The following is a 56,659-nucleotide window of genomic DNA, read 5'->3' as shown; positions in this document are numbered from 1 at the left end:
CCCCCCCCCCCCGACAAGCATTTCAATCCACACTCCCGCGTAGGGAGCGACGTAGTTGCGGAAACTCGTCACCTTCAAATAGTTTTATTTCAATCCACACTCCCGCGTAGGGAGCGACTCAGGACCGTCGGCATATATTGATTCTTGTTCATTTCAATCCACACTCCCGCGTAGGGAGCGACGGTGTATGCCTTCAGAACTTCGCCGGTTGCTATATTTCAATCCACACTCCCGCGTAGGGAGCGACAGCGATTTTTACCCATAAAAAGGGTAAATGACCTTTTTATGAACCAAAAATCCCTTGTTCCTCTCACAAGAAACATCTTAAACTCAGTTTCTTCATTGTTTTTATACAAATAATGTAATGAATCTGGTGCGGAGGACCCGGGGATTTCATGGGAGCTTCACATTCGCACTACAGAATCAAGGGGCCTTCAAGATCGAGGGATTCCTTGATCCCGACATGTTCAACCTTGTTCTTGTGGTTATTCCCCAGTTGATAGAATCGCAAACTGTCTTCCGTTTCATCGATGATATTTTTCAGCTTAATCTTCAGTTCAGCGAATTGCGTCGCATCGACAATACACTCAAATACGGAATGTTGGACTCGCTGCCCGTAATTCTGACAGACCTTGGCGACTCTTCGCAATCGGCTTTGGCCTCCACTACTGGATGTTTTCACATCATAAGTAATTAATACCAGCAAATCGTACACCTACTTCCAAAGAAATGGAGGATACTCGTCCAGGTCATTCCGTAGATGACGAGCCAGCAAAAGAGCCTGCGCGTGCGGGACGAGCCCCCAGGTTATTTTCTCCCCCAGATAAGGATGAGTAAGGCTTTCTTGTTTCTTGGTCTGCCACGCCGTGAGGAATTTCTTTCGAGCTTCATCGGTCATGATGACCGCTCCGTTCTCTTTTTTCACAAAATCCTCTTTACGCACCAGCTTCTTATTAATCAGTGAAAGCACAAACTTATCTGCGACAATTCCCCGCAATTCCTCCATCAAATCCAGAGCTAACGATGCCCGGCCCGGTCTGTCCCGGTGCAGAAAACCTACATAAGCGTCCAGCCCAACTGCCTCCAGCGCCGAAGCAGTATCATGAGCCAGTAGAGTGTAAGCCAAAGACAACATAGCATTCACATTGTCCAGTGGAGGTCTCCGGGAGCGGGAATGAAAATAGAAATCTTCTTTTTGCTGTAAAATCATCTGATCAAACAGTCGGTTATAGCTAACCGCAGCCTGCCCTTCCAATCCCCGCAAACGATCGAGCTCTTCACAAGCCCTCACCTCAAGCATAATAGAAGATAAATGGCCCGAAATCTCCTTAAATTGCTCAACATCAATGCGCATCGGATAATCCCGTGTCATGCGCTCCAGCATCCATTTGTGATTGTAGATTTTACCTATAATAAAATTCCGGGCGATCCGCGCAGACGACTGCTCATCCTCTGAGAGAAGATACTGCTTTTTTCTCAGCACTACATTCCCTTTGCTTGGCCCAATCACTCTGGCAAGGAATCTTCCGTTCATCGTCAAGAACATCAGCGAAATGTTCCGCTCCGCACAATAGCCCATTAACGCGGGACTAGCCCCGACATAGCCATTTCAATCCACGCCCCTAGTACTAGGAGCAACATTATTATCTATCACATTCCACTTGATTTAATTCCAACTTACAACATTTCTATTAATTCCACCCCACTTGGAACATCGTTCTTATTTATAGTAATGTCATAGTGGCTGTATGCTCTTGGAGGTTTGGTCGGATCTTTCAGCTCTGCATGAATTAATTCGAATAGGTCAGCAGAAGGTGCATTACCCAATTCCGAAGCATGTTTAAATACTATCAGTTTTCGTGCAGACATTTTCCCTCTAGCAGCAGAATGATCATGCTCAAACATTTGTTTAAGGGCTTCAAAAAAAATTGAAAGATCATCCTCTGTAAAACCAGTCTTTTGCGCAAATTTCGCTGATACAAACCCTTCTAATCTGTATAGACCATAAGGAACTATATATTTACGGCCCATAGTCCTATTCTCCGAAGCATTCTCTTTTTCCGTTGTTGATGCCATCCGAGTAATGGTTACTTCTTGGGGTAAAATAACATCCGCACTTTTTGAGAAACACAGTTGAATGGGTCCGCGCACTTGCCCACACTTAAAATCTCCTGTATCCATAACGGCGCCAAAGGTACGCACATCATAGAATCGGTTACACATATAGGCCTGAGCAGTTAGCTTATCGTTCTTGTTATCCTTGGTAGTAATATTAGAAGCCACATATGCTTCCTTCTGTTTGTTGTTAAGGACAGCACCTTCAGTAACATATATATCAAAACGCTCGTTTCCTTCGTGGGCATATTCAATATAATTCCGGACTTTACGTTTCATGCATACGTCGCTTACAATGCCCACACCCGTTTGAGGATCAATTCGCGGCATGTTGCCTGCATCAGGGTCACCGTTGGGATTTCCATTCTCCACATCGAAATAAAGAACAAATTCGTAACGGTTTTTCAGCATTTCACTCATTTAAATACCCTCCTCATGATTTTGATCAGAATCCTTAGATGTTTCGTCATCTTTTTTCGAATCTAACTTATCTTTCTTTGTATAGATGTCTTGTTGCTGATGATAATACCCTACCAAAAACCTCCCCTGATCTTCCGCATTCAGTGTTTTCGGATAACCATTCGAAGGAATATCCTGCATAATTTCACGAATACGCATTTTGATGTTATATTTTTTGCTTTTAGAAAAATGCTTTTCCGCATTCGAAAGAAGGGATGGGAATACCTGCTGCGGACTTGCTAGAGCTGCATTCAGATACTTGTCCACCACTGAAGCATTCACATTACCCAGAGCATCAGATTGAGCCTTTTCTAAAAGAGCAAACATTTGACCGAGTAAATAGCTAATTGTTTTGTCTTCTTTGTTTAAACCCACTGTTATCGCTTCCTCCTTGTTATTGGACTTTCGTGACAACCGGTTCAAGTACCCTTTGATCACCCCGATTCTAGTACGATTTATAGCAGTTTTTGCATTAGCAGCGGCTTCCGCACGAATTCTTCCTAGCATTGCCATATACAAACTGTTTGGATATAATCCCCCACTCAAAATACACCGAACCAATGCCGAACGATGTGGCGCAGGAACATTTTCACTTTTGTGAAGCACTGCTGTTTCTATAAGAATTTTATTTATAGATGGATGCTCAGGCTCCCAGGTCGGACCTGCAATATGTATATCTTGGTGGTGAAGCTGCAGGCGTGTCACCAATTGACCAAAGGTATTCACGTAAAAATAACGAACGACCACCCTTGTCTTGTTTGAAGACAACCCTAGCAGATAAAATCTCACATGTGGATCAAGTCCAAGTTCTTCAGGGGATTTGCCCTTATAAAGCGAATCCAGAATCGAAGCGATCTCGCGATTTCTGACCTCATCCAACAATTTATCTGGTTGAGAGGTACCTCCTTCCATAAGACCAAGTATGGCTTGTTCTTCCACTGGTGCCTCACGTTCAGCCCAAAAGAGAAGCTTATCACCATGCATATGCATACAGTGATTGCGATCGCTTATAAGCATGTTTAGTGCTGTAACATATTTAAATGCAGCATTCTCAGAAATCGGTGCATTGTCACCCTTTTCTTTCCTGTAAGAGACAAAACTATCTTGATTAAAACCTACAACCGTTGGTTTATCCTGCCCAAATCCCCCCAAGTTACCATGGATACGTGCAATGGGCAGTACTTCTCCAGTCACTAGACATTGTCCAATCGATGCTTCTGTAGAACGCTGAGCAAGATGACGATTCCAGGCAGCTTGAATTTCGGGGCGATTATGAATGAAATCTGATTCCCCGTCCAATAAAAAGACTATATTACCACCATCTTCAAAATAGCTTGTATCTACACCCTCGTACAGATATGTTCCTTGCTTCCGATTATTATAGAAAGCCAAAACTGCCTGCGCACCCTCATCTTCAAGGCCCGCCAAAACCTTTTCATGGATATCGCGGCTTGCTTTAAATCTGTACTCTGCTCCTGCACGATCCTTGTAAACACCAAAAATAAAACTGGCATTTTCACACAAAAATGCTGCTTCAGGACGACTTCCAGACCTTTTAGGTTGTTGAGGTGTGATCATTTTTCTTGGCTGTCGCTTCTTTTCCTTCTTTCCTTTACTTCCTGTCACTTCAAACTCATCTATCATATCAATAACATCACAGACGTTTCCTTCTTTATCGAGCACAATACAGCATGAAACGGAATTCAATTCATATCCGGGCGGGGCAATTTCACTACTGTTTGCCTCAGCAAACCGATCATAATATCCACATAAGGCCTGAAGTATCATATGTTCACCTCCTTAGGAACCTCAATCACACCATGTCTCATATACGCTCGGAAAAATTTCGGAGTAAAAGAGAATTCTGTTTTTTTCTTATTCACCTCTGCTTTATATTCAATGTCCCATAACATCCATCCCAAATCGATCTCAGCTTCATCTTTGTAATAACTTTCTGGTTCTCCCTCCTCTTCAATCAGCTTAAAATGCGCAGCAAACTCACGACAACCTAAGTAGGGGGTATGGAAACATTGCCCTTGACGAGCCCTTCTCAGAAACATGTTATAGAATTTTTCGGGCGTATCTGTTTCGCCAGCCTTTTCTTTGTTTATCTCAAAATGTGCCTCAAGAATATAGGCCACATCAGTAAGTAACAAAGTAGCCCGTTGCTGCCTGTCATCATTGATATATTGATGAAGGTCTTTCCCTCCCCTCATAGCTGCAGTAACGTTATTAGGAGGTATCTTGGAGCCTAATTCATTGCGTCTAATCGAATCAAAAACTATAGGATTTAATACTGAAATCTTATCTACTACCCAGCGAATAGCTGGCTTCCATAGTATTGCCTCTAACACGCCTCTCGCAGCTGATGGTGTTATAACATCATAGCTGACCCGTTCAGCCTTAAATTCCGGACGAGTATAACAGGCATAATCTCCTCTGACCAATAAACGAATTCCATATCCCATTTCACCTACCACTCCTTATCCGGGTTAATAGATAGACCAAGTCTACTACTGTATAACTTATTAGAATCCTCCTTACCCTCTACTAAATGATAAATAACTTTATCTATGATCTCTAGTTTTCCGAGCGCGCGAATTTGCTCTAATTCACTAGGAGTAATAGAAACACTATATCGTTGAAGTTTTTTACTATAGCTTCCGGGATAATCCGAATTTTTCGCTTCGGTCAATAGCTTCTTGCAATCTTCGTTATAAGGAATAATTATGGAGACTGTATCAGAATTTATAAATTTAAAATTCTCTGCAACTTCTCTAAATTGAAAAGAAAGCTGATCCGCTCCAGCATTAAGATTCCCCAGAATATTGTACTCATCCAAGTTTGTATCAAGCCCATAACACAGTCGGAAGAAGTAGGAAACTGCATCCGGCATTAAAGGATCAGGATAGCGACTTATAACTCTACGTGTAAACCCTGCCATTCTTGTAAACCACCCTCTTGGGAGTGCAAAATTCGATGATTCAAAAATAAATACTTCTCCTTCTTTTGCTAAGCCCTCCCGATTACATCGCCCAGCAGCTTGGGCTATACTGTGGATTCCGGCGATCTCACGGTAAACCTGTGGAAAATCTATATCTACACCTGCTTCTAGCAAGCTGGTCGAAATAACTATACATTTTTGTTTATTTTGGAGCCTGAGCTTTATTTCACTTATGATTTCAGTCCGATGTTCAGGGCACATTAAAGCGCTCAGGTGATAACTTCCTTCTTGCTTTCCCAAGCTTTTATATAACGCTTGAGCATGTCTTCGAGTATTAACAATACACAGAACTTGATGCTGCGAAGATAGCATCTTGCTAAGTTCCGCGTCACTTTTTAAACCGATAAACTTTACACTCACTCTTTTCAAATCTGAGTAAAGTTTCACTGGATCATCCATAATTTCTACTGGTGTGATACCATCTAGCCAATCAGGATGTAACGCAGGTTGAGTAGCTGTACACAATACGACCGTTACTCCATAATCGACACTGAGACATTTTAGAGCTGCTAAACAGGGACGTAGTACTTCAGTTGGGATCATCTGAGCTTCATCCAAAATAATGATGCTTCCTGCTAGATTATGTAGTTTACGTGCACGGGAGGGCTTCGCAGCAAAAAGACTTTCGAAAAGCTCAACGTTTGTAGTAACAACTAAATTCGCTTCCCAGTTTTCGCTGGCTAATCTGTTTATATCAACCTCATCATCTTTAGCGGCTGTAAAATTGCTATGATGTTCTAATACTGCTGTTTTACCTAATGCAGAACGAAACACCTCGGCATTCTGTTCGATTATGGAGATAAATGGCAAACCATATATTATTCGTCTCATATTATTCTTTTGGGCATGTGCAAGAGCAAAGGCAAGTGAGGAGTAAGTTTTCCCTCCTCCTGTAGGCACAGTAAGTGTAAAAATTCCGCTTGGCAATTGTGCTGCTTTGAGACAACACTTCAAGACTTGATTTCTTGACTTCGCTAGAATATTATTCTGAGGTTTAGTCAAAAGATCATTGAGCGTAGCGGAAAAGGCCTCACTCATTTCTTTAATTGTCGAAAACTTTCCGCGAAGCTCTGCTTTCTTGGGATTGAAGTATTTCTCTGTATCCAAGTAATCTGCATCAACCAGTGAAGAGTAAAGCATTCGAATTAGTAGGGAGAAAGAAATACCAGGATTGCGACTTATTGCACGTTTAGGAATGGATTCTATTGTTAGAGTGGGATAAGTAGGCAGGAAGTTATTGATAATAGAGAAACTTTTGTTCTTGAGTACTTCATCAAGCCCTATCGAAGAACCTTTTGAGATATGATTTGGCAATCCTCCATGGTGACCATATACGACATAAGCAAGCATTCTTCCATATACATATGGATAATGCTGCGCCACCATTAATGTCCCTGCAGTTTTGTGATCAACATGTTGAGGGGAGCCTTCAAGTCGTTTTAAAAAATTCAGGTCTGCTTTGCCATAATCATGTGCATACCCGAGAATACGACCAAGCTGATCACAATGAAAGTATCCAGCATTTTCTGCAGCTTTCTCGGCTGTTTTCTCCAGATGTACTGGTAGAGGATGCCATTCTTCTTTAGGTAAGAGTTCTTTTGTAATCAGATCGCGTTTGGAATGAGCATACAACAAGACAAGACCTCCAATCTTGTGATACCATTTAGTGGTATAACTAAGAGGACACTGTGACTGCTCTAGATAGTGGAAAGGATCGGGGAAACAATATTTCAGTTCAGAGAATTATTAATCTAACCTATCTGTTACTCTCAGGATAATTCTCAGAACCATTATTGTCAATCCATTCCTTTTATTTAAAATCCCTCTTGTGTCGAACTAGTTACGTTCGTGGATTGAAACAGAGATTTATTAATCTGGGCTACAAAAAAACCGGTACAGCAATTCGATTGCTGTACCGGTTTTTTGCTTGCAACATCAATTAAGTTCTGTTCAATAAATTAGACTTTTATCCACTTTCGTGGGGGGCCAAAACTATCGAGATACACTATTCTCTACGATTGTTGATGCGAAATAGCCTTATAAATCAGGCTCAATTTCATCTTCAGTTCTTGTCAAAACCACTGTTTCAGAAGGTTGGAGACGTCATGAGGGCTAACGGACCCCAGCGCCGTTATTTATACATCAAGCAGCTTCTGAAACATGTAACGGACTCAGGTGCCGCTATTTCCTCCCAAATCGTGGATTTCACACCCGATTTCTGCTCATAGCGTCTCTGGAGTCCGTTATTTTCTGGAACGGTCAGTTGTTAGGAAATAACGGATCTGAGGTCCGTTACCAGAGGGAACAAGAAGCAAATACTAATTTTGAGATGGCTCGATAAATCAAGGTTTAACTATAGATATTCTCAAAGCACCTCAACAGTCAAAGCCCCCCACTTCCCAGTGGGGGGCCATCCTCAAGACATCACCTGCTCCAATCTCGCAAGCTTTTTACTTCACCGATCCCGTCATTCCCGCTACGAAATGCTTCTGCATTACGAAGAAGACGATGGCTGTTGGCAAGGTGGCGATGACGATTGCCACCATGATCAAGCCGAAGTCCGGCGCATAACCTGATCCCAGGGTGGAGATCAGCAGCGGAATGGTCTTTTGGTTCGGTGATTGCAAGACAATCAACGGCCACAGGTAGCTGTTCCAGCTCGACATGAAGGTGATAATACCTGCTGCCGCATAGGTTGTTTTCATGGTAGGCATGAAGATTTTGAAGAAGATGCCCAGCTCCGTCAGACCATCAATACGTCCGGCCTCCAGCATGTCCTTAGGGAACATCTTGGAGTTCTGACGGAAGAAGAAGATCAGGAATGCCGTCGTAATGGTCGGGAGCATCACAGACGCCACAGTATCGATACCAATCCCGGGGATGGTATTAGAGATGCCCGCGAACATCTGATACAGTGGAATCATCAGGGCGGCAAATGGAATCATCATCGACAGCAGCAGGATGTTAAATACAACATCCTTTGCTTTACTACGGAACATCTCGAAGCCGTAACCTGCAAGTGAGGCGATGATAATCGACAGGATTGTAGTCAGGACAGAGATTCTAGCTGAGTTCCAGAGCGCTGTCCATAGATCGGTCGTTTCGATCAGCTTCGTTAAGTTCTCGAATAGATAGTTGCCCGGCAGAAGTCTGCCTTTGGTCACATCTACAGATTTATTCGTTGCACTGATGATCATCCACAGGAACGGAAATACCGAAATGAAGGTAGCAATGCTCAGGAACACATAGGTGAATATACGTTTTGGATTTCTCATTTCTTATCACCTGCCACTTTAAATTGAAGGAACGACAGCAGAACAATAAGAATGACGATCACATAGGATACTGTCGCCGCATATCCAAAGTCAGCCGTGTATTTAAACGACAGGTTATAGATATAGTTCGAGATGGACATTGTGGAGTTACCCGGTCCGCCTTTAGTAATATTCACGATCTCATCGAAAATTTGCAGTGTACCAATCGTGGATGTAACAGAAGTGAACAGGATCACCGGTTTGAGAAGCGGCACTGTAATTTGGGTGAATTGTTTAAAGGCAGAAGCACCGTCAATACGTGCAGCTTCATAAATGGAGCCATCGATATTTTGCAGGGCTGACAAATAGAAAATCATGTTATATCCGGTCCAGCGCCATGTAATGGCGATAATAATCGTAATTTTGGCCCAAAACGGGTCTGTGATCCACTCCACGGGAGCAGAAATAATCGACAGCTTCAGCAGCATCGCATTAATCAGGCCATCGGATCCAAACAAATATTTGAACACAACAGAGTAAGCGACGAGAGAAGTTACAGCCGGCAAGAAGATCGCCGTACGGAAGAACCCGCGGAATTTAAGCTTGGAGTCATTCAACAGTACAGAGATGAACATTGCCAGCAGAATCATTAATGGCACCTGAACAATTAGATAGATAAAGGTGTTAAATAGCGCTGTTCTGAAGGTCGTATCCGAGAACAAGCGCGTATAGTTGGAAAACCCTGTATAGGTGAGGTTGGTGCCTGTTCCTGTTTTAAATGACAAGAAAAGCGCCTGAATCATTGGATAGAAATAGAATGAGCCAATCATAACTACAGAAATCAGGACAAAGCCCCATCCTGTCAAATTATACTTAGCGGTCATGCTTAGCCCACGTTTCTTAGCATTCATCGTAGCAAGGTCTCCTCTCTGGCTGCAAAATAACCCGCCGGACGCTTTGGATCTCACGATGCCGCAGCGCCCAAGGGTTACATAATGCTCATATGCTCAATTACTTACGTGATTTACTTGATTTGCGTCTCTGCCTGAGCCTGAGCATCCTTCATGACTTGATCCAGGTTCTTGCCATTAAGATAGTTGTTCATTTCAACTACCAGAATATCTTCAATGGCATAGGTAGACACACCGTAGTTCACGTTAGGAATTTGCGCTGTCCATTCGGAGAAATCTTTTACAATTTGCTGACCGCCAAAGAACTCATCGGTTTTCTTGTAAGCTTCACTTTCAGCAGCCGCTTTCAACGTACCAATAGCTCCGATTTTGTTGAGCAGTTCTTCGTACATTCCTACATCAGAACCAAACGTTTCTGCCAGGAAGTCTTCAGCCAATTCAGCACCAGGAACATTCATGACGTACCACGAGCTTCCACCCAGGTTGGAGGCATGTGTTGCATTCGGTGTGTTAGGCAATTTCGGCAAAGGAAGTACGGCCCATTTACCAGATTGAGAAACTTCAGCTTTCACGGATGGCGTTAACCAGTTCCCCGAAGGTACAGTGACCACATCGCCATTGTTGATGAAGGAGATGAATTGACTCCAGTCGGCATTGATCTTCACGATCTTGGAATCCAGCATTTCTTTGTACAGAGCGAAAGCTTCTTTCAATGTACTGTTATCGGCCAAATCAGGCGTTTTGCCATCCTCTTTCATATACCAGGAATGTCCGGATTGAATCATGACACGAACGAAGCCCAAGTCACTTGGAGAGAAGGTAATCATGTCTTTACCAGTTTTTTCTTTGACCACTTTACCGATTTCAATATATCTGTTCCAATCGATGTCTTTTAGATCGTCAATTGTGAAGCCGGCTTGCTCGATAATATCTTTACGGACATACAGGCCGGTTACACCGGAGTCAAAAGGAACACCGTATTGTTTACCGTCCATGCTGGTCGGTCCGACTTTGTAGTCTGCGTAATCGGTTGGTTTGATCTTGTTGCTCAAATCATAGAAGGACTCTGGATACGATTGCAAGAAACCTTTGGAACGATAGTCTTCGATCAATACGATGTTGGGAAGACCTTTCGTAGTGCCGGAGTTAAGTCCTGTATTCATTTTCTGAATAATGTCGCCTTGGGCGTATTCAACAATGTTAATTTTGACATCAGGATGTTTCTTATTGTAAGTCTCTTTGGCAATGTTCAATGCTGCGATGTTAAAGGCAGGGTCCCATGCCCAGATTGTAATTTCTTTCTGACCATCCCCGGATGCTGTTTCTTTATTAGATCCACCGGAAGAGCAACCCACCAGCAATACCATACAGGCCAATACCAAGAGTAGTGCTTTTTTCATTTGTTCCGCCCCTTTGACTGTTTATTGTGTAAGATTCGCTTTAAAGCGATTTCATGAAAATTACTGAAAACGCTTACTAGGCATGAATTAATGATATCACCGGGCAACAATACAACGTTAGAACATCCTTTATATAGATTTGTTCTTTTGTTGCCCGAATGCACATTACGCTTAATACCGGCATGTATTATTTTTGGATTATAGTAATTTCATTAGATTTTGTACCGCTTACATCACTCATTTTCCGTCTTTTCGATTAAAGGAAGCGTTATCTTCACTCTGGTCCCTTCACCAACCGTGCTTGTAATGTTCACTTGGAACTCTTCACCATACAGCAGCCGGATCCGATCATTCACATTGGCAACCCCGATACCTGAGAACAGCTTACTGGAATGCTTAGGCACCTTGTTCGGAGCTGAGTTCATGGGCATACCCTCCTCCCCACTCGTCAGTTCCATGCCATCTCCGTTATCAATCACCTCGCAGACGAGCCTTTGCCCCTCTCTGGCAATCAAGACATGGATAACGCCTTCTGTTTTGCGGTTAAAAGCATGGAAAAATGCATTTTCGATGAATGGCTGAATAATCAGCTTGGGAACCTGATACTGCACGCAATCCGGCGCAACAAAGAAATGAACCCGAATCCGTTCCCCGTAACGGATATGATTGATGAACACATAACTTCTCAGATTCACAAGCTCCTGCTCTACGGACACCGTCTCGTACACGTTACTGATCGTATTTTGCAAAAGCGAGATTAACGCATGAATGGTCTGTTCAGCCTTATCCTTACTTCCCTGCTGCACAAGGAATTTGACCGAAGCCAAGGTGTTGTATAGAAAATGGGGATTAATCTGCTGCTGAAGAGCTGCGAGTTCCGCCTTTCGCTGGCCTTTTTGCGTCTCCACCAGCCTGTCCACATAATCATTGATCTCATCCAGCATATAGTTGTATGCCCGCCCCAGCTCCCGAATCTCATAACCCCCGGAGACCTTGACATAGTTATGAAAATTGCGGCGCGTCACTTTGGACATCTGACGGGCCAGCAACGTAATCGACCGGGTCATTTTCCGCGAGATCAGGAAGACAACAACCAGAGCTATAAGCACAATAAAGAGACAGATAAGTACCACACTGCGTGTGTTTACCATCTGTCCGAGCACCTTTTGCTGGTCAATCATATTCACCAGATAAAAGTCATACGAAGGCAAATATTGCACGAGCATCAGCTTATCACGATCCATGATATGGACCTTCTTGGCTTGTTGTCCTTGCTCCTGAACCAACTTGGCCTGATGCAGCAATTCATCATTCTTCTGTCCCTCAAGGTCAGACAGGTTGCTTGTTACCACCGTTCCGTTGGTATCAAGCACAATGAAGTCGTTGCCTTCACTGGAGAAATTATTATAGAACGGCTTGAAGCTGCTCTCATCAATAGCGATATACAACATGCCATATTGCTGTTCTGTCGTACGCTCCCGCAGCACTTTTGTAGCGACAATGGCATGTTTCCCCTGCTCATCCTGATAATATTGATACATCATTCTGCCAGGCTGTGCTGCCGCATTGGCAGTTATAGCACTGCTGTTCAGCTCCCGCGCCGTCGGCTTATCATAATTCACTACGCCCGTATAATCCCGGCCATTCTTACCGATGACCGACAGACCCACCGAATAGCTAGTGATCCCGGATTGAATTCGGTTCATCTGCTGGGTCATGTTGTAATAGGAATTCATCACACGATACAACTCGTCCGATTCTTTCTCTGTCAGATAGCTCTTTAGCGTAACGCTCTGCTGGGCTTGATTGGCTGCGAGTACAACCGAGTAGTGAAAGGACTCGAAGTTATTATGAATCTGATCCAGCACTTTAGAGTTCGTAATGCTGAAGGTCTTCAGAAATAGCTGCTGCGTCATACGCAGATTGGTCCATACCACGGATACCGCAATTGCAATGATACAAGCCACCATGACCAGAAATATTTTAATAAACAGTCCCTGAAACCGTAATCGTTCAAGTCGCTCCTTCATCCCTGCTCCTTCTCCACTCGTGTATAATATTGTCGTCTGTATTGGCTCGGAGAAATGCCTGTATTCTTCTTAAAGACTTTGCAGAAATAACTATGATCCGCGTAGCCCACCATGCTGCCGATCTCGGAGATCGAGTGGTCACTGCCCCGTAATAAATCAGCAGCCTTATCGATACGGACCCGATTCAAATGCTCCTTGAAGCCCTCGTGATGATGGGCAGCGAAGAAGCTGGATAAATACGAAGGATTGAAATGAAATTGCTTAGCCATCTCTGTTAAAGTGATCGGCTCTGTATAATTTTTGTCAATGTAATCAAGCAGCAGCTTCATATTGGGATTGCCATCATGGAAAGAAGACGTAGCCTCATGAATGCTGCGATCGATTTGCGTCCGGAACTGCTCAAGCAACGTAATGATATCTGTTACATGCCCGGCTTCTTCTATGGCTTTGAAATAGCTATATTTTGCCTCATTCAGCGCGTCTGAGCTCATGTTCATTGTGCCAAGCAACTGAATGACATTGAAGATCAGATTACCGATTAAGGATTTGAATTCAAATACATCCGTATTATACGACTTAGATTGCTGTGCAATGAATTGGTAGAGCACCCCGAAGCCTTCCTCCAGCTGTAATCTACGAATATGCTCCATTAAGGCGTGCAGTGCGGTGTCATTTAAGGATGCTGAGGCTCTGATAACCTTTTCAAAGTGCGGCAGCTCAGACGGTGCAAGTACCATCGGCACTGGCAGGAAAAAGCGATAGGATAGCAATGGCAAGAAGCTGCGATGAAAGGTGCCCCCCAATTGATCCAGTGAATGAAAAGGCCCGCTAAGCGCCCAAACGAAGTCTCCACTATCTGTAACCGAAGAAGGGTACAATAGCTTCAGCTTGGACAAAAGAATGTTCTCTGCCTCAGCATTTTGTCCGATATTCACAACATAAGTCCTCAGTTCCGGGTGTCTTGGGATAGAATTCACCGGCAATGGATAGAGGGTCATCTCGGAAATAAGCGCTTGCAAAGATTCCAGCAGTTGCTCTCCCTCATCCACCGCAGTGCCCATTATGTAGTACTTCTGATAAGGGAACCATTCTGCCAGCATGGTCTGGTCTATTTCCACCTCATAACGATCAATGAGCTTCTCCAGTACCTGGTTCAATGTGATCGTGTAATCGGCTTGCGGTTTCCTTTTCAGACCGGCAGGAAGTCTTTCTACTGTTCTCTCGAGCACACTCAGCAGCATCTTCGTCTCCAAGTGTGGCTTAAGAATATAATCAGACACACCACTTTGGAAGGTGGAACGGACATAATCAAATTCACTGAAGCTGCTAAGAACGATCACTTCAATATCCGGCCAGCTATGCTTTATCAGACGAGTCAACTCTTCGCCGTCCATCACCGGCATGACGACATCGGTAAGCACGATATGTGGAGACAGCTCCGCAATCATTTCCAAAGCTTCTTTGCCATTGGAAGCCTCGCCCACGATACAGAAGCCATGCTGTTCCCAATTCAGTATATGTTTGACGCCTTGTCTAACCAACAGTTCATCATCAACAACCAACACTCTGTATAGCTCACTCATGCTGTTCACCCCTTATTGAAAACCCATGCTCACTAATGACGAATACTATACTAAATTATCTTATAACCTTTTAAAAGACAACTAACTCCATCCCACAACAAAAAAAGCAAGCTGATCCCGGTACCCCAAGATCCTCCTGCTTTCGGCCTGCTTCATATGTTATCGTGCAAAAAACGGCTTCTCATAATTGGCATCCATTTGGTACACCAAAATATAGTTCACGTCGCTATCGCTACTAACGGAAGGTCCCTTGACGACTCTGCCCGACTCATTACTCAGGGCTATTGTTCTTAGCCTGTCCCGATTCTTACGGGAGATGGATGAGACTTTATAGGCTTGCCCCGCTTTCTCAAGGCTGCCCTCATTACCGCGCGGTTTGCTCATTTCAAATCCCCTCCGAACAAATAGTTGAGTACGTTCATAAATTCCTTGTTATCCTCGGAGATCTGCTCGAAGTGCTTCGCTGTCAGTTCCAGAGGGCCAATCAAATGGATCGTAATTACCAATTCCTTACCTAGAGGATAACACACAATATATTCAGCGGCAACATGCACCCGGTACAGAAAAAATTGAACCGTCCCCTGCAAAAAAGCATCCAGCACCAGAATCCGGTCCTTACCATTACGGCCGTCGTTGTCCTCGAATGCATAGAAGCGGTCTTTGCCGACATTGCCGGCCACCTGCCTGATCCCGTCATTACCTTCAGCACGCCAAATGGCCGCTCCCCGGATCCGGAACTGTTCCAGTGACGAGATGTCATAGCTGGTTCTGACAGCCTCATATAATTTATCATATTCCCCGCCAGCTGAGAGGTTCGAGGGCCGGACATAATTGATGAAGAACATCAGCAGCATATCCTTCATGCGAATTTCGCGCTCCAGGGTCTGAATCTTAACATAGGGATCAGCAAAATGCTGCTTTTCCTCGATTTGTCGGGTAATCTTCGCACAAGCCACACTTACAGCAGCCGTATAATTATTATCATCACGCAGTTCGTAATACAGCAATGTAAGTCCCAGCAGATCGGAAGGCAAACGGAATCCATCGATCCCCTGCCCATCTACTTCTTGCGGCACCGAGCGCGGCAATATGAAAAAGACCCGTTCACGCTTTAATTTGCCCCAGAACATTCCCAGTTCGAAAATAGTGTTGTCCCGTGGTGCGAGATACACTTTCCCGCGCAACGTCACAATGTCATCGGGCGCCAGCACAAAGACAGCAAAGCTGCTCTGCGTGAGCTGCTCGTCCAGATCTTCCATCGTGTAACGGTTTTCATTAAAAACGCCAGCGGTCCACGGCGTCACCGTAGCCACATAGCTTAAATTTTCGTTAATCGCATCCACGTAATGTTTCGCCTCAAGCGATGATCCTATAAATAGTTTGGGTTTGTTCACGACAATGACCCTCTCTTTGTTATTTTTTGAAGATAACAAAAGATTGCTGGCCTTTAGGTACTTGGAATTTATCTTAATATGACAAATAACTAGAATTATATCACGCTTATATTTACATATATATACTTTTAATAAAGAAAGATTCCATATCCAATATAAATTTTAAGCGTTATCAATATAAATGGTGATAAATGTAATACGTATAGATTTAAAGATTTAAGCATGGGTATTTATCTATTCTTTAATTGCTTCATAAAACTGCCTCATTAGGCCATTCGAAGAACCCTATATGGGGGGTATCCCAGTATCACTGGATGCTAAGACTAAAGAATTATTTAACAGGAAAATATACCGTTAATCCTGGCTTTTTAGGCCTCATCTCCAGAATAACGGGAAATCCTCCCGTTAATTCCTCCATTCATACGAAATTGAAGCTAATCAGTGAAATTAACAGGAGTTTTTCCAGTTATTTTAGAGAGAAGCCGCAATTCCGCCTAATTAACGCCCATTTTTCCAGTTATTCAACCGGACAGTTGCACTATGCTCACACCTAAAACAACTGCACATACAACGACAACTTACACTTACATTCACACTTAACACCCATATCTATACTTGCATCCACACTTAGCGCCTACAGCTGAAGCACCGGCTCCAGTAGCTTGGTGCCGACGCCGGTCAGCCCGTCCATAATACCCATCGGCGGCGCCAAGACAAAATCCAGCGGTTGGATAGGCCACACATAATGCTATCCCTCATACCAGATTCTGTAATGTTAAATAATATATAATTTGTAACATGCTTTTCATCCGCAATCATTTATATGTTGTTAAATCATGGTATAATCACAGAAGCAATGGAAGGCTTGCAAGCGCGGTCGGCTAATCTCCCGGATAGCTTTTACTTACGAAGTGGCTTTCTATGAAAGCCTTTAGGTGAAGCCATGGAGGTTTATCAAGCGTTGTCTCTGATGTTCATGTTTGGCATGTTCATTATTGCTTTGCTGAACTACCTCAAAAAGAAATAGACCGCATCCTTTGCCGGGGGCGGTCTATTTCATGACTGCTATACCGATAGCCACCGCTCTTTAAAGCGGCCATTGCAGCAGAGAGCCGTGTTACAGCACGGCTCTCTTTGCATTGTACGTCTCTTCTTCCTTAACTATACCACAATCCAATTTGTAAAGTAAAAATAAATGCCTACCCTACCCCTGCAGCGCCTTGCGCACACTGAGAATATACTTCGACTGATCCAGCGGGTTCACACCACGGCGGGTGCGCTCGGCGGTAACGTCGGGCGGGCATTCTTCGTATCCGGCAAAAAAAGAAGTGAACGTGCTGCGCCCCTTCGTGAAGGAGCTTAGCGTGACCGGATAATCGAGTGACGTTGCCAGCGGCAGACGGCCTTCGATGACCATCCGGTCACCCAGCATCACCGGCGGCTCGAAGGTGCCGCGCATCTGCACAAGATCGTTCATGACACGCCCACCGTTCTCCTCGGGCACTACTATCCGTACCTGAAGCACCGGCTCCAGCAGCTTGGTGCCAACACGGGCTAGCCCGTCCATAATGCCCATCGGCGTCGCCACGGCAAAATCCAGCGGATGGGTATGCCACACATGGTGCTGCCCCTCCACCAATGTCACCTTCAGGTCGGTGACCTCCCAACCGTACAAGCCCTGTTGCAAGGCCTCCGGCACCCGCCGGGCCGTCTCATTCTGGTATTGCGGCAGCAGGTCGGAGCTACGTACGACCGAGTCGTAGACCAGGCCGCTGCCCAGCGGCCCTGGTTCAATCTGGAACCGCAGGATCGCCCAGCATGGCTTAGGCATCGTATAGGCGATGAAGCCTTCGCCCGCACAGGCAGGCGTCTCTTTATAGATCACCGACGGCTGGCCGAAGGTGACCGCCAGGCCGTACCGACTCGCCATCACGCTGCCGAGAATCTCCAGCTGGATCGGGCCCATCACCTTGATGTGCAGCTCGCGTTCCTCCGGAAGCCACTGCGCATCCAGCAGCGGATCTTCATCCGCCAGCTCCTGCATCGCGGCAATCACTTTATGATCGTCCGCTGCTTCTGCCCAGTGCACCCGCACCGTCAGCAGCGGCACCGCGAGCTTGGCCTCTTGTGGAATGGCATCCGGCCGGCCTAGTACATCGCCGATCCGCACCCCGGACAGGCCGTACACCACGCCGATATCTCCGGCCTCCAGAGCGCCGACATCCTCGGTACGACCACCCTCGACCTTACGGATCTGGGTAATCTTGCCCTGGATATCTTGCGAGTAGTTCTGAACAGTATCACGATTACGAATCGTTCCTTCGTACAAGCGGACAAAAGCCATTCGCCCCATACTCTTATCCCGCTGAATGTTGTACACAATGCCGGATACGGGAAGCTCTGCATCTCCGCCCGCTCTTGGGAAATACTGAATCATAGCGTCCAGCAGGGCAGGAATTCCCATTCCCTTGGCAGCGGCGCCATAGACCAGCGGAAACAGCTCCGCAGCAGCTGCACGATCCGCAAGATGGTTCCGCCATATGGCAAGATCAAGTGAATCGCCAGCCATATAAGTCTCCAGCAAAGCCTCATCCCGCTCAGCCAAGGCTTCCAGTAGTTCAGTCTGTGCAGTGGAATCCGCGCCCTGCTCCCATATATCCTTAGTACCGGCATAATCCTGCTCCCTGCCAAGAGGCTGCTGAACCGGAATAATATCCCCGGACAGATAAGTATGAGCCTGAGCCAGCACCGCTTCCGGGTCCGCGCCGGTCCGGTCCATTTTATTCATAAATATAATTGTGGGAATCTTCAGCTTACGCAGTGCGCTCCAAATCATCTCGCTTTGTGCTTGCACGCCCTCGACTGCAGAGAGAATCAGCACCGCGCAGTCCATCACGCGAAGCGAGCGTTCTACCTCTGAGAGAAAATCAACGTGGCCGGGGGTATCCACAAGATTCACCTGTACCCCTTTCCAGGCAAAGGAAGCCAACGCCGCCCGTACCGAAATGCCCCGCTGACGTTCCACATCGAGCGAATCGGTCAGCGCCGTGCCAGTATCCACGCTGCCCAGCGAACGGATGCGACCGCTCTCATATAAAATATGCTCCGTCGTTGTCGTCTTTCCGGCATCAACATGGGCAAAAATTCCGACATTAATCCGTTCCATCCTCTGCTGCCCCATCTCTATAGATCTCCTGTCACTCACTTAAAAGTTTTAAGTTTATTATAAGTTCCTGCAACATTTTGAGACAATCCCCCATCTAAGAAGATAAGAGGTGAGGCACAATGAAGAAAATGACATTTATCCATAGCGCTAAAAAAATGACGATAGCGTGCAGTATTCTGGCGGCAAGCGTGTCCTTCGGGGCATCGGCATTTGCATTCTCCGATCTGAAGGGCGATCCGGCGGAGACCAAGATCAATGCCCTGCATAAGGATGGCATTATTAACGGTGTTACGAGTGACAAGTTCGCACCGAAGAGCAGTGTAACCTTTGCACAAGGCATTCAATTCATCGTCAGCGGTCTGAAGCTGTCGCCGAAGCCCGATGCCGGTAGCACGGGCACTGTGAGCAGTTATTTTCCCCATGTAAACGATAAAGCCTGGTATGCGTCTGCCTTCCTGACCGCGAAGCAGAACGGACTTCCACTCGACAAAAATGTGGACCCTAACGCAGCGATGTCACGCGCACAGTTTGCGCACTTGCTCGCTGAAGCGCTCAAGACAAAGGGTAATTTCCCAGTGACGATGATGTTTTTTAATATTACAGACGGGGACAAACTCTCCAAAGATGTTATGAATAACCTGCAAATGTTGCTCAACACGCATCTGGTGCAGCTGGACAAGAACGGTAATTTCCAGCCAAATGATCCCGTAACCCGCTCCCAAGCCGCTGCCTGGATCTACGATACGGCCCAATTCGCCAAGAACATTGAAGCACCAGACGATAGTGCTAATGCACCCGGCTACAACTACGAGACGGATATCAACGTGACCAAAGCTGCAGAGGGCGTCAATAAAGTGACGTTAACCGTGAACAACCTGCCTAACCCCGGCTATGGACTGGTTATTGAGAAGATCGAGTTTGGCAAAGACAAGACAGCTACAATCTATTTCAATGTAACAGACCCTGAGCCTGGAAAAATGTATCCGCAGGTCATTACCAAAGGTTCAGCAGTTACGTTCCTACCGGAAGGCTACACAGCCGTAGCAAAGTCCGTGAAAGGTACCAGTTCTCCAGCTCCAGGTATCAAGTAATACACGTGGAAGACAAATAACCACTAGCAAACAATACAAGCAGGCCATGATCTCCCGCGGGAAGCATGGCCTGCTTTTTTTTCAACTTTCGCAAAGCATCGATTATATGAGTCCGTATTTCCTCAGCGCGTAGTCAATTCCGCCCTCGCTGGATGATCTCGTCACAAAGTCTGCGGATTGCTTAAGTCTGTCCCCGGCATTGCCCATGGCAATGCCAAGGCCAGCCATCTCCAGCATATCGATATCGTTCCCTCCATCTCCGAAGGCTACAATCTCGGATGCCTCTATCCCCAGATGCTGAAGCACTTTCAGTATGGCAACTGACTTAGAGACCTCCTCTTGCAGTACACTGAGCACATAAGGATGCCAGCGTCTGAAGCTCAGGTGTGGGAACTTCTCTATATATGTACTGACCATATCATCCGTTCCATACAGACACATTAAGTAAACTTCCTCATTATAGATTAGCGGATTTACCGCAGGGTATTCACTAAGGAACAGCGTCTCCTTCAAGGCCCGCAGTATCTCCGCATCCTGCACTCCGTTCATACAGAAATCCTCCGTGTAAAAGGACAAGCCATGATTCTGCATACTTGCGAACTCAACAACTTCCCTGAGATAATCCGGCTTCATCGGCAGCTTATGAATCACTTCATCCTTATGCTTCGCATACCCGCCGTTCGCGGTAATCACAGTTTCGATGCCAAGCTGCTTAAGTTCCCGGCACATGGATAGCGGTCGTCCGGTGGCTGCCCCCACCTTGATACCGTTCCTCTGCAAGGCCCGAATCGCTGCCCGGGTATCCTCTGGAATCCTGCCATCCTCATGGCTCGTAAGCGTTCCGTCTACGTCGAAGAAAACCATTTTACAATCCATATGTATCCTCCCGAACATGTCATAGACTACACCTGATATTGTACTTAATTCCAATAATAAACAACAGTAGACAAAGTAATGAAAATTAAATAATAGCTGAACTATCCCTGTTCTCTATTTTGAAATGATTGCAGATAATCATGGATCTCTTCCCTGGGCATCTCCAGCAGACTAGAGAGCAAGGTCTGGATGGACCGGAGCGTAGCGATCCTCTCGTCGATTTCCTGAATTTTATCACGTACGTCCAGATTACATTCTTTTCTTCGTGTACAGGTCGTCGAACTTCACTTCCGGATAATCGGCAGAAGGCCCGTCCATTAATTGCTGTTCTTCTCCTTTTAAATATTGGTCGAAGAAGGCCCGAACGTAGGATCTGGTAATATCAACATTATGGACCGGATCTATGTCCTTCGCAAAAAGAGATGGGGCTAGCAGGGCAATATCTGTGAAGCTCTGGTGAAAGAAAGGCTCCACCGACAAATAATAAGTATCACTGGTGCTATGCGTCATCGCCGACTCCAGATCGCGAACGAACTCCTCATAGAACACTTTATCCTTGTTCGTTATCGTGGGGTCAAGCATCTTCGCCGTGCCGCCAGTCATCATGTACATGAAAGGCTGCTTCAGACCGGTATGGGCAACATCTCCCCAGAATCCGCCTTCCAGGCTGACCCCTGCCTTAAACCGGTCATCCTGCGCAAGCGCCTCTGCAGTCGTTGCCCCGCCGTAAGAATGCCCGAAGATGCCGATATGCTCCAAGTCCAGCTTGCCTTGCAGCAGCCCATCTGGGTTTTGCACATTCCACTCTTCAAGGGTATCCAGCACGAAACGGCTATCCTCCACACGTATTCCAACGCCTTTGATATTCTGCTGGTACACCTCTGCCGAGGTTGGGAATTCTGGATCAGGTTTATAAAGTGCAGCATGACCATCCGGGAACGTGACTTTGGCTGAGGTGTAGGGATGATCCATGCCCACCACGATATATCCGTTGCTTACGAGCTCCTCAATAGCAGTCAGGCTCTGAAAGCGGGTAGAGCGAACCCCCGGTGAGAATAACACCACCGGATAATGCTCTTGGTCCGATGAAACTGTGGCTCCACCTACTACATGTGTAGGCACCAGGCCTACATAATCAAACAGTTGCTTCGGAAAGCCGAAAACCAGACTGATGGCTTCTCCCAAATCTCCAGGATAATGCTCCTTCGTCTTCCCCTTGGCATGATCCGGGTCTACCGGATACCAGACATTCACCATCAGTTCGCGCTTGCCGCCAGGCTGGTCCCCCAAAGTCTCTGTACGGGATTCATCCGTCAGCTGACGGGATACCGTGCCAATTGCATATTTCCCAGACGGCTCAGGCATGGTGAATACAGGCAGCAGTACACTCAGATATACCGCCGCACCCGATAGTGCCAGAACCAGAACAGACAGCAGGCTCTTGCTCCACCAGGTCCGGATACGTGCTTGGCCGATAAATTTGGTCTGCCTAACCAACAACACGATAATCAGTACCAGTGCTACAGCATAGGCGGGAACCATCTGTAACCGGACCTTATCTATAATGGCGTGCAGCAGCACAATGAGTCCTAAGGACAACAACATCGCGGTGTTCCAGCGCCGCTCTCTTTTTCCAAAGAGCATTCCACCCGTAACGGCCAGAACCACCAGTACTAAAATGACTTCTAGCACTCTCATAAGCAATACCTCCAACATCTGTGATACATACATCTTAAACGTTGAAGTATACTGCAAGGTCAATCTTCTTTGATTAAATTTAGTTAATAATTATTAGAAAAGATGAGTTATGGAAATATAAATCTCAAAATATTACGGTGAGATGAATTTATAGCAAATACTGATGACATTAAGAAAAGGATGATCGTAAAAAAGAGATAGTCGAATTAATCAATCGACATCTAATGACAAAAAACTCTAGACTTCTCTACTACTTTGTCGATATTTCTATCATGTTCAATATATGGTAATATTAGGGTTGTCATTGGAATATAAATTCATCTGAAGGAAGGTAATTTTATGAAGGAGCGAGTGGATGGGTACCATCTGATACCACTGTGGGATGGACACATGCTTCTAACAAAATCTAATGAAAATTAGAAAAAGACTACTCTCCAGTATCCTACTCCTGCTGACCATTCTACTTATTATTGGTTGTACAAAAGAGAGTGGTAATAAGGACAGTAATCAACAGCTTATCCCTTACGACAATTTTTCTAAGATCGTTGAGGATATGGAAAATTTAGAAATTCCAGACTTCCAATATAAGGAAAGTCCATTATCTATTATGGCTGTTGATAAAGCTCTAACTTTTGATAAGCGTAATTATTTAACAGTTGATGGGGAACAAAATGAACAATCCACCCAAAAACGCATTATCTATCAGAATAATGACGAGTTAATTGCAGTTGTGGACTTTATTTACCTAGAGCACTTCATTGGCAATGATCTTATTTACTGGAATTCAAGAGGATCGGATACTTTGAAAGACAACAAGAATGTTCTGGGTTACAATGATCTTATCTTTACATATCAGAATATACTTGTAAAAGTAACAGTATATTCTGATAAAGGACTTGCTGATGTAACGGTTTTAAACAAGATCGCAAATCCACTTGTACAGTATTTTAAGAAGTATGAATTACCTAAAGAATAAATAAAAAAAGCTGATTATTAAGAGACGATCCCAAAGCCATTATTGGTTTTGGGATTGTCTCCATCAAGTAGACAATACAAATAGTAAAAGTGTTTTTAGTGGCCTTGGTCCTTGCTTCCATTGTCCTAGGGCCATTAATTTTTGCCGAAATCTGAAGAGCAAGCAATACCCACATCAAGCTATTCCACTCTTGCGGGAGAAAGGTATGCTCTAGCGGTTCAGCAAATGATTGAATCGGAAATTTGGGCAACTGAAAAAACACCAAAAATTCCGGCGATTTCTGCTTAGATGAACAAAAGTAACACATGAGATCGGATGGTTTTCACTTGACCGCAATATGCTCAAGCAGGCCGCGATTGACTTGAAACACAAAGACACGGTTCTCCTGTTTGGAGAATCGTGTCTTTGTTATACTTTCTCTTCGTTGTAAAATGAGAAAAACTGTTCAATTCACAAAAAAAATCAATTTTTAGAATAGTATTTCTTTCATAGGGGTAACTCCTAGCGTGTAATGACATTACCGTGCCACAGCCTGAAAATAACGATAAATCTTGTTCAGCTTCTCCTTATGCCGTCCACGCGGACTCTCCATACTGCCGAACTCGAAGAACTTCACCTTCTTGATGCCGACATAATTGAGTAATCCTTTGCGCATTAAAGCCTTGTGCGCGTTGTTCAGGAAGAACAGCAGATAGTTGGCAGGTCCTTGCATGACCGAGATACAGACGGCCGATTTTCCTTTCAGCAGCCCCTCCGGCAGCATCTTGCCTGTATCCTTATAAGCAAATCCCGAGGCGAACATTTGGTCAATATAGCCCATAAGCATCGCCGGTGGCCGCCCCCACCAGATCGGATACACGAATACAATTTTGTCTGCCCATAGAAGCTGTTCCCGGTACTCGGCAAGCGCGGGTTCTTTGTACATATCCCGTCTTCGCTTGTGCTCATTAAACACCAGAACGGGATCAAAACCTTCTTCGTAAAGATCCAGCACCTTGATTTCCTCAATCCTGTCGTTCTCGTTGCCTCCCTTAATAACTTCCTGTAAGAAGGCGTAGCTCAAGCTTCGATGGTTAGGATGCGTATAGATGACGAGCATTTTCATAATTTGAACCCCTTTACTTATCATTTGATAACAAAATGGTATCACGGTCTTTATTTAGTTGTCAATTGATAATTTTCATTTGATAATTGTTTTTTGATAATTAATTTGCTATGTTGTCAAAGGAGGGGATTCTGTGGATAAGAGTGCTATTTTTCAAAAATTTTTGACTTTTACAGCTGCTGTGCATCAAATCTCGAATGATTTCACTAAAGACGTCAGACCGGGTGATATTACCACCGTTCAATATAAGATCCTGGAATACATTGCTGTCAGTCAGCCATCTACACTCAGCAGTATCAGTGAATGCATGCATATGTCCATGCCGAATACGAGCAGGGAACTTAAGAAGCTAAGCGAGAAGCAGTTCTGTGAGAAGGTTACTGATCCGGAGGACCGGCGCAAACAATACATCCGGCTGTCGGCCAAAGGGGAAGCGTTGATGAATGAAGTGTTCGGCCGAATTGAAGCCCAGTTCGATGAGCGCTTACTGAACATCTCCGAAGACGAGCTGAAGGAGTTAGAGCAGGCTATAGATCTGCTGCATACGAAAGTATTTTATTGATTCATTGGTCATTTGCCGTTTGGACACCAAGATATATATAAAACATGAGAAAGAGGCGATCCTTTGAGGATGGCCTCTTTCTCATACATATCCTTCCTCAAGGGTAAATATAATCAATTTGAATAAGACCTTTTAAACCTACTTGACAACTATGATTAATGGGACTATATTATTGTAAAAATCACCTTTTTTTGATAATAGATTATTGAATCTTGATAATCCATTACACACTACCCTATGAATGAAGGAAGGTTTTCCAATGAAAAGGCTCACCTCATTATTCTCTTTAACATTCGTACTGCTTCTCCTCTTGGCAGGCTGCAGCCAGAATTCCAGCGCACCTGCTAGCTCCGGTACAGAGACTCAAACCTCCTCTGCGGAGCAAAACAGCAGCAAGGACGGAAGCACCGACGAAAATACATTAGACAAAATTAAAAAAGCCGGAAAAATCGTTATCGGTACCGGAGGCAATTATCGTCCTTTTAACTACATGAATGAGAAAAATGAGCTGGTCGGCTTCGATATTGAATGGGGCAAAATTATTGCCGAGGGATTGGGCGTAAAGCCTGAATTCGTTACCGGACAATTCTCGGGATTAACGCCAGGGCTGTTGGCAGGCAAATTCGATATTTTGCTGGCGGGAGTGAATGTGACGGATGAGCGGAAGAAATCGGTTGATTTCACTGAGCCGTATGGCCGTGACGGTGTTGTAGCTGTGATCAATAAGGAAGGCAGCAATAACCCTGCAGATATTAACGATCTTGAAGGCAAGGTAGTTGGAGTAATCGGAGGCGCTACCGCACAGGCCGTGGTTAAGAGTATTGGCGGCTACAAGGAGATCAAGGAGTATCCGGGCGAAACGGAAGTCTTCAAGGATCTGGTCAACAAACGTGTGGATTTGGTCTCCATCGGCCGCGATGCTGCCGGGGATTATCTGAAGAACTCTCCTGACGGCTCCAAGCTGGAGATTGCCGGAGATCCTTACACCATCGTGGACGTAGCCATTCCTTTACGCAAAAATAACGCCTCGCTGAAGGAAGCGATCGATAAGATCATTCTGGAGAAGAAGCAGGACGGTACGTATCAGAAGCTTGCACAGGAACATTTTGGACTTCAATTTGATAAGTAAATAACTAACGCTTTCGGCCTCCGCATCGGTAATGTAAGCTGCCGGTACGGGGGCCGTTAACTTATGGGCATAAAGAAAGGAGCAGCACGATTGAATCTGGAAACAGTAGTTCAGGTTTTTCCCTTCCTGCTAAAAGGCGCTCTCGTTACCTTTGAAATTTCAATATTGGCCATTATTATCGGTACGGTGCTTGGTTTCTTTTTGGCGGTACTCCGCTTGTCGCATAATAAGCTGGTGCGCTTCCTGGCTACCACATATATATGGGTATTCCGCGGCGTTCCGATCTTGATGGTTCTCGTATTCATCTATTATACGCCGCCTTTCGGGATCACCTTATCCGCCTTCGCGGCCGGACTACTAGGTCTCTCCTTTAATGCTGCGGCCTATAAGGCTGAAATTATCCGGACAGGGTTATTGGCTATCCCCAAAGGACAGATTGAAGCTGCAGAAGCGATCGGGATGACCCCGTGGCAAATTCTGATTCGCATTCGGATTCCACAGATCATTCGCTTCATCCTTCCAACCTATATCAGCAACTCGGTGGCGTTACTCAAGGAATCAGCCCAGGTGTCGGTCATTACCGTCCCCGATCTTATGCTTAACGCACAGAGCCAATTCAGCAGTACCTATATGCCATTTGAAACGCTTGGTGTCGCAGCTGCACTGTACTTGTGCATGACCAGTGTGCTAATGACCCTGCAAATCTATACCGAACGGAAACTAAAATTGCATGCCGGCCGCAGATAAGCAGAAGCTGGCACACGCCAATGAGGAGGTTACAGCCATGCCGGTTCTGGAACTGGTGGATATCAGCAAGACTTTTGGCACGAAGACCGTAGTGCAGAAGACAAACTTCTCCATTCAAAAAGGAGAGGTGGTCTCTATCATCGGGCCCAGCGGAGCCGGGAAAAGTTCTCTGCTGCGCATGATTAATCTGCTGGAGGTTCCATCCTCCGGTGTCATCGTCATCGATCGTCAGCCCGTGGAGTACAAGCTCAATCGCGCCAGCCAGCTTACCTTCCTATCGAAGTTTAAACTGAGCAAGGTCAGAAGCAAGGTCGGAATGGTCTTTCAGCATTTCAATCTGTGGGAGCATAAGACGGTTCTGGAGAATATTATCGAAGGCCCGGTCAACGTTAATAAAAAATCAAAACGGGACGCAATCCGTCACGCCGAGGAGCTCCTGGCACGGGTAGGCTTGCTGGAGAAAAGAAATGAATATCCCGGCAACCTGTCTGGAGGACAGCAGCAGCGGGTGGCGATTACCCGGGCGCTCGCAATGGAGCCAAGCGTGCTGTTGTTTGACGAACCAACCTCGTCTTTGGACCCCGAATTGGTAGGCGAGGTGTTGCAAATGATGACCCAGCTAGCCGAGGAGGGAATGACGATGATCGTCGTTACACATGAAATGCGGTTTGCCCGGCAAGTATCGGATCGGGTCTTATACATGGAAGAAGGACGAATCGTTGCAGAGGGAACGCCGGAGGACATTTTTGATTCAAAAGATAACCCAAGGCTGACCCGATTCTTCAGCAGTCTGCATGGGTAGGTTAGGACAGAACTGCATTATTACTGTCGCTATTCTCTAAGAGTTCGTCCAAAACAAAAAATGACCCTCTTTCGGGGTCATTTTTTCCATCAAGGGGAACAACGTACTGTCACTTACATGTCAGTCGGCCCCATTGTATTTTATTCTTCGTAATGACTAATGTCCCCATGTAACACAATGTCCGGGATGCCATCCGTAATATCAATACGGCAAAGACTTGTCGGATGAATCTCGGGCAGCCCCCAAAGCTCCTTCATTGCCTTCCCTTCGAAATAAGCCATCAGCAGCTTAATCGTTATCGTATGCGTGACAATAAGTACAGATTGCCCTTCATGTTTCTCCAGAATGTCCTGCAATTTATGAAGTGCCCTTGCCTGCACCTGTCCATAAGTCTCACTCCCCTCAAGCTCGAACTTCTCGGGGTCCTTCCAGAAGTTGTCCCACTGCTCTGGATAGCGGGGTGCTACCTCAGAATGCAGGCTTCCTTCCCATAAGCCGAAGCCCATCTCCATGAAATCTTCCGAGGTCTCCAGCGGGATGCTGCGTTCCCCGCGTACAAGCTCCGCAGTCCGCACCGCCCGGGGGCTGGGGCTTGAGTAGATGGCATCCAGCGGTACGGTGTGCATTCCCTTTCTAAGCCACTCCGCCTGTTGCAGGCCCCGTGGCGTCAGGGGAGAGTCCTCAGATCCCTGCATCCGGTGTACCAGATTCCACTCTGTCTCTCCATGCCGTGTCAAATATATTTTCGTACTTCCCATGACAAGATCCAGCTCCCATTCCTCTAGAATGAGCCAATATTAACATACTTACTATTCCTTGTCTGTTCATTCCTGCCTTTAGCCACGTAACATAATCTTCCCCATGTTTCTCCCAGGAGACTCCGCCGCCTGAACAGCCTCCCTAATCTCTGTCAGCGGGTAGCACGCCGCCGGAGTCATCAGCGATAAGTGCCCCTCCATGATCATAGAGATAATCCGGTTAAAGGTTGCCTGCCACGTCTGTACCCAGACCTGCTGATTCCAACGCCGTAAGTGGAACAACTTGACATCAATGCTGCCCCTGCGGCTCAATTCTGCCCCATTCAGCGGAATGCCTGACAGCAGTCCAAGCGTAACGAAGGTACCGCCACGGCGAAGGCACATGGATAATTCCATGCCTGAAGGTCCGCCGATCGAATCAATTCCAGCTGTAGCGCCGTCCCCCTCCGTCAGTTCCATCACCGTATCATATAGTGGTGAGGTTGCCGTATCAATCACTTGAGACGCACCTAGTCGGAGCAGCTCGTCTGTATAGTAATTACTGCGAGTAACGGCGATCAGACGGAATCCGAGCATTTTAGAGAATTGGGCCAGGATACGTCCAAGCGCAGAACCAGCGGCGTTGACCACCAGCGTGTCTCCCGGACCCAGCTTCAATGTTTCCGTACAAATGACCCAGGCTGTGACCGGGTTTATGTAAAGTTGTGCGGCCGTATAATCATCCATCTCGTCAGGAACAGGAACCGCCCATTCTGCGGGAGACGTCACATATTCCTGCCAGGTCCCTTCCCCGCGCAGGGGCAACACACGCTTGCCCATAAGTGCCGGGGAAACGTCTCGTCCCACTGCTATCACTTTCCCTACACCTTCGTACCCGGGAATGGCAGGAAGTGAGGTGCGGTGAGCGTAAGCCCCGGTAATCGGAATCAGGTCAGAAGGATTGACTGGAGAAGCCAGCATCCGCAAAAGAATCTTACCGGCACCCGGGAATCCAATCGGTTTAAGTCCATATTGTACACTATCTCTTGGGCGTCCAAATTCGTAGAATCTTACACATCCGGCTTCCATGGCAATCACTCCTATGCTTCATTTATCCAGAAAGAGATACTCCGGTGCACTCAGGCGCTGCTGAGGTCTCGGCGTCTCTCCTCCCCGGTCAGCCTCACTGTCTGGCTTGCGGCGGGCAGGCCCGGAGAACATTTTATACAGAATATAACCTGCTAACCCGCCCAGTGTATTCAGGAGCAAATCATCCACATCGAACGTTCCGATGGCCAGCACAAGCTGGGTAGACTCGAAACACAGGCTGAGCAGCAGCGAACACATCAACACTTTGGCCACTGACCATTGAACGTTTCGGAAGACGAGCGGCAAGAACAGACCAAACGGGATGAACGCCAGTACGTTGCCAGTCAGATTGATATTCAGAAAAGGGTTCGATAGCGACAGATGGTGCAGGTCTCTCTTAATCTCATTAAAGGGTACCAGATTGTAGGGGCGAAGAAAACTCCTCCCCGGGGCCTGTAATGTGCGCTGGAATTGCTGTAGTAGAATATGTACGTCCACATGCCCGCCTTTGAACAGGATCACCTTGACCAATAGATACAGATATGCGGTGAATGATATGAGTGTCAGCATACCGGGTGATTTGGAATTTTTCATGTTGGCCTCGCCTCTCTCATCTCAGGTTGTCTTCACTTCTCGCTCGTCACAATGACGCCATCCACGTTATTGCCTGATATTTCATAACGCTGATTCACTGGAATTCTGATCATCACATTGTCCGTGACCGGGTAATAGGTTACTTCGTAAGTCCTGCCCTCAGCTTCAGCAGTAAGGCTTTTTTTCTCCCGAAGATAGTCCAGATACTGCTCCAGCACCATATCCTTCTCCTGCATTATTGCACTGTGCGGCAAGCCCACATAACGAAAATGCCAGGGCTCGTACTGAATTCCAGTTATCGCCGTCTTGTCCTCCGGGTAGCGAAGCACAAAGCCGTACTTCCAGGCATTTTTCTTCAGCCATTTCCCCTCCGGCGCCCTTTTCATCTCCGCTTGGGAAGATCCGACGTCCAGCGACAAGCCCAGATTATGTTCACTACGACCCGGCGGGAGCGCAACCTGCGATCCTTTTTCCCGGTATAACGCCTCCTGTTCTGCAAAGTCACGGTAACCACTGCTGATCAGAAAACGACTGACCCCATCCTGCTCCGCAGCCTGAACCATCTTCACAAAGGCCTGAGCTACCGACCTCGACAGACGGAGCTTCGTGTCCATCAGTACATATCCCTGCGTGAGCTCCGAATGCTCCGACAGCTTCACGATATCGGACTTGATGCTTGTCTCATGCAACGGATTATCCTTGTTGACGAGCAGAAGCTCCCCCTGATAAATCTGGGATGCCGCGACCATCTGGAACGCATTACTGCCCGGCTGGCTATCTTTGGACTCACCCTCTTCGGTAAAACCCTTCGAAACATATTTAATGGCTATCCCGCCCAGCATAAGTACAACAACTACAAAAAAGCCCCACTTTTTCATATACAGTTAACCTCCCTGATTCCTCTTATCTTCAGAATAGAGACCACTGTTTAAAAAAAAGCGGGGCTAAATATAAAGTTTTCCTTAAATTAGAAGGGTTGAACTTCTCCAGAGATCATTCGTTAAACCGGGTGATTCTCCTGCGGCAATCTAACTTCAAAGCAGGTGCGGACCACACTGCTCTCTACAGTGATGGTGCCCTGATGCTGCTCGACGATATTTTTGGCAATAAACAGACCCAGACCTGTGCCACCTTCCTGTTGACTGCGCGACTCATCGCTGGTGTAATACATCTCGAAGATATGCGGCAATTTCTCGGGTGTGATATATCCGCCGTAATTCAACACCTGTATAACAACCTCGTTGCCTTCTGAGAAACTGTTGATATCTACGAATTGTCCATCCTTCCCGTACCTGGCCGCATTGCTGAGCAGATTCTCAAACACACGGGCTAATAGCTCTCCATCACCCTGAATCTGCAGCTTGGGCACGATGTTCAGCCTTGCGCTGAGCTGGTTCTTTTCGAAGACCGGATACATTTCCTCACTGAGCTGCATCAACAGGCCACTGAGATCCAGTTGATTCTTCTGGAGGGGCAGCATACCGTAGTTCATCCGCGTAATCTCGAACAGCTCATCAATAAGCTTTTCCAGGCGCTGGGATTTGGTATAAGCAATCTCGGTAAAATGTCTGGTCTGCTCCTCCGTTAATTTGTCCCCCTTCAGAATCCAGTCCAGGTAGCCCAGGACCGAGGTAAGCGGTGTGCGCAGATCATGGGCCAAATTCACAATCAGCTGATCCTTGCTGCTCTCCGCAAACGCCCCCCGCTCCACCGCCTCCTGCAGCTTCTCACTGGCGAGATTCAGTTCTTTGGCAATCGCCCGAAACTCATCCTTGGAGGAGATATCGACCCGGTGCTTGAAATCGCCGCTTGCCAGATGGTGAATGCCTTTGGTGATTTCATTAAAGTAGGAAGCATACGGCTTCGTGAAAAGGTAGAAGAAGAAGATCGCGAGCGGGATAAAGATCAGCAGGAAAAAGTAAATATCCCCAATGTTGGACATAATGTGGCGGTAATGAGCCAAGGGATCTTCACGTTTCACTCCGGAATAATACATCTGAAGAAGCCTGTAAATGACATAAGTAATACTGCCGGACAGAAGCATGCTGAGTCCCAGGAATGTGATCATTCTCGTCCGAAAACTGAGCAGCCCTCTATCCATTGAACGTGTACCCCACGCCCCAGATCGTTTTAATAAATTTGGTCTTGTTCATGTCCTCGCCTAACTTCTTACGCAGGGTACGGATATGCACCATCACGGTGTTGGCGCCTTCGTAGTACGCTTCGCCCCATACCTGCTGGAAAATATTTTCCGAGCTGAAGACCTGCTTCGGATGGCTGGCCAGCAAATACAGAATATCGAACTCCTTCGGCGTCAGATCGATGGCTTGTCCGTACAGCATCACCGTATGCTGCTCGGCATTAATGCTGAGTCCCCCCGCTTCCAGAACAGCGCTGGCCGCAGCAGCTGGCTGGCTGAACTGCATGGACCGGCGCAGCTGTGAATTCACTCGTGCTACCAGTTCCATCGGATTGAACGGTTTTGTCATATAGTCATCCGCCCCGATGACTAGTCCTGTGATTTTATCGAGATCAGAGGTTTTGGCACTCAGAAAAATAATCGGCATATGGTGCTTCTCACGGATCTGCCGGGTAACCTCGTATCCGTCCAGCTCCGGCATCATAATATCGAGAATTGCCAAATCCACGGTCTGACTCTGTACAGCTTGCACCGCCTCTCTGCCGTTAAAAGCCTTGATAATATGGTATCCCTCTTTGGTCAGGTGCAGCTCGACCAGATCGGCAATTTCTGCTTCATCATCTGCTATCAGAATCGTTATTCGTTTCACTGTATTCACTCCCACCCGTGTTCACTGCTCCTGGCTGTTGTTGCTCTATAGATGAATTCAAGAGTCAAACGTATTGCTTGGTCGTCACTACGGTGAATGTTTGGACTTCCGGTCGCTGTTGTCCCCAGATTTCTTCAATTAAACCGCTTCTAGCGGTTGAAATCTGGGAACAGTCTGTGCTTCCGATGCGAGCTTTCCTGTGGAAAGCTTTCAGGCGAGCGCTAACGCTCCTACAGTTCCAAACCTTCCCCTTCGTTCCTTCTCGCTTTTTGTTACTTTCTTTCATTCATCTTATATGTCAGGAACCGTCTCTGATTGTATACCCTCATTATACAAAAAAGCTACCTGCATGTTGTAACCATGCAGGTAGCTTTACCTTATCTATGAAGCCCTTGCCTAATTTTCTGTACGCGGCGGGCGCATCGTGAGGCTGACCCGGCCTTTCTTAAGGTCCACACCCATGACCCAGACCGTCACGTTATCCCCGACGGAGACCACGTCCATGGGATGCTTCACGAAGCTGCCGCTGAGCTGGGAGATATGGACCAGCCCGTCGTTCTTGATCCCGATGTCGACGAACGCGCCAAAGTCGATCACGTTGCGGACGGTGCCCTGCATCTCCATGCCGGGCGCCAGGTCCTCGATCTTCAGCACATCGGTGCGGAAGATCGGCAACGGCAGCTCCTCGCGCGGGTCACGGCCCGGACGCTGGAGACTCTCCAGGATGTCACGCAGGGTCGGCACGCCGACATCTAGCCGGGCAGCCAGCTCCTCCGGCTTCTGTGCCGCCAGCTCAGAAGCCACTTCCTTGCTGCCGAGACTGGATACATCCAGTCCGAGCGTCTTGAACAACCGGTCCACCACGGTGTAGGACTCGGGGTGGATTGGTGTCCGGTCGAGGGTGTTGTCCCCGCCCGGGATCCGCAGGAATCCGATGCACTGCTCATAGGATTTCGCACCGAGACGCGGCACCTTCTGCAGCTGCTTCCGCGCAGTGAACTTGCCGTTCTCCTCGCGGTATTTGACGATGTTCTTCGCAATCGTCGCATTCACGCCGGAGACGTACGACAACAGCGACGGCGACGCTGTATTCACGTCAACGCCGACATGGTTAACGGCCGATTCCACGACGGCCTTAAGGCTCTCTTCCAGATGCTTCTGCGAGACATCATGCTGGTATTGCCCGACCCCGATCGCCTTGGGGTCGATCTTGACCAGCTCCGCGAGCGGGTCCTGCACGCGGCGGGCAATCGATGCGGCGCTGCGCTCCGCCACATCAAGGTCCGGGAACTCCTCCTGCGCCAGCTTGGAGGCGGAGTAGACACTGGCTCCCGCTTCATTGACGATCAGGTAGGCCAGGTCGGGATTGCCGATCTCGGCAATCACCTCGGCCGTGAACTGCTCCGTCTCGCGGGAGCCGGTCCCGTTGCCGATCACGATGAGCTGGATGCCATACTTGGCGATCAGCTCCTTGAACTTGGCAGCGGCTTCGCGCTTTTTGTTATTCGGCGGTGTCGGATAGGTCACCGCCACCTCCAGCAGCTTGCCGGTATCGTCTACGACGGCCAGCTTGCAGCCTGTGCGGTAGGCAGGGTCCACGCCGAGGACACAGCGGCCCTTAACCGGCGGCTGCAGCAGCAGGCTCCGCAGATTGCCAGAGAAGATCGAGATCGCCTGATTCTCACCCTTCTCCGTCATTTCCCCGCGCACCTCACGCTCCACAGACGGAGCGATCAGACGCTTATAAGCATCTTCGATGACACTTTCCAGCAGGTCTTTGACCGGAGAAGGTCCCTTGATGACCTTACGTCCAATGAAGGTATGAATTTTATCTGACACAATCTCAATGCCCACCTTGAGCACACTTTCCCGCTCCCCGCGGTTGATCGCGAGAATACGGTGCGGCGGCATTTTATGTACCGGCTCACGATAGCTGTAATAGTTCTCATATACCGATTCCTGCTCGGCATCCTTGGCTTCCGAGACCAGAATTCCCTGGCTGGCCGTATACTGGCGCACCCAGGAACGGATGGCCGGATCATCGGCGATATTCTCGGCGATAATGTCCATCGCGCCTTGCAGCGCTGCCTCCGCCGTCTCTACGCCCTTCTCGGCATCGATGTAACGGGCTGCCTCCGCCTCGGGGCTGCCTTGTCTCGGCTGCCCGATGATCCACTCTGCCAGCGGCTCCAGCCCCTTCTCCTTGGCTACACTGGCCCGGGTTTTCCGCTTCTGGCGGAATGGGCGGTACAGATCCTCCACCTCCTGGAGCTTAACCGCCTTGGCGATTTGCTCCTGCAGCTCCGAAGTCAGCTTCCCTTGCTCCTCAATACTGCGGAGAACATCTTTCTTCCTGTCGCTCAGGTTGCGCAAATAGCCGAGACGCTCTTCGATATCACGCAGCGCGTTCTCGTCCAGTTCCCCCGTCATTTCCTTCCGGTATCTCGCAATAAAGGGAATCGTGTTACCCTCATCCAATAGCCCTACTGTGGTCCGCACTTGCTTGGGCGCAATGCTTAGTTCCTTGGCAATCGCCAGAATAATCGTTTCCTGCTCGCGCTGGGCGGCCGCTTCATCCGCCACGGCTCCAGCATTCATGTTCTCTGCAGTCAATACAATCCCTCTTTCCGCCTCACAATTCTGTTCAACCTTCATGCTAAAATAGTATCACAGATTCGGCCCGGTACCAAAATGCCCACGCCGGACACCACTCCGGAGTACACGGAGAAGTGCCAGCGTGGGCATTTTTTCATAAGGAAATCCTATGATGTCTGCTGACTTCTCATGCTCCGTTTACTGGAGCTGAGTGACAGGATAAAGGACACGGCAAGGACAAGCGCCGCCACCGCATACGGGAAATTAATGTTGATATCAAATAGATAACCGGCTACGATCGGTCCGGCAATATTGCCCAGACTTGTATATGCCGAGTTCATACCGGCGACAAACCCCTGTGAATCCCCGGCCATTTTGGACAATTGTGTGCTCACTGCAGGTCGCAGGATATCCATGGCCAAGAATACGATAAAGGTAACTGTAATAATCGCCCAGTAGCTGCTCACAAATACCGTCAACAGAATAAATACGGCCGAGGCCAAAAGACAAATGGCGATCACTCTGTTCTCTCCGAAGCGGTTCAGAATCCAGCCAAAGGCCGATACCTGAACCACTGCACCGGCAATGGAACCAAACGTAATGACGAAGGCAATATCCTTCGGCGTAAATCCGAATTTATGATCCACGAACAATCCGAATACCGTCTCGTAATTGGCGAGGCCGAAAGCTAGTACGAATACAATAACCAGACTGAAGAAGTAAGGCTGGCGATAAGATTGCACAAGCTGTAACAACAGACTTTCCTGGTTCTTTCCAGAGGTTTTAGCTTCTTTACGCTGCTCCGCAGTAAGAGATTCCGGCAGAACCGCAAATGTCACCACAGCAATAAGTCCTGCCGCGATGGCAGCCACGAAGAATGGCGCGCGGATGCCGAACTCAGCAAGATAACCGCCAATCCCGGGTCCAATAATAAAACCAGTCGAGATGGCTGCATTGATCAGCCCCATTCCTCTGGCCCGTTCCTCCAAGGAGGTCGTATCTGCAACGTAAGCCATAACTGCGGGCATAATCAAGGCCGCTCCCGCTCCGCCCAGCATTCTGGAGATGAACAGCATCCAGGACATATTCGCAAGACCGAACACCAGCTCTGACACGGCGAATACAACCAACCCGACGACGATTATATTCTTCCGTCCCATTGTATCGGACAACCTGCCCGCGATCGGAGACAAGAGCAGCTGGCTAAGTGAAAACGCCGCGACCAGTAAACCAACCGTACTTCCGCTTATATTTAGTTCATTCATAAAAGTAGGCATAATGGGTACAACAAGACCGATTCCGGTAAAAGTCAGAAAAATCGTCAACATGACAAGCAGTATAGCTCCCCGGTTTCTAAGCAGTAATGACATGATTAACCTCCGTGTGCTCCCTGCACAGTTTCGAATATTATTTTTAGGCATTAGTGAAGCCTAATTTTCTCTGTTCTAAATATCTGCTGGTACGAGCAATCCCATACCATAAAAATAAACAACCGACCAATAGAGACCGACCACCCGGTCTAATTTAAAACATGAGAAAGCTTACGCTTCTCACTACGTACGTATTCCCTGAAGCAACAGTCTGAGCGATTTCCGATAATATTCTTTAATTTCCTCTAGCCCCATCGGCGAGCGCGAAATCTCCGACACCTTTCCGACACCTTCCAGCAGGCCACTGAGAATAACGACAATATCCTCAGGCTCATCTGCCTTGAGATAATGGGTATCTATCCCTTCCTTTACCAGATCACGGCAAGCCCGCAATGAATCATCATACATATGCCACAGTCGTTCCTCGATTTCAGCGGTATGATCTTTGATTCTTGCATACTCCTCCAGCGCCCGGATCAGCGGGTTCTGGAAATCATTAGCACAGTGCTCGGCATAGGCATAGAAACGTTCTTCAAGATCTGCGATCCCGGCCCGCTTGATATCCCAATTTTGGAGCCATAACTCGGTATCCTCTTCCACCACGTACAGGAATAATTCATCCTTGCTGGGAAAATGGTGATACAGGCTGCCCTTGCTGACACCTGCCGCCACACATACCTCATTCATGGTTACCGCGCCGTAGCCCTTCTGGACAAACAACTTGGCCGCGTTCTGTACAATCCGTTTCTTCGTTTCTTCTCCATCTGAACGTCCTTTGATTACAAATCCCTCCTAAACCGACTGTCCGGTCTAATTATAGCAGAGTTAAAATTTAAAGAGAACCCCGCTGCAGCAAATATCATTTTATCCTGCCGGTAAAGGTCCCATTCACCCCATTCCCGCCAAAAACTAAAAGGCGCCCGGGAGAGATCCCGGGCGCCTTTGTTCAAGTACAGTTTATATCCTTGCCCTGCTTAGAAATCAATCAGGCCAAGGCTGATTTGCAGCGAATCATCCACCTTTTTCATTGTATCATCATCCAGGTGGGTGATCTTATCCGTTAAGCGCTGTTTGTCAATCGTCCGAACCTGCTCCAGCAGAATGACCGAATCGCGATCAAACCCGTGAGCAGACGCATCAATCTCCACATGCGTCGGCAGTTTCGCCTTCTGAATCTGTGCTGTGATCGCCGCCACAATTACTGTGGGGCTAAAGCGATTGCCAATGTCGTTCTGAATGATCAAAACCGGCCGAACCCCGCCTTGTTCGGAACCTACTACAGGCGAAAGATCGGCAAAAAAAACGTCGCCGCGTTTCACGATCAATGTCTACACCCCGCTTACTAAGCGGCCAAGAGTGCTGTCTGCATCTTCCTCCGCGAGGAACGCCTCGCATGCCATGGTCAAGTTAATCTTGGCCATTTCCATGTAGCCACGCTGCATGGACTCCCGGATGGCACGTTTCCTCCGTTCACTCAGGTACAGTTTCATGGCCTGCCTGATCAATTCACTCCGGTTGGAATTCTCCAGTTGAGCGATTCCATCCACTTCCTGCAAGAGATGATCGGGCAAGCTGATCATGATTCTTTTGGTGTTCTGCAAATTGGCCACCTTCTCTTCCACCCCCACAAACCTTCTGCCCTTGTCTTTCAGTTTAGCAATATACAAGGAATTTTATACAAGGAATATATGCTGTCAGTATATCAAGTATGCTGCATCCCATTATAAACTAGAAATGGTGGTTCGTATAGACTATACAAGACATAGTTGTTTACGATTTAATCCATTCCCAGTAATTACCTGTATATTGTTAACTTTAAGGGCATTACGGCTGCAGCAAAGCATTCACCAGGTATGGAGTGCAACCTTCGCGTATATACACGCGTGGTACACGGTGTGCCAGCATGCAAACAACTTCATAGTGAATGGTTCCCAGGTGGAGAGCCAACTCGTCTGCCGTGATCGACACGCCAGCCTGCCGGCCGATGAGTACAACTTCCTCGCCTGCTTTGATTTGTTCCGCTTCTTCAGCGAAAGATTTCAGTGATACCATACACTGGTCCATGCAGATTGTTCCGACGACGGGGACACGGCGGCCGCGTATTAGCACTTCCGCTTTGCCGCTAAGCATGCGGGAATATCCATCTGCGTACCCCACAGGCAGTGTTGCGATAACTTCTTCGCTGTCTGTGACGTAACGGGTGCCGTAGCTGATGCCCCAATAGGGCGGCAGGCTCTTAACATAAACCACCTGCGTCTTTAGCGTCATAATCGGGTGCAGATCGATCAGCTGCCGGTTCACCTCGGTTGAGGGATAGAAGCCGTACAAGCTGATGCCTACACGCACCATGCCCGTGGATAGATAAGGTGTATCAATGGCCGTAGCACTGTTGCCCGTATGTATGATCGGGATATCAATTTCTTGTTCCCGAAGCGTTTCCGCCACGTCCGTGAATCGTCGGTACTGCTCCATTGTATAGCTTTTGTCTTCTTCATCCGCTTTGGCAAAATGGGTAAACATACCTTCCAGCTCCGCTTGCGCCACACGCTGCACTTCTGCGATAAAAGCAGGTACATCCGGCGGCAAAAGTCCCAGCCTGCCCATCCCGCTATCCATCTTGATGTGTACTTTCAGCCGGTGTTCCGGATCTACAGGAAGCTGCCCTATAGCCTCCAGTACCTCTTTCGTGAACAGCGTCACGGTTATGTTATTCTCCCAGGCAGCAGCGATTCCATCCGGAGATGTATAGCCTAGCACCAGAATGGGGAGCTTGATCCCTGCTTGACGCAGCTGAAGCGCCTCATCCAAAAAGGCTACACTGACATAATCCGCACCCAGTGTCTCGAGCTCCCGGGTAATTTCCACTGCTCCATGGCCGTACGCATTAGCTTTGACACACCCCATAAACTTGGTCTCCGCGGGCAAAGCCGTACGGAAAGCTTCGTAATTGGCGCGCAAAGCGTCCAGATTGATCTCGGCTGCTGTCGGTCGATAGCTTGCTTGCACTTCAAAGTCACCTTCTTACGTTGTAGTAAAACGTTATCTGTTAGTAATGTCTTACTGGTAATGGTAATGCTAACGGAAGGTGACTGTCAATGTAACACAAGCGTGTTTGGCGGCCTAAAAATAATATACCCAAATTAACCAGCGAATAAAGAAAAAACGGATACTACGCTGTAGAGGAATGATTCCCACAATACGCAGTATCCGCCTACTCCTATTACTTACCCGATTGTTCCTGCATAGAAGCGGCAACTTTCACCATTTCATCAACTGGCAGATTTGCGCTTGTAATCCGGTACTCGATCCCTTCATTCGTCCAGGTCAGCGTCTGCAAATCGTCACCACTCAGGACCCCGAAGGCGAAGCCCATATACCACAATTTGCCAGGAGTGAGGGACACTGCACGGTCCAGCGGACGGGCCTCCATGATCGTATATTGATAAATTCCGTCGTAGCGGAGCAGCACCGCCTGATCCTTGCTGCCTTCGATTTTATTGGAATCCTTCAGGCTCACACCCTCAGGAACGTAGTTCGGCTCCACAATACCGAAGTCGCCAAGCTCTGCAGCCACCGGCGGCTGGGTATTCTCTCCTTCTTCCGGTGCCGACACCGGATTGCCGTTCTCATCTACCTCGGCCACCGTACTCTTGGATGGCGTTCCGGTGGACATATTCTTTTGCATATCGAAGGAATCCTTCGTGAAGTCCGTATCAAAGGTAAAGCTGTCGAACTTCACATTCACAACAACCTTGGCTTCCGAATCGGACACCTGCACCTGCTTCGGCGCATATGACTTCTTATCCAGCCAGATCTTCTGGCGCACCAGCGCACTGCTTTGATAATTCGCCGCCACCTCAAACACGAAGTTATCTCCGTCGGCCACGAACTGGCGGTTGTTATCGGACACAATGCCTTGCACCAGCGTCTGGTACAGGTAGACCTGCCCTTGATGATCCGGCCAATCGCTCTGGAAGCGGAAGCTCTTATTCAGACTCGGCGTCAGTACGAATACGCCCTCATCATTGCGCAGCACAATCTGCGTGATATCCTTCTGTACATTCGACAAGCTAATCCGGTAATAGGAAGGATTCTTGTACCATACCTCCACCTTGTATTCCTGCGGCTGCTCGCCGGTATACAGAGTCATCGTGCCCGAGCCTTGATATGTTCCCTGCTTGCTCTCCAACCTGTCAGCCACATCGTTCAAATCCTTAACTACGGACGCAGCATCCTTCTTCCCGCACCCCGTGAGCACCAGGGCCACGCTCATAATGATTGCGAGTACCCATGTTATCCGGCGCATGACATCATCCCCTTAACCTGTTTTGAATGCATTGATTAGTACATGTCTATGAGGGACTTGACCACAATATGCAGACGGGCATGACAAGCGTGGGTTTTGAAAGGTGAAAGAGAGTGATCATAAAGAACTTTCATGAGCCTTAGCTCACAACCCTGCATGAGAAATGCTGAAATCGTACATTTACGTAAAAAAACAGCCCTCTGGCGGGTTCTTAAAATAGTTAACCTGGTACAATAACATTGATACAATAGACATTGTAAGTTTTTAGATGCAATATAAAGCGAATAAAGGATTCAAACCACTATTCCCAATTAAGAGCATTTTTGTACCTTATATTTTTCTTTTTGAGGATAAAAAGGGAAATAAGAGCATTATTGTACCTTATTTCTTGTGAAAGTAGTGTAGGACATGAAAACTGAAGATTTAACATACAAAATTGCCCTTAATCTACGTCATTTCTCAGTTACATCACATTTAGGGTACAAAAATGCCCTTATTTACATTGGAGTTCTGTCGTGTTTAAAAAAAGATCCCCCGCACGGGAGATCTTCTCATTCGTACTATTAGCGCATGTTCAACGAATAGATTCAGCGATTTTCAGTACCTCAGCCCGGTCTAGCCCCTTGGTTGAGAGGTCATATAATACCCCATCCGCTTCCCAGTCAAGGCTTCTATCGTCCCACATCACGGCGTCAACACCGCTTACGCTGACTTTCTCCAGCTTGGCTGTACTGGATCGCTCGTATGCCGTCTCCTTATCGGAGAAGCGCTGCTGCATCCAGATCTTCTTCCCCTTCTTCTCACTGGTAAAGATCAAATTAAGGTATTTCCCGTTAACACCCTGTTCATCCTTAGAAAATTCTCCATGGTCAAAAGTGAATCCTTCCGGCAAATACTTGGGTAGCTTTACTGTGAAGAGCGCGTATTGTTCCAGTTCAGCCGGTTCCTTTACTACTACTTTTTTCGCCGCTGCCTCCTTATCGCGCTGTTCCTGCTGGCTTTTCGTAATCAGCTCATCCCCATCAAAACCTACGATAAGCTCACCGTTGGCGTTATAGACCTCGCCCAGCTTCTCTGTATACGATTCTATCTTATTTCCATCCTTGTCAAAAAGCTTACCCTTCCACTTTTCTGGAAACGGCGGCTCTTGATCGGGATCGTATTGACTGGCAATAATGTTTCCCAGATTAATCTTTTGCAGAACTCTGTCCAGCATCTCTTGTGCAAAGGATGGCTTAACGAAGCTAACGCTGAGCGCACCTGCAACCAGAATGGAAGCCATAATTATCGCTGGACGTCTGATGCTATTTTTAACCTTCATCTTTCGATCTGCCTCCTTTATCTTAATCCGGCTCTGTATCTTGTCCAAAATGTCCGACTTATTGGAAATTTCACTGAAATCCTGTCCAGCCAGCGCCTTGCTTAAGCTCAGCAGTTCAAGGTACTCCGGAGAACCGTTCCAATCAGTGGAATCTTTCTGGTGAAGACCCTCATCGATGTCTTTGGACAACCTCTGTACCGTATCCTTGGCATTCACAGTTGTTCCACGCTCCCTATCTCCGATTTTAATTTCCGCATACTTCGGTACAGAATCACGCCGATGTTACTTTCGGACATTCCTGTGATGCTGGCGATCTCCTTATTCTTCAGATCCGCCCCGAATTTAAGGGCCACGATATTCCGCTCTTTGGCCGCCAGCGTATCCAGCGCACGGTTCAGTCCGCTGCTGCGTTCTCCCTCCAGCATACGCTCTTCAGGGGCTTGTCTTGTTGATACCAGTTCACGGATGGCATCCAGTGAGAAGAAGCGGTTCCTCTTTTGACTCCGGTAATAATCGTTCACTACGTTTCTCGCGATGGCAAACAACCATACTTCGAACGGCGCTTTTTCCCCGGAGTAGCTGTGCAGCTTGGACAATGTCTTCTCGAAGATCTGGCTGGTCAAATCCTCCGCCGTATAACGGCAGCTGACGCGATAAGCGGTATAGTTGAATATCCTGGAATAATAGGTTTCAAAAATCGTTGTGAAGAGCCTGTCTTTGTCGACGGCGGTATCGTTTTCTTGCTTAATTTGACCAAAAGATTGTAGCAATGCGCGCTCTTGCATCCCTCTGTTCTCCTTTCCTGCAATATTCACCGGCCAAGTGATTTACAGAAGCTAATACGCCGGCAGCCGTAATCTATTACATACATTAGGAAAATTTAACTGATACTACAGTGAGAGTTCCCCTTAACTTTTTCTATATCGTGAATGGAGAATATTATATATCTCAGTATTTACATATGATAAAATTACTTTAATAAAAATTAATGGGGTAGATTTGATGAATATTATCCAGCTTCATTATCTTGTAGATGTAGGAGAACTAGGTTCCTTTACAGAAGCAGCCAAAAAGAACCTCATGACTGTTCCGGCAATCAGTATTTCAATCAGCCAGTTAGAAGAGGAGTTAGAGGTTTCACTATTTCATCGCTCCAGAAAAGGTGTAACTCCAACTCCCGAAGGCAAAAAAGTTATACAGCATGCGGTCTCAATCCTCAGAAGCATCGATAAAATGAAAAAGGATATAGCTACTTTAAAGCATAGAAACTATGGTAATATCTTGATTTCAACCATTCCGGGTCTCGTCTCCAAAATTATCAACACCATGCTGGGGTTTCAAAAAAATTATCCCTATATAAATGTTCAAATGTTTGAAGGTGAAACGACTTCCGTTGTGAATCAGGTTAAAAACGGTATCGCGGATATGGGCTTCGTCTCTTTCTCCAAGAACCAACAAGATCCTTCACTTAATTGGCAGCCTATCATAAGAGATCAAGCGATCTTGGTTGTACATAAAAGTTCAGCATTGCGTTTTAAACGAAATATACCTGGGAATGAGATAAAAGATGAAACAATTGTCCTGTACAACGACCCCTATATAAAAATGATTGCTGAAAAATTCCTTCTAAACGACGAGTCGAATAGGCTTGCTTTAGTCACAAATAACGTTGATGGGCTTTTCCAAATGGTTACTAAAGGGAATGCCATAACAATTGCTACAGAATATACGCTTAATTCATTGCCTCTTTATATAAAAGATGAGCTGATTTCGATTTCAATTAACGAATTTACTACCGTGCCTAACTATTTATGGAGAATTACGCGAAAAGATCAGGAAAACTCTGATATGATCGAACAATTTACGAATCATCTGTTATCCCAATTGACTTAAGCTTACAGCGTCTGAATAGAAAATCGTTAGGCCTTGTCATAATGGCAAGGTCTTATTTGTGTTTCATAGTTAAATATAATTTAAGTATTATTAATTTTAATTAAATTTATTTTTAATAATGACGCTGATAGAATATGTTTTGTCATTCGAAACATTTTGATTTTTATATAAATTTAATTACATTGGAGGGTCACTGAATGATACAACAAGAATGGAAAAATATATTAAAAAAGCCCTTTTTAATTGTGGTGATTGTTGCCATCATGCTTGTCCCCATGTTCTATTCTTTGATATTCCTGTCAGCCTATTGGAACCCTTATGGTAAATTGGATCAACTCCCAGTTGCCGTAGTTAATAATGATACAGGGGCTGTACTAGACGGGAAGACCATTAATATTGGTAAAGATTTCGTGGATGGATTAAAGGACGATGACAAATTCAAGTGGGTGTTTACTACAGAAAATAAAGCGATGGCAGGACTCAAGAACGAAGATTATTACATGGTAATCGAACTTCCAAGTCAGTTTTCACAGCACGCCTCATCTCTATTAGGGGAACATCCGGAAAAAATGGAGTTAAATTATTATACGAATGCCGGAAAAAACTATTCAGGGTCACAGATTAGCTCTTCAGCGATCAAGGATATAAGCTCCAGCCTTTCAAAAAAAGTTACCGAGCAATATGCCGATACCGTATTTAAAAGCCTTAACAAAGTCGGGGAAGGGATGCAGGAAGCTAGTGATGGGACAAAGCGGATCAGCGAAGGTGTAAATAAGCTTGCAAATGGAACGACCACATTAAGTGAAAATTTAGAGAAATTAACGGATAGTAACCTGGTTCTTAAACATGGAACAGCTAAATTAGAAACAGGTGCAATTCAGGTAGCCAATGGCATTAAACAATCCAGCGATGGAGCAAACCAGTTGAACACTGGTATTAATACAGTATTGGCTGGTGCAAATTCACTCAAAAATGGTTCGGGTGACCTTAATTCCGGATTACAGCAGTTATCAGAATCAAGTAAAAAATTAGAAGACGGCTCCGATCAATTATTAAATGGGAGTATTCAATTAGCTGCAGGTTTAAAGCAATCCGTTGACGGCTCCGTAGCACTCCAAAATAGTGTTGGTCAATTTACGAATAACCTATCAACTTTGAATACGGCCATACAAGACCTGACTAATGAATTCTCGGATGTAAGTGGTACTGGATCCATTAGTCAGGAAGAAATAGAGAAAGTGCTTGTGCAGCTTCAAACCATCTCAACATCAATGGATCAGCTGAATCAAGGTGGAAAGCAGATCAGTACGAGTTATTCTCAGCTTGCAGAGGGTCAACACAATCTATATTCGGCTGCAAATAGTCTTGTAGCTGGTCAAAAGGAATTCAACTCTAATTCAACATTATTTAATGGGAAGCTTGGTGAAGCTGCAGTTGCCTCGAAAAAGCTTGCTCAAGGAAGTATTGATTTATTTAACGGCACTAAGAAGGTAAGCGAGGGAAGCTCTGCACTTTCTTCAGGCTTAGTTACATTAAATTCCGGGGGTAATCAAATAGTTGAAGGTATAAATCAATTAAGCGATGGCTCGAATCAACTTTATATTGGCTCAGGTAAGTTAGCAAATGGGGCTAATGAATTATTAAAAGGCACACACGATCTTTCACAGGGAACAAGTACGCTGCATAAATCATTACAGGACGGAGCAAATAAGGTAAACGATGTGAGTACGAATGATGAAACGAATACTATGTTTGCCAGTCCGATTAATCTTGTCGCTCATAAGTTAAATGATGTGAAAGATTATGGAGTTGGATTAGCACCTTATATCCTATCCCTTGGTCTTTTAGCAGGTGGACTAATGTTTGTCTCGTCCTATTCGATGAGAACTACCACGGAGATTACAACTTCCGGGTTTTCGCATTTCATCAGTAAATATAGTGTATTATTGGTGGTCGGTGTATTTCAGTCCATCTTTGCAGATGTAATCTTAATTCATGGACTAGGTTTACAAGTTCAAAATGAACTATATTTTTATCTGTTTACTATTTTCACAAGCTTAACCCTTTATACCATCATACAATTTCTCACAGTAACGATGGATAAAGTCGGACAGTATATCATTTTTATTCTAATGTTGCTGCAGATTGGAGGAAGTGCCGGAACATTCCCGAAAGTATTAACGCCTACATTCTTCCAGTATATCAATCCTTTTTTACCGCTAACCTATTCTATAAAAGGGTTCAGAGAGCTGATGTCAACAACTGTTGACTATAAGTATGTTCTGAATCAAGCAGTAACCTTAGGTCTCTTCGGTGCCTCTTTTATCACACTAACTATTCTCTATTTAACGATTACGGTAAGAAAACAATCAAATAGAACTAAAGAAATTGTAAATTAAAATAAAATAAAGAAAGAGGAATAACCACAATTATAAGTGGCTCATTCCTCTTTTTAATTGCACTCATTGGAGATACGAGAGTACGCCTACCCATGCCGGGGTAAGTCATGAAACAGCAATCCGCTTTGATCTAAACGCATAACTTCTTCTTCCACATCAGTATCTAAATAACTGTTCCCCTCATGCGCTGTGTTCATTAGCCACGGCTCCCCATTTCTCAGAAAACAAAGATCATCGGGGACTTTCGGTTGGACCCAGGAGTATAGACCCGAGGAATAAGAGAGAAGGATTTTCGTAGCTTCAGCACAACAATGAAAATAATAAATATCCGCATAATGACCAAATAACCGCGTACCTGGCCAATGATCTTCTCTTCTTTTCTCTTTGAAAAAAGGCTTTAGCTGCTCCAGTAGTTCAATTCCACTCCGGTCAAGTGACATCTGATCGCGTTTCACCAGAATGAACTCATCGCATACCTCCATGGCGATTTGTAAGACAGCTTCATAAGTTTTACCAGTCGGCTCTTGCAAAATAATATAGATAAGTAGGCCTCCTATGTACTGATATACTCTCAGATATATCTTCAATTATATCATGTAGCTGTAACTATAAAACAAAAACAGCCCATACCTGTAAGGGTGTGAGCTGCTACATTTTGAATCCATATGAGATTAGTTGCTCAGGTAAGCATCTGCTTGCTCAACGGTTTCGAAGTACTCCACGAAGTCACCGAAGATACGTCTCATTTGCATTTTGTAAATGGAAGAACCAGTTACATAGGCCCATTTTTTATCAGTAGATACGCCTTTTTGAGTTGCCAGTTCACTAGTAGGTGCCAGTTCCTTAGCTACTTCTTGAGACAATACTTTAGCACCAGTCAGAATTGTAACACCAGTGAACCCTGGTTTTACTTTTTTAAGAATCTCGGTGAACTCATCAATGTATTGCTGTGCATTGTCCAGTGTAACCTCTTGAGCGGTAACGACAACTCTGTTTTTTGCGGCATTATATTCGATTGTGAACATTTGTGCATTCCTCCATCATGTATGATCATCTGTTGTAATAAATTAAGAAAAATTTGTATTACATATTATTTCCTATTCCATTACACATAAGAGAATCTTAAATAAAAATTTGTAAATAGTAAAGGTATTTAATAAGAAATATGTATTTATTTGTCGAAATACGCGGTTTTTAATAAGAAATATGACCTACATGTTACCATTGGACGCAAAAAAGACCAACATCTTCTCCAAAGAGTTGGTCTTCTATCTCAATCATCGCCACTTGGGTTCAAAGACTCATATGGATGACTGAACAAAAGAAAAGGGTATCCGGACTGCTCTACTCTTCCGCATTTAACAGATTAATCAACTCTACCAAATCGCCTGCAGAAGCCGCAGAGAAACTATGTTCCGTCGAATTGGCCGTTAGTTCCTGCAAAATCTCCTTGATCGCTACCAGCTTGACACCTTCACTGCTGATTTGCTCCAGCTCATTCTGATCCTTCACTCTGCCGTGTACGAACCAATACTGCCACTGGTCGGTGTCAATCACGGAGCTGCGCAGCTTCTTCTTTTTGTCGGAGGTATACTTGATCTCTACCCAGGCCTTTACGCTGTCCTTTAGACTTTCAGAATTGCGCAGTTTGGCACTTGTCTTCGACTTTACGCCTAGCTTCTCCATCTGCTGCTTGGTCAACTTGCTAATATAGGCCACAGGTCGCACACTAACCTGAACTTCACAATGGACATACTCCCATTCGCCTTCGCCATTTCGCCGTACCGCGAGGAAATCAATCTCATTTAGCTTCTCCTTGATGCCTCTTATCGTAAAATACCCGTTCTTGTTCAGCCATTCTTCCACAAGAGTTTCTGCCTGAAGAGCCATAGTGATATCCCCCTTAGCTAGTCATACCTACATCCCCTATATATTCGAGATATTATTACAGAATCCTCCATTTCACTTCTTTATTTTTCATTCTCCCTACCCGCCCATACAAAAACAACGGATGGCTCCTATCGAGTCCATCCGTTGCTAATAAAGCTATTAGGCAAAAATCCGTATTATTTATTGGCCTGAAGTACAGGTTTGAACGTCGAAGGAATGTAGGTTACGGCTTTAATTTCGGTGATGACTTGAGCATTCATGGAGTCCGGGGCCGGCTTCACCAGCTTATATTTGATCAATGCCTGATCTTTCGTGAATTGAATACTCGTGATTTCAAGTCCATAACCGCCAGTTGGAACCGTAGCAGAAAGCGTAACCTTAGTGACAGCATCTGTCTCCTTGCCCGTGGTTAATGTAACCTCGATTGGAGCAGGTGTAGGCACTGGTTTATAGTTGTTAATGAATTTCACAGTTTTGCTGATCATATTGGCTGCTTCGTCACGGCTGATACTATTCTTCGGATAAAATTTTTGTTTGCTGTCGAGTGTAACGATCTTGGCGAGCATCAGTTTCTGAATACTGTTCATGTATTCTTTTTTGATTTGATTTCCGTCTGCCACCTTTTGGAATGTTTCAATCCAGACAAAATCGCCTTTATGACTCATAGCCTGGTACAGAAGCTCAGCAAAGTACTCCTTGGAGATTGTGGCGGAAGGATTAATGTCCTTCGGAAGCTGCACTCCATTGTAATAAGCGTAAATGAAATCCTTGGCATATGGAGCGTTATCCTTCACTTTTGTATAGTGATCGCTTGCCACTGGCATTTTGATAAAATCGATGGTATTCAGGTTCAGGTCTAGCCCTTTTACGATCATACTTACTGCAGTCGCTATATCTATACCGTTCTTAGGGGGATTCTTGGACCCGCCACTTTTAGCAAAGGCCGCTCCCGTAACGTTTAAACTAAAAATGGCAATCATCATCATTAGAAGCAGCGGTTTTAACAATCGTTTCTTCATCTTCATTCCTCCGTGTATTGTGTTGGGTTGCTGGTTGTGTTTGTCATGATTTATTTCCCAATGGGTACACTCTAGACGGGGATTGTTCGAAAAGGTTGCGGGGTTGAGACAAATTTTTATACTAAAAACAGCCCGGCTGGAAGCCAGACTGTCGTTAGTCATTTTCACAAATTAATCTTCCTGAGCAATTGAAACAGCTGCTCCTTCTCTTCCGGTGCAAAATCCTCATACACCGCAGCCAGTAGAGACTCGGACACCGCTTCAAAAATCGGCTTCAGCGCTCTTCCCTTATCGGTAATGGATAAGCGGAAGATGCGGCCATCGTTCAGGTCCTGCTCCTTCTTAACATACTCCAGACGCACCAATTTCTCGACTAATGCAGTGATGGTTGATTTGTCCTTGTCGATCAGGCAGGATAGCTGATTCATTGTAATGGATTCCTGTCCATACAACTGAAACAGAATGTCCCCGTGTGATGGAGCAATTCCGTGAATATTATGCTTCTTCAATTCCTTCTCGATAAATCGATTACTTCTGCGATGGATTCGGCCTATAACGGCTACAATAGCTTTTTCATTCATATCTGTATGTTAATTTTATGCAAAAACTCTGTCAAGAACCATTTGAAAGCGGTACCGGTCCCTCGCTTATGTCCCCTTCGACACATTTCAAAACAAAATATTCACAATTTTAGTTTGATATCAAAATTTCTCACCACTTTGTGATATTTATCACACCTATTGTGAAATAAATCACTTAATATAAAGCTATCGAAGATGATCATCCGATACAGACACAAGAAAGACAACAAATAAGGAGTGAAGAGATATGTTTAACAACTGGTTCAGAACAAATAAAGCCGCTATGCTGCTGCTCACTATAGTACGGGTATATCTGGGATATGAATGGTTAACTGCCGGATGGCATAAGCTGACTGGCGGCGGGTTTGATGCTTCGGGATTTATCAAAGGGGCTATTGCCAAGAGCGCTGGTGAAGGTGCGACGGTGCAGGCCTGGTGGGGAAGCTTCCTCCAACATGCAGCTCTCCCTGGCGTAGACTTCTTTAACTTCCTGGTACCGGCTGGTGAATTCCTGGTTGGCTTGGGATTGATTCTAGGAACATTCACTACCTTCGCTGCTCTTATGGGTCTGGTTATGAACGCTGCTTACCTGCTCTCGGGTACCGTCAGCACGAATGTACAATTACTGCTCATGGAAGTGATCATCATCGTATCGGCCGCTAATGCTGGTAAAATCGGCCTTGATTACTTCGTCCTTCCGTACCTGCGCAAGCTGTTCCATAGAAAAGATACCAACACGAACGTCATCCGGCCTGTCGCTACGCCGCTGAAACGTACTGTATAACATGAATGCATACTGTAACCCGTAAGGAACGGACAGAACCACTCTCATTCCTTACGGGTTATTTGCTTCTATCACGATACATCACATTTATTAGTTCGCCTTTACGGCTCTTCACGGCTCTTTACAGCGATGTTAAGCTTCAATCTCCATCCGTCTTCACAATCAATGAAACCAAATCGAATTTTCCAGTCAAATAGTGATTGATGCTAGCTGCCAGATTAGCAGAGGAACCCGTTGTGTTCACATTCAAATCAGGGAATACCTCCAGCACCTTACTTGTGTTCTTACGAACGGCATCTGTCTTTGTTGCCGCAGCAAGCAGATATGACAACAGTGATTGGTAGGCAGTCAGCGCTTTAAGCGCCTTTCTTGCCGCCCCAAAACTAAATTCGACATGATCCTCCTGGTTGGCCTTGGTAGATATAGAATCGGCGCTAGCAGGGAGGCTTAAGGAATGAATGAGTCTGACTCGTGCCGCAGCCGCTTCACGGATCGCATTCAGCCTTCCGCCTTCTTCAAAGTCCAGCCTGTTGATGAATTCCATAATATAGTTTGCCTTATCAGCAATGAGGAAATTAAGCAGATCCATCACATAACCTACTTGTGTGTTACTGCAATTGCATCCCATTACAGCTTCGTAGCCATCCTCCACTTCGAATAGAAGCGGATTGTCGCAGGTGATGTTATTCTCGAAGTTCACGGTGTTCAGAATGATCTCAAAAGCCTTCTGGACTGCCATATCCACCCGTTCTTTCGAATCGATTATGATCGGTTGATCACGATTCAGAATGGCTTCGATCCTTGTTTCAATCTCCAGCAATTGCTGCATATTATGACAGGCAAAGATAGCGATCGCTTGTGTCATGGTTGAACCATTCATCTGCGATAGCACTTCTTTACATTCCAGAGGGAATACGTCCTCCATGCCCAATTCTTGAAAACATGCCTGGGCACTCATGTGTCTGCCTTTGTAGAACACCTGTGCTTCTTCCAATCCCCCGACGACCATAGCGTTGTGAGCAAGCGGGCCAAGATCACTTAACCCTGTAGAGCCTAACTCACGAACCGCTGGAGCAATCCCATGGTTAAAAATCTCCAGCATTCTTTCAATCAATTGTGGTCTTACGCCAGAGTAGCCCCTGCTCAGCACATTGGCACGAATAAGCATAGATGTCCTGGTTATGACGGGATTCAGATACTCCCCCACACCTACGGCATGAGGATAGGGGATCGTTTTATTCCAATCCAGATGCTCTTCCGGGGACAATGCCGTATCCTTCAGATTGCCAAGCCCCGTATTCACACCGTAAACAACAGGAGCATCCGATCCAAGCCAGCGAGATACTTGGGCCCTGCTGCTCTCACATCTTGCTTTTGCTTCTGCCTCCAAGCGTACACTTTTCCATTCCCCGCGCACAGCTTCAATAATATGTTCTACAGTTAAGCTATAACCATCGATATATAAGTTTGCATCCTTCATAGGCTCACACCTTACTTTAAATTTCCGACAATATCTTCTACTGCCTGAAGCACGATGCCATCTGTGACGACTTTCTCCGCAGCAACCATATCCGGGGAAGCAAAGCGGTTCACTTTCACCGTCTGCACAAAGTTTCTGAATACATGAAGTGCTTCTTTCGATCCGATTCCAAACTCAAAGTCCACCAGCTTACTCTTAGCGAGATCCATTCCTTGAGCAGCCATGTACATCTCGATCCCCAAAATCTTGTTAAGCAGCGATATCGCATCGAGCATCTTCAGCGAAGATTCCAGCGTCGTGCACACATATTTTCGGGTGATATGATCGATCTTTGAAAAAGCAGTATTCGGAAGGGCCAGCAATTTCATCTCAGCCAATATTGCTGTAGCAGCAGCCTGGATGACCGGGAATCCATGATTAAAACCCGGGTTTTCTCCGACAAGATTCATCGGCAGCCCATATGACATTTTACTGTCCAAGAGTCTGAAGCTTCTTCTTTCACTGATATTGCCGAGATCTATTAAACCGACGATGACCAAATCCAGCAAGTACCCTATCAATGGGTTCGACTTCTCCGCGATATCATTGATATCCTTGTCGAGCTGCTCCTTCAGCCACTTCACTGTATCTCTGACTCCCCCATGCGTTTGGGGCACAGCTCGAATACTGATGGCATCCTGGCAGCGGGGACCATTGTCTCCACCATAAGCTTCCCGGCCTCTTTCAGTGGTAAATTCACTATCTTTAATGATTCTTCGTACGTTCTCCGCGACTTCGATCTGGCTATTATACGGCCTGCCAAGCTCATGCAGACGCCGGTCAAAAGCTCCAGTCTCCCCACGTATGGCTTCAAGCTGCATTGCAACACAAATATCTGCAGTTTTCGTTAACCTGGAAGCCTCAGCAGCTGCGTAAATAGACATCGCTGTAGACACACAGCACAGCCCCGTAATAAAGGCCACATCTTCGCGAGTATATTGAAGCTTGGTGAGCCCTAACTCCTCGAACAATGATCCAACAGCTTTAAATTGTCCTTGGTGATAACAAAGCAATTCTTCTTCGCCATAGAGAATCAAGGCAAGTTCACTCATCGCGGAGGTTTCAGTTCTGTTTTCTTTATGTAAGCAAGGCTCGATCCCATGATTCACGAACAATAAAACTCTTTGAAGCAAGCCATCACTCAGCACATCACTATGCTTAACTGAATGATTCAACAGAAGATACAAACTCAAGAGACCTACTTCTTTTGGCAGTAACTCGCCATCGGATTGTACCCAGTCCCTTAATGAATCTAAGAAGCCCTCTCCCTGTTCTCCAAACGACTTTGTTGGGAGATCCGACTGTTGGAATGAGCGCTCCGAGGTTTGGCTATGCGATTTAACTATGCTTACTTTGAAAATCTTCCCCGCCAATACTGCAGCCATATCCTCCATCTTCAAGTTTGATCCGTCTAATTGTAATGAGGCACTCATATTCATACTCCTCACAAAGTATTTATTGAAGTTCATTATTACAAAATGATAACAATTTATTAAATAGATAGTAAGTGGCATCGTTTTGATTGTCAATAAATATTAAGTATTCTTATCAGGATTAATTCGCAGTGTTAAACGGTTTAAATTCCCATAAAAAATTTTTTAATCCCTAGTAAACAAATGTGATTGAATTTATTTGGAAGTAATGTTATTATTGGCCCTGTAAAGTAATAATCCATTATTACCAAGTGATAATAATGAGCAAAGTCTAATTATGATTGCAGGGGGAAATGAGATGAAGAAGAAGAAATCAAGCTTGCTGCTGCTCACACTAATCATTGCTTTAATGAGTATTGCTGCCGGTTGCGGAGACGGATCCTCCAAGAAAAAGATAGTGGTGGGCTCCAAGAACTTTACCGAATCACTCATACTGGGCGAAATGTATGCATTAGTACTTGAGAATGCCGGCATTAAAGTGGATCGAAAGCTTAACCTAGGCGGAACGTTGATCGCTCATGAAGCACTCAAAAAAGGCGATATCGATGTATATCCAGAATACACAGGCACAGCCCTGCAGAACATCCTGAATGAGAAGCCGCTCACAGATCCAAAGCAAGTGTTTGATCTAGTCTCAGACTATTATAAGAAGGAATTTAACCTCGTTTGGTTAGCGCCTTCCCAAGCCAATAACACTCAGGCAATAGCCATATCCCGCTCCGCCTCCGAGAAATACGGCATCACCACCCTCTCTGAGCTGCAAGCCAAAGCAGGCGAGATTAACTTCGCTGGTGTACCTGAGTTCGAGGAGCGCGAAGATGGATTACTTGGAATGAATCGTGTATATGGTGAATTCAAATTTAAGAGCCTTAAGCTTTTCGATTATGGTGTCAAATATCGCGTAGTATTGAATGATGAAGCTCAAGCTACCATGGCCTTTGGAACAGACGGCGAGCTGCTTAACCCGGATTTGGTGGTTCTGAAGGATGATAAGCATCTATGGCCTCCATATAATGTTGCCCCGGTTATCCGTCAAGAAGCTTTAGATCAGGATAAGGAAATAAGCACACTCCTGGATGCGATATCCGCGAAGCTGGATGATGCAACTATGCAGAAATTGAATGGCGAAGTAGATATTAATAAGAAAGAATACAAAGATGTAGCCAAGCAGTTCCTTAAAGATTCTGGTCTTATAAAATAAACAAAACAGCAGCTTTTCCCCAAGTGCAAGTAGCGGGAGAAGCTGCTGTTTTTTAGTTACATAAGCTAGTTATATAAGCTAGATATATATAAGCCAGTTATATAAGTCAGTTATATATGCCGAAGAAAAGAAATTAACAAAAAGCGAAGATGAGCGAACAGGGAAATTTGGAACTGTAGGCGCAATGCGCTCGCCTGAAAACATTCAGGAGGAAAACTAGGTCTGGAAGCCTTCTTTGGCTTCCGTGTTGATTTCTTTGGACGGAAATTTTTGATGATTTCCACGAAAAAAGCTAGCAACGTAACATAGACTGCCGATAGACTGCCGATAGATTGCAGCCTATGGCGGCATATTCCCCTTCACCAGTCGTCTTAACAGTGAAAAGAGGGGCCCCTCCTCAACTAAGTGCATTTTTGTACCTTATTTTTCTCCATTAAAGTTAAATTAGGTATATAAGGGCATATTTGTATCTTATTTTTCGAAAAAGAACACTGGAAGGGTGATTCTGGAAGATTTAAGGTACAATATTGCACTTAATTTCCATTACCCCTTAGCTGCGGAGAATTTAAGGTACGAAAATGCCGTTAATTACACTTCGATCCTTCCTATATAAGCTCTCTTTTTTCTTGGCTATGTTTGTTCTTTTAATGCGTTCTATATAGCTTGATTGTTGGCTAGTGAGTTAGTGCGTCCGTCTGTCTGTCTGTCTGTTTGTCTGTTTGTTTGTTTGTTTGTTTGTTTGTTTGTTTGTTTGTTTGTTTGTTTGTTTGTTTGTTTGTTTGTTTGTTTGTTTGTTTGTTTGTTTGTTTGTTTGTTTGTTTGTTTGTTTGTTTGTTT

General features: G+C 45.9%; 50 protein-coding genes and 1 pseudogene. 11 read left to right on the top strand and 40 right to left on the bottom strand.

The annotated features are described in order from the left end of the window. Window positions 1–415: 415 nt before the first annotated feature. From cas2 to HPT30_RS03385, 13 genes and pseudogenes are all read right to left on the bottom strand, one after another. Window positions 416–706, bottom strand: a complete 291-nt coding sequence (cas2, locus tag HPT30_RS03445; protein ID WP_066367384.1) for a CRISPR-associated endonuclease Cas2 — start codon at window positions 704–706, stop codon at window positions 416–418. A 9-nt stretch (window positions 707–715) separates the two neighbouring features. After that, window positions 716–1,606: pseudogene (cas1c, locus tag HPT30_RS03440) on the bottom strand (type I-C CRISPR-associated endonuclease Cas1c); the annotation flags it as partial. A gap of 71 nt (window positions 1,607–1,677) precedes the next feature. Then, window positions 1,678–2,535 (bottom strand): type I-C CRISPR-associated protein Cas7/Csd2, encoded by an 858-nt coding sequence (cas7c, locus tag HPT30_RS03435; protein WP_175370094.1) that lies wholly within the window; start codon window positions 2,533–2,535, stop codon window positions 1,678–1,680. After that, the gene (gene cas8c, locus HPT30_RS03430) at window positions 2,536–4,362 is read right to left on the bottom strand and encodes a type I-C CRISPR-associated protein Cas8c/Csd1 (protein WP_175370093.1); all 1,827 of its coding nucleotides are present in this window, start codon (window positions 4,360–4,362) and stop codon (window positions 2,536–2,538) included. Then, window positions 4,359–5,042, bottom strand: coding sequence for a type I-C CRISPR-associated protein Cas5c (gene cas5c / locus HPT30_RS03425; RefSeq protein WP_175370092.1), 684 nt, complete (start codon window positions 5,040–5,042; stop codon window positions 4,359–4,361). Before cas5c ends, cas8c begins: the two co-directional genes overlap by 4 nt. A 5-nt stretch (window positions 5,043–5,047) precedes the next feature. Next, window positions 5,048–7,213 carry a CRISPR-associated helicase Cas3' gene (gene cas3 / locus HPT30_RS03420; protein ID WP_175370091.1) on the bottom strand — a complete coding sequence of 722 codons (2,166 nt, stop codon included), beginning with the start codon at window positions 7,211–7,213 and terminating at the stop codon, window positions 5,048–5,050. An 815-nt stretch (window positions 7,214–8,028) separates the two neighbouring features. Continuing rightward, window positions 8,029–8,853 carry a carbohydrate ABC transporter permease gene (locus HPT30_RS03415; RefSeq protein ID WP_175370090.1) on the bottom strand — a complete coding sequence of 275 codons (825 nt, stop codon included), beginning with the start codon at window positions 8,851–8,853 and terminating at the stop codon, window positions 8,029–8,031. Then, window positions 8,850–9,743, bottom strand: coding sequence for a carbohydrate ABC transporter permease (locus HPT30_RS03410; protein WP_175370089.1), 894 nt, complete (start codon window positions 9,741–9,743; stop codon window positions 8,850–8,852). The genes HPT30_RS03415 and HPT30_RS03410 overlap by 4 nt, the downstream gene beginning before the upstream one ends. 113 nt (window positions 9,744–9,856) lie before the next feature. Next, complete coding sequence (locus HPT30_RS03405) at window positions 9,857–11,143, bottom strand: ABC transporter substrate-binding protein (protein WP_175370088.1); 1,287 nt, start codon at window positions 11,141–11,143, stop codon at window positions 9,857–9,859. 233 nt (window positions 11,144–11,376) lie between these two features. Further along, window positions 11,377–13,173, bottom strand: coding sequence for a cache domain-containing sensor histidine kinase (locus HPT30_RS03400; protein ID WP_175370087.1), 1,797 nt, complete (start codon window positions 13,171–13,173; stop codon window positions 11,377–11,379). Further along, complete coding sequence (locus HPT30_RS03395) at window positions 13,170–14,756, bottom strand: response regulator transcription factor (protein ID WP_175370086.1); 1,587 nt, start codon at window positions 14,754–14,756, stop codon at window positions 13,170–13,172. Before HPT30_RS03395 ends, HPT30_RS03400 begins: the two co-directional genes overlap by 4 nt. A 159-nt stretch (window positions 14,757–14,915) precedes the next feature. Beyond that, the gene (locus tag HPT30_RS03390) at window positions 14,916–15,140 is read right to left on the bottom strand and encodes a hypothetical protein (protein WP_175370085.1); all 225 of its coding nucleotides are present in this window, start codon (window positions 15,138–15,140) and stop codon (window positions 14,916–14,918) included. Continuing rightward, a complete protein-coding gene (locus HPT30_RS03385) occupies window positions 15,137–16,150 on the bottom strand; it encodes a TIR domain-containing protein (protein WP_175370084.1) in 1,014 nt (337 codons plus the stop codon). The genes HPT30_RS03390 and HPT30_RS03385 overlap by 4 nt, the downstream gene beginning before the upstream one ends. A gap of 943 nt (window positions 16,151–17,093) precedes the next feature. Here HPT30_RS03385 and HPT30_RS30340 point away from each other — a divergent pair. Continuing rightward, window positions 17,094–17,177, top strand: a complete 84-nt coding sequence (locus tag HPT30_RS30340) for a putative holin-like toxin (protein WP_219214875.1) — start codon at window positions 17,094–17,096, stop codon at window positions 17,175–17,177. Window positions 17,178–17,354: 177 nt separating this feature from the next. Here HPT30_RS30340 and HPT30_RS03380 read toward each other — a convergent pair whose 3' ends face one another. Next, complete coding sequence (locus HPT30_RS03380) at window positions 17,355–19,331, bottom strand: GTP-binding protein (protein WP_175370083.1); 1,977 nt, start codon at window positions 19,329–19,331, stop codon at window positions 17,355–17,357. Between the two features lie 104 nt (window positions 19,332–19,435). On the opposite strand from HPT30_RS03380, the gene HPT30_RS03375 reads away from it, so the two are divergent. Next, complete coding sequence (locus HPT30_RS03375) at window positions 19,436–20,407, top strand: S-layer homology domain-containing protein (protein ID WP_175370082.1); 972 nt, start codon at window positions 19,436–19,438, stop codon at window positions 20,405–20,407. Between the two features lie 102 nt (window positions 20,408–20,509). Here the strand turns inward: HPT30_RS03375 and HPT30_RS03370 are convergent, their stop codons facing one another. Further along, on the bottom strand, window positions 20,510–21,283 hold the full coding sequence (locus HPT30_RS03370) for a Cof-type HAD-IIB family hydrolase (protein ID WP_175370081.1): 774 nt from the start codon (window positions 21,281–21,283) through the stop codon (window positions 20,510–20,512). A gap of 249 nt (window positions 21,284–21,532) precedes the next feature. Next, window positions 21,533–22,981, bottom strand: a complete 1,449-nt coding sequence (locus HPT30_RS03365; protein WP_175370080.1) for an alpha/beta hydrolase family protein — start codon at window positions 22,979–22,981, stop codon at window positions 21,533–21,535. A 409-nt stretch (window positions 22,982–23,390) separates the two neighbouring features. On the opposite strand from HPT30_RS03365, the gene HPT30_RS03360 reads away from it, so the two are divergent. Continuing rightward, entirely contained in the window at window positions 23,391–23,957 is a 567-nt protein-coding gene (locus HPT30_RS03360) for a hypothetical protein (RefSeq protein WP_175370079.1), read from the top strand. Between the two features lie 517 nt (window positions 23,958–24,474). Here the strand turns inward: HPT30_RS03360 and HPT30_RS03355 are convergent. Further along, on the bottom strand, window positions 24,475–25,062 hold the full coding sequence (locus tag HPT30_RS03355) for an NAD(P)H-dependent oxidoreductase (RefSeq protein ID WP_175370078.1): 588 nt from the start codon (window positions 25,060–25,062) through the stop codon (window positions 24,475–24,477). 133 nt (window positions 25,063–25,195) lie between these two features. Between HPT30_RS03355 and HPT30_RS03350 the strand changes: the two genes are divergently transcribed. The 4 genes from HPT30_RS03350 (at window position 25,196) to HPT30_RS03335 (ending at window position 28,302) form a co-directional block, all read left to right on the top strand. Continuing rightward, the gene (locus HPT30_RS03350) at window positions 25,196–25,624 is read left to right on the top strand and encodes a MarR family winged helix-turn-helix transcriptional regulator (RefSeq protein WP_175370077.1); all 429 of its coding nucleotides are present in this window, start codon (window positions 25,196–25,198) and stop codon (window positions 25,622–25,624) included. A 259-nt stretch (window positions 25,625–25,883) separates the two neighbouring features. Then, complete coding sequence (locus HPT30_RS03345; protein ID WP_175370076.1) at window positions 25,884–26,753, top strand: substrate-binding periplasmic protein; 870 nt, start codon at window positions 25,884–25,886, stop codon at window positions 26,751–26,753. A 63-nt stretch (window positions 26,754–26,816) separates the two neighbouring features. Next, a complete protein-coding gene (locus HPT30_RS03340; protein ID WP_175370075.1) occupies window positions 26,817–27,500 on the top strand; it encodes an amino acid ABC transporter permease in 684 nt (227 codons plus the stop codon). Between the two features lie 37 nt (window positions 27,501–27,537). After that, window positions 27,538–28,302 (top strand): amino acid ABC transporter ATP-binding protein, encoded by a 765-nt coding sequence (locus HPT30_RS03335; protein WP_175370098.1) that lies wholly within the window; start codon window positions 27,538–27,540, stop codon window positions 28,300–28,302. A gap of 140 nt (window positions 28,303–28,442) precedes the next feature. Here HPT30_RS03335 and HPT30_RS03330 read toward each other — a convergent pair whose 3' ends face one another. The 15 genes from HPT30_RS03330 to HPT30_RS03260 all read right to left on the bottom strand — a co-directional run bounded on the left by HPT30_RS03330 (window position 28,443) and on the right by HPT30_RS03260 (window position 43,888). Beyond that, on the bottom strand, window positions 28,443–29,060 hold the full coding sequence (locus tag HPT30_RS03330) for a histidine phosphatase family protein (RefSeq protein WP_175370074.1): 618 nt from the start codon (window positions 29,058–29,060) through the stop codon (window positions 28,443–28,445). Between the two features lie 78 nt (window positions 29,061–29,138). After that, complete coding sequence (locus HPT30_RS03325; protein ID WP_175370073.1) at window positions 29,139–30,128, bottom strand: zinc-dependent alcohol dehydrogenase family protein; 990 nt, start codon at window positions 30,126–30,128, stop codon at window positions 29,139–29,141. A gap of 18 nt (window positions 30,129–30,146) precedes the next feature. After that, window positions 30,147–30,722: a VanZ family protein gene (locus tag HPT30_RS03320; RefSeq protein ID WP_175370072.1), complete on the bottom strand. Its 576-nt coding sequence runs from the start codon at window positions 30,720–30,722 to the stop codon at window positions 30,147–30,149. A 32-nt stretch (window positions 30,723–30,754) separates the two neighbouring features. Then, window positions 30,755–31,600 carry a M15 family metallopeptidase gene (locus HPT30_RS03315; RefSeq protein WP_175370071.1) on the bottom strand — a complete coding sequence of 282 codons (846 nt, stop codon included), beginning with the start codon at window positions 31,598–31,600 and terminating at the stop codon, window positions 30,755–30,757. 122 nt (window positions 31,601–31,722) lie between these two features. Beyond that, complete coding sequence (locus HPT30_RS03310) at window positions 31,723–32,823, bottom strand: sensor histidine kinase (RefSeq protein WP_175370070.1); 1,101 nt, start codon at window positions 32,821–32,823, stop codon at window positions 31,723–31,725. After that, window positions 32,816–33,511, bottom strand: coding sequence for a response regulator transcription factor (locus HPT30_RS03305; protein WP_175370069.1), 696 nt, complete (start codon window positions 33,509–33,511; stop codon window positions 32,816–32,818). Before HPT30_RS03305 ends, HPT30_RS03310 begins: the two co-directional genes overlap by 8 nt. A 396-nt stretch (window positions 33,512–33,907) precedes the next feature. Then, on the bottom strand, window positions 33,908–36,109 hold the full coding sequence (locus HPT30_RS03300) for a Tex family protein (protein ID WP_246316911.1): 2,202 nt from the start codon (window positions 36,107–36,109) through the stop codon (window positions 33,908–33,910). 164 nt (window positions 36,110–36,273) lie between these two features. After that, on the bottom strand, window positions 36,274–37,476 hold the full coding sequence (locus HPT30_RS03295) for an MFS transporter (RefSeq protein WP_175370068.1): 1,203 nt from the start codon (window positions 37,474–37,476) through the stop codon (window positions 36,274–36,276). Between the two features lie 183 nt (window positions 37,477–37,659). After that, the gene (locus HPT30_RS03290) at window positions 37,660–38,217 is read right to left on the bottom strand and encodes a TetR/AcrR family transcriptional regulator (protein ID WP_312876287.1); all 558 of its coding nucleotides are present in this window, start codon (window positions 38,215–38,217) and stop codon (window positions 37,660–37,662) included. A 233-nt stretch (window positions 38,218–38,450) separates the two neighbouring features. Beyond that, on the bottom strand, window positions 38,451–38,801 hold the full coding sequence (locus HPT30_RS03285; RefSeq protein WP_066367250.1) for a type II toxin-antitoxin system PemK/MazF family toxin: 351 nt from the start codon (window positions 38,799–38,801) through the stop codon (window positions 38,451–38,453). A gap of 3 nt (window positions 38,802–38,804) precedes the next feature. Next, window positions 38,805–39,086, bottom strand: a complete 282-nt coding sequence (locus HPT30_RS03280; protein ID WP_066367449.1) for a CopG family ribbon-helix-helix protein — start codon at window positions 39,084–39,086, stop codon at window positions 38,805–38,807. A 214-nt stretch (window positions 39,087–39,300) separates the two neighbouring features. After that, window positions 39,301–40,482, bottom strand: coding sequence for an alanine racemase (gene alr / locus HPT30_RS03275; protein WP_175370066.1), 1,182 nt, complete (start codon window positions 40,480–40,482; stop codon window positions 39,301–39,303). Between the two features lie 214 nt (window positions 40,483–40,696). Beyond that, the gene (locus HPT30_RS03270) at window positions 40,697–41,782 is read right to left on the bottom strand and encodes an outer membrane lipoprotein-sorting protein (protein WP_175370065.1); all 1,086 of its coding nucleotides are present in this window, start codon (window positions 41,780–41,782) and stop codon (window positions 40,697–40,699) included. A gap of 574 nt (window positions 41,783–42,356) precedes the next feature. Further along, window positions 42,357–43,319, bottom strand: coding sequence for a DUF4367 domain-containing protein (locus HPT30_RS03265; RefSeq protein WP_175370064.1), 963 nt, complete (start codon window positions 43,317–43,319; stop codon window positions 42,357–42,359). Continuing rightward, entirely contained in the window at window positions 43,316–43,888 is a 573-nt protein-coding gene (locus HPT30_RS03260) for a sigma-70 family RNA polymerase sigma factor (protein ID WP_175370063.1), read from the bottom strand. Before HPT30_RS03260 ends, HPT30_RS03265 begins: the two co-directional genes overlap by 4 nt. 217 nt (window positions 43,889–44,105) lie before the next feature. Between HPT30_RS03260 and HPT30_RS03255 the strand changes: the two genes are divergently transcribed. Both HPT30_RS03255 and HPT30_RS03250 read left to right on the top strand, forming a co-directional pair. Continuing rightward, window positions 44,106–44,996 (top strand): LysR family transcriptional regulator, encoded by an 891-nt coding sequence (locus HPT30_RS03255; RefSeq protein ID WP_175370062.1) that lies wholly within the window; start codon window positions 44,106–44,108, stop codon window positions 44,994–44,996. 197 nt (window positions 44,997–45,193) lie between these two features. After that, window positions 45,194–47,395 carry a YhgE/Pip domain-containing protein gene (locus HPT30_RS03250; protein WP_175370061.1) on the top strand — a complete coding sequence of 734 codons (2,202 nt, stop codon included), beginning with the start codon at window positions 45,194–45,196 and terminating at the stop codon, window positions 47,393–47,395. A gap of 86 nt (window positions 47,396–47,481) precedes the next feature. Here HPT30_RS03250 and HPT30_RS03245 read toward each other — a convergent pair whose 3' ends face one another. From HPT30_RS03245 to HPT30_RS03225, 5 genes are all read right to left on the bottom strand, one after another. Then, on the bottom strand, window positions 47,482–47,850 hold the full coding sequence (locus tag HPT30_RS03245) for a hypothetical protein (RefSeq protein WP_175370060.1): 369 nt from the start codon (window positions 47,848–47,850) through the stop codon (window positions 47,482–47,484). A gap of 216 nt (window positions 47,851–48,066) precedes the next feature. After that, window positions 48,067–48,420, bottom strand: coding sequence for a hypothetical protein (locus HPT30_RS03240; RefSeq protein ID WP_175370059.1), 354 nt, complete (start codon window positions 48,418–48,420; stop codon window positions 48,067–48,069). Window positions 48,421–48,739: 319 nt separating this feature from the next. Continuing rightward, entirely contained in the window at window positions 48,740–49,285 is a 546-nt protein-coding gene (locus tag HPT30_RS03235; protein ID WP_175370058.1) for a hypothetical protein, read from the bottom strand. Window positions 49,286–49,461: 176 nt separating this feature from the next. Further along, entirely contained in the window at window positions 49,462–50,304 is an 843-nt protein-coding gene (locus tag HPT30_RS03230; protein ID WP_175370057.1) for a protease complex subunit PrcB family protein, read from the bottom strand. Window positions 50,305–50,468: 164 nt separating this feature from the next. Continuing rightward, window positions 50,469–50,885 carry a MarR family winged helix-turn-helix transcriptional regulator gene (locus HPT30_RS03225; RefSeq protein ID WP_175370056.1) on the bottom strand — a complete coding sequence of 139 codons (417 nt, stop codon included), beginning with the start codon at window positions 50,883–50,885 and terminating at the stop codon, window positions 50,469–50,471. Between the two features lie 247 nt (window positions 50,886–51,132). On the opposite strand from HPT30_RS03225, the gene HPT30_RS03220 reads away from it, so the two are divergent. Then, entirely contained in the window at window positions 51,133–51,669 is a 537-nt protein-coding gene (locus HPT30_RS03220) for a DoxX family protein (RefSeq protein WP_175370055.1), read from the top strand. 139 nt (window positions 51,670–51,808) lie between these two features. Here HPT30_RS03220 and HPT30_RS03215 read toward each other — a convergent pair whose 3' ends face one another. Then, entirely contained in the window at window positions 51,809–53,149 is a 1,341-nt protein-coding gene (locus HPT30_RS03215; RefSeq protein ID WP_175370054.1) for an aromatic amino acid ammonia-lyase, read from the bottom strand. Between the two features lie 11 nt (window positions 53,150–53,160). After that, window positions 53,161–54,621 (bottom strand): aromatic amino acid ammonia-lyase, encoded by a 1,461-nt coding sequence (locus HPT30_RS03210; protein ID WP_175370053.1) that lies wholly within the window; start codon window positions 54,619–54,621, stop codon window positions 53,161–53,163. Between the two features lie 298 nt (window positions 54,622–54,919). Here HPT30_RS03210 and HPT30_RS03205 point away from each other — a divergent pair, with 298 nt between their 5' ends. Beyond that, a complete protein-coding gene (locus HPT30_RS03205; protein WP_175370052.1) occupies window positions 54,920–55,822 on the top strand; it encodes an ABC transporter substrate-binding protein in 903 nt (300 codons plus the stop codon). A 654-nt stretch (window positions 55,823–56,476) separates the two neighbouring features. On the opposite strand, the gene HPT30_RS29530 is transcribed toward HPT30_RS03205, so the two are convergent. Then, on the bottom strand, window positions 56,477–56,659 hold a 183-nt coding region (locus HPT30_RS29530), incomplete at its 5' end, for a hypothetical protein (protein WP_217622236.1).

Origin of the sequence: Paenibacillus agri (genome assembly GCF_013359945.1) — a bacterium.
Lineage (GTDB): Bacteria > Bacillota > Bacilli > Paenibacillales > Paenibacillaceae > Paenibacillus_AQ > Paenibacillus_AQ agri.
Note: the sequence above shows the minus strand (reverse complement) of the source record. Positions and strands in the feature narration are given on the sequence as shown.

Excerpts from the sequence above, each read along its gene's own strand:
- HPT30_RS03355 (WP_175370078.1), bottom strand. The coding sequence starts at position 25,062 with ATGAAAATGCTCGTCATCTATACGCATCCTAACCATCGAAGCTTGAGC.
- HPT30_RS03205 (WP_175370052.1), top strand. The coding sequence starts at position 54,920 with ATGAAGAAGAAGAAATCAAGCTTGCTGCTGCTCACACTAATCATTGCT.
- HPT30_RS03415 (WP_175370090.1), bottom strand. The coding sequence starts at position 8,853 with ATGAGAAATCCAAAACGTATATTCACCTATGTGTTCCTGAGCATTGCT.
- HPT30_RS03365 (WP_175370080.1), bottom strand. The coding sequence starts at position 22,981 with ATGAGAGTGCTAGAAGTCATTTTAGTACTGGTGGTTCTGGCCGTTACG.
- HPT30_RS03380 (WP_175370083.1), bottom strand. The coding sequence starts at position 19,331 with ATGGGGCAGCAGAGGATGGAACGGATTAATGTCGGAATTTTTGCCCAT.
- HPT30_RS03345 (WP_175370076.1), top strand. The coding sequence starts at position 25,884 with ATGAAAAGGCTCACCTCATTATTCTCTTTAACATTCGTACTGCTTCTC.
- HPT30_RS03300 (WP_246316911.1), bottom strand. The coding sequence starts at position 36,109 with ATGAATGCTGGAGCCGTGGCGGATGAAGCGGCCGCCCAGCGCGAGCAG.
- HPT30_RS03325 (WP_175370073.1), bottom strand. The coding sequence starts at position 30,128 with ATGGAAGCCGGATGTGTAAGATTCTACGAATTTGGACGCCCAAGAGAT.
- HPT30_RS03255 (WP_175370062.1), top strand. The coding sequence starts at position 44,106 with ATGAATATTATCCAGCTTCATTATCTTGTAGATGTAGGAGAACTAGGT.
- HPT30_RS03270 (WP_175370065.1), bottom strand. The coding sequence starts at position 41,782 with ATGCGCCGGATAACATGGGTACTCGCAATCATTATGAGCGTGGCCCTG.
- HPT30_RS03240 (WP_175370059.1), bottom strand. The coding sequence starts at position 48,420 with ATGTTCACAATCGAATATAATGCCGCAAAAAACAGAGTTGTCGTTACC.
- HPT30_RS03220 (WP_175370055.1), top strand. The coding sequence starts at position 51,133 with ATGTTTAACAACTGGTTCAGAACAAATAAAGCCGCTATGCTGCTGCTC.
- HPT30_RS03315 (WP_175370071.1), bottom strand. The coding sequence starts at position 31,600 with ATGAAAAAGTGGGGCTTTTTTGTAGTTGTTGTACTTATGCTGGGCGGG.
- HPT30_RS30340 (WP_219214875.1), top strand. The coding sequence starts at position 17,094 with ATGGAGGTTTATCAAGCGTTGTCTCTGATGTTCATGTTTGGCATGTTC.
- cas8c (WP_175370093.1), bottom strand. The coding sequence starts at position 4,362 with ATGATACTTCAGGCCTTATGTGGATATTATGATCGGTTTGCTGAGGCA.
- HPT30_RS03395 (WP_175370086.1), bottom strand. The coding sequence starts at position 14,756 with ATGAGTGAGCTATACAGAGTGTTGGTTGTTGATGATGAACTGTTGGTT.
- HPT30_RS03405 (WP_175370088.1), bottom strand. The coding sequence starts at position 11,143 with ATGAAAAAAGCACTACTCTTGGTATTGGCCTGTATGGTATTGCTGGTG.
- HPT30_RS03400 (WP_175370087.1), bottom strand. The coding sequence starts at position 13,173 with ATGAAGGAGCGACTTGAACGATTACGGTTTCAGGGACTGTTTATTAAA.
- HPT30_RS03310 (WP_175370070.1), bottom strand. The coding sequence starts at position 32,823 with ATGGATAGAGGGCTGCTCAGTTTTCGGACGAGAATGATCACATTCCTG.
- HPT30_RS03320 (WP_175370072.1), bottom strand. The coding sequence starts at position 30,722 with ATGAAAAATTCCAAATCACCCGGTATGCTGACACTCATATCATTCACC.
- HPT30_RS03210 (WP_175370053.1), bottom strand. The coding sequence starts at position 54,621 with ATGAGTGCCTCATTACAATTAGACGGATCAAACTTGAAGATGGAGGAT.
- HPT30_RS03295 (WP_175370068.1), bottom strand. The coding sequence starts at position 37,476 with ATGTCATTACTGCTTAGAAACCGGGGAGCTATACTGCTTGTCATGTTG.
- HPT30_RS03260 (WP_175370063.1), bottom strand. The coding sequence starts at position 43,888 with ATGCAAGAGCGCGCATTGCTACAATCTTTTGGTCAAATTAAGCAAGAA.
- HPT30_RS03225 (WP_175370056.1), bottom strand. The coding sequence starts at position 50,885 with ATGAATGAAAAAGCTATTGTAGCCGTTATAGGCCGAATCCATCGCAGA.
- HPT30_RS03375 (WP_175370082.1), top strand. The coding sequence starts at position 19,436 with ATGAAGAAAATGACATTTATCCATAGCGCTAAAAAAATGACGATAGCG.
- cas5c (WP_175370092.1), bottom strand. The coding sequence starts at position 5,042 with ATGGGATATGGAATTCGTTTATTGGTCAGAGGAGATTATGCCTGTTAT.
- HPT30_RS03235 (WP_175370058.1), bottom strand. The coding sequence starts at position 49,285 with ATGGCTCTTCAGGCAGAAACTCTTGTGGAAGAATGGCTGAACAAGAAC.
- HPT30_RS03330 (WP_175370074.1), bottom strand. The coding sequence starts at position 29,060 with ATGGGAAGTACGAAAATATATTTGACACGGCATGGAGAGACAGAGTGG.
- HPT30_RS03215 (WP_175370054.1), bottom strand. The coding sequence starts at position 53,149 with ATGAAGGATGCAAACTTATATATCGATGGTTATAGCTTAACTGTAGAA.
- cas7c (WP_175370094.1), bottom strand. The coding sequence starts at position 2,535 with ATGAGTGAAATGCTGAAAAACCGTTACGAATTTGTTCTTTATTTCGAT.
- HPT30_RS03360 (WP_175370079.1), top strand. The coding sequence starts at position 23,391 with ATGAAAATTAGAAAAAGACTACTCTCCAGTATCCTACTCCTGCTGACC.
- HPT30_RS03250 (WP_175370061.1), top strand. The coding sequence starts at position 45,194 with ATGATACAACAAGAATGGAAAAATATATTAAAAAAGCCCTTTTTAATT.
- HPT30_RS03370 (WP_175370081.1), bottom strand. The coding sequence starts at position 21,283 with ATGGATTGTAAAATGGTTTTCTTCGACGTAGACGGAACGCTTACGAGC.
- HPT30_RS03410 (WP_175370089.1), bottom strand. The coding sequence starts at position 9,743 with ATGAATGCTAAGAAACGTGGGCTAAGCATGACCGCTAAGTATAATTTG.
- HPT30_RS03390 (WP_175370085.1), bottom strand. The coding sequence starts at position 15,140 with ATGAGCAAACCGCGCGGTAATGAGGGCAGCCTTGAGAAAGCGGGGCAA.
- HPT30_RS03230 (WP_175370057.1), bottom strand. The coding sequence starts at position 50,304 with ATGAAGAAACGATTGTTAAAACCGCTGCTTCTAATGATGATGATTGCC.
- HPT30_RS03340 (WP_175370075.1), top strand. The coding sequence starts at position 26,817 with ATGGGCATAAAGAAAGGAGCAGCACGATTGAATCTGGAAACAGTAGTT.
- HPT30_RS03335 (WP_175370098.1), top strand. The coding sequence starts at position 27,538 with ATGCCGGTTCTGGAACTGGTGGATATCAGCAAGACTTTTGGCACGAAG.